This is a genomic window from Candidatus Andeanibacterium sp. (genome assembly GCF_057143545.1).
Window position 1 is genome coordinate 1 of sequence record NZ_DBNHSF010000056.1, and the last position, 43020, is coordinate 43020.

Annotated in this window: 46 protein-coding genes and 1 tRNA gene; 20 read left to right on the forward strand and 27 right to left on the reverse strand. The window is 64.0% G+C overall.

The window, feature by feature from the left end; translation table 11 throughout:
• Positions 1 to 553, reverse strand: a 553-nt coding sequence (locus tag AC16XC_RS03425) for an FAD-binding oxidoreductase (RefSeq protein WP_484033236.1), incomplete at its 3' end; no start/stop codon positions are given.
• A 131-nt stretch (positions 554 to 684) separates the two neighbouring features.
• On the opposite strand from AC16XC_RS03425, the gene AC16XC_RS03430 reads away from it, so the two are divergent.
• On the forward strand, positions 685 to 1548 hold the full coding sequence (locus AC16XC_RS03430; RefSeq protein WP_484033237.1) for a DUF8021 domain-containing protein: 864 nt from the start codon (positions 685 to 687) through the stop codon (positions 1546 to 1548).
• Between the two features lie 14 nt (positions 1549 to 1562).
• Positions 1563 to 2804 carry an MFS transporter gene (locus AC16XC_RS03435; RefSeq protein ID WP_484033238.1) on the forward strand — a complete coding sequence of 414 codons (1242 nt, stop codon included), beginning with the start codon at positions 1563 to 1565 and terminating at the stop codon, positions 2802 to 2804.
• Here the strand turns inward: AC16XC_RS03435 and AC16XC_RS03440 are convergent.
• Both AC16XC_RS03440 and AC16XC_RS03445 read right to left on the reverse strand, forming a co-directional pair.
• Entirely contained in the window at positions 2801 to 3229 is a 429-nt protein-coding gene (locus tag AC16XC_RS03440; protein WP_484033239.1) for a nuclear transport factor 2 family protein, read from the reverse strand. The two genes, AC16XC_RS03435 and AC16XC_RS03440, sit on opposite strands and share 4 nt — an antisense overlap.
• Positions 3230 to 3232: 3 nt before the next feature.
• Positions 3233 to 3748 (reverse strand): MarR family winged helix-turn-helix transcriptional regulator, encoded by a 516-nt coding sequence (locus AC16XC_RS03445; RefSeq protein ID WP_484033240.1) that lies wholly within the window; start codon positions 3746 to 3748, stop codon positions 3233 to 3235.
• A 116-nt stretch (positions 3749 to 3864) separates the two neighbouring features.
• Here AC16XC_RS03445 and nov2 point away from each other — a divergent pair, with 116 nt between their 5' ends.
• The 3 genes from nov2 (at position 3865) to AC16XC_RS03460 (ending at position 6881) form a co-directional block, all read left to right on the forward strand.
• Positions 3865 to 5367: a lignostilbene-alpha,beta-dioxygenase NOV2 gene (gene nov2 / locus AC16XC_RS03450; RefSeq protein ID WP_484033241.1), complete on the forward strand. Its 1503-nt coding sequence runs from the start codon at positions 3865 to 3867 to the stop codon at positions 5365 to 5367.
• A gap of 67 nt (positions 5368 to 5434) precedes the next feature.
• Complete coding sequence (locus AC16XC_RS03455; RefSeq protein ID WP_484033242.1) at positions 5435 to 6445, forward strand: hypothetical protein; 1011 nt, start codon at positions 5435 to 5437, stop codon at positions 6443 to 6445.
• A gap of 13 nt (positions 6446 to 6458) precedes the next feature.
• Positions 6459 to 6881: a hypothetical protein gene (locus AC16XC_RS03460; protein ID WP_484033243.1), complete on the forward strand. Its 423-nt coding sequence runs from the start codon at positions 6459 to 6461 to the stop codon at positions 6879 to 6881.
• A gap of 69 nt (positions 6882 to 6950) precedes the next feature.
• On the opposite strand, the gene AC16XC_RS03465 is transcribed toward AC16XC_RS03460, so the two are convergent.
• Positions 6951 to 7502: a DUF1097 domain-containing protein gene (locus tag AC16XC_RS03465; RefSeq protein ID WP_484033244.1), complete on the reverse strand. Its 552-nt coding sequence runs from the start codon at positions 7500 to 7502 to the stop codon at positions 6951 to 6953.
• A 191-nt stretch (positions 7503 to 7693) separates the two neighbouring features.
• Here AC16XC_RS03465 and AC16XC_RS03470 point away from each other — a divergent pair, with 191 nt between their 5' ends.
• Together AC16XC_RS03470 and AC16XC_RS03475 are read left to right on the forward strand one after the other, a co-directional pair.
• Positions 7694 to 8272 (forward strand): nuclear transport factor 2 family protein, encoded by a 579-nt coding sequence (locus AC16XC_RS03470; protein ID WP_484033245.1) that lies wholly within the window; start codon positions 7694 to 7696, stop codon positions 8270 to 8272.
• A 37-nt stretch (positions 8273 to 8309) separates the two neighbouring features.
• A complete protein-coding gene (locus tag AC16XC_RS03475) occupies positions 8310 to 9734 on the forward strand; it encodes a glutamate-cysteine ligase family protein (RefSeq protein ID WP_484033246.1) in 1425 nt (474 codons plus the stop codon).
• A 6-nt stretch (positions 9735 to 9740) separates the two neighbouring features.
• On the opposite strand, the gene AC16XC_RS03480 is transcribed toward AC16XC_RS03475, so the two are convergent.
• The 4 genes from AC16XC_RS03480 to AC16XC_RS03495 form a co-directional block, all read right to left on the reverse strand.
• Entirely contained in the window at positions 9741 to 10268 is a 528-nt protein-coding gene (locus AC16XC_RS03480; protein WP_484033247.1) for a DUF3237 domain-containing protein, read from the reverse strand.
• The gene (locus AC16XC_RS03485; RefSeq protein WP_484033248.1) at positions 10268 to 11020 is read right to left on the reverse strand and encodes an SDR family oxidoreductase; all 753 of its coding nucleotides are present in this window, start codon (positions 11018 to 11020) and stop codon (positions 10268 to 10270) included. The genes AC16XC_RS03480 and AC16XC_RS03485 overlap by 1 nt, the downstream gene beginning before the upstream one ends.
• 82 nt (positions 11021 to 11102) lie before the next feature.
• Entirely contained in the window at positions 11103 to 11492 is a 390-nt protein-coding gene (locus tag AC16XC_RS03490) for a nuclear transport factor 2 family protein (RefSeq protein ID WP_484033249.1), read from the reverse strand.
• Positions 11489 to 13126: a GMC family oxidoreductase gene (locus AC16XC_RS03495; RefSeq protein ID WP_484033250.1), complete on the reverse strand. Its 1638-nt coding sequence runs from the start codon at positions 13124 to 13126 to the stop codon at positions 11489 to 11491. The genes AC16XC_RS03490 and AC16XC_RS03495 overlap by 4 nt, the downstream gene beginning before the upstream one ends.
• 218 nt (positions 13127 to 13344) lie before the next feature.
• On the opposite strand from AC16XC_RS03495, the gene AC16XC_RS03500 reads away from it, so the two are divergent.
• Positions 13345 to 14100, forward strand: coding sequence for an IclR family transcriptional regulator (locus AC16XC_RS03500; protein WP_484033251.1), 756 nt, complete (start codon positions 13345 to 13347; stop codon positions 14098 to 14100).
• 2 nt (positions 14101 to 14102) lie between these two features.
• Here AC16XC_RS03500 and AC16XC_RS03505 read toward each other — a convergent pair whose 3' ends face one another.
• Positions 14103 to 15311, reverse strand: coding sequence for a winged helix-turn-helix domain-containing protein (locus AC16XC_RS03505; protein ID WP_484033252.1), 1209 nt, complete (start codon positions 15309 to 15311; stop codon positions 14103 to 14105).
• 125 nt (positions 15312 to 15436) lie between these two features.
• Between AC16XC_RS03505 and AC16XC_RS03510 the strand changes: the two genes are divergently transcribed.
• Positions 15437 to 17497, forward strand: a complete 2061-nt coding sequence (locus AC16XC_RS03510) for a TonB-dependent receptor (protein ID WP_484033253.1) — start codon at positions 15437 to 15439, stop codon at positions 17495 to 17497.
• Between the two features lie 118 nt (positions 17498 to 17615).
• On the opposite strand, the gene chrA is transcribed toward AC16XC_RS03510, so the two are convergent.
• Genes chrA through AC16XC_RS03535 form a run of 5 tightly spaced genes read right to left on the reverse strand, consistent with a single transcriptional unit; the run spans position 17616 to position 21473 of the window.
• Positions 17616 to 18926, reverse strand: a complete 1311-nt coding sequence (chrA, locus tag AC16XC_RS03515; RefSeq protein ID WP_484033254.1) for a chromate efflux transporter — start codon at positions 18924 to 18926, stop codon at positions 17616 to 17618.
• A 35-nt stretch (positions 18927 to 18961) separates the two neighbouring features.
• Positions 18962 to 19753 (reverse strand): hypothetical protein, encoded by a 792-nt coding sequence (locus AC16XC_RS03520; RefSeq protein ID WP_484033255.1) that lies wholly within the window; start codon positions 19751 to 19753, stop codon positions 18962 to 18964.
• Positions 19753 to 20130, reverse strand: coding sequence for a DUF6152 family protein (locus tag AC16XC_RS03525; RefSeq protein ID WP_484033256.1), 378 nt, complete (start codon positions 20128 to 20130; stop codon positions 19753 to 19755). Before AC16XC_RS03525 ends, AC16XC_RS03520 begins: the two co-directional genes overlap by 1 nt.
• Before the next feature lie 10 nt (positions 20131 to 20140).
• Positions 20141 to 20551: a DUF6152 family protein gene (locus AC16XC_RS03530; protein WP_484033257.1), complete on the reverse strand. Its 411-nt coding sequence runs from the start codon at positions 20549 to 20551 to the stop codon at positions 20141 to 20143.
• A complete protein-coding gene (locus tag AC16XC_RS03535) occupies positions 20544 to 21473 on the reverse strand; it encodes a hypothetical protein (RefSeq protein WP_484033258.1) in 930 nt (309 codons plus the stop codon). Before AC16XC_RS03535 ends, AC16XC_RS03530 begins: the two co-directional genes overlap by 8 nt.
• A gap of 147 nt (positions 21474 to 21620) precedes the next feature.
• Between AC16XC_RS03535 and AC16XC_RS03540 the strand changes: the two genes are divergently transcribed.
• On the forward strand, positions 21621 to 22367 hold the full coding sequence (locus AC16XC_RS03540; protein ID WP_484033259.1) for a hypothetical protein: 747 nt from the start codon (positions 21621 to 21623) through the stop codon (positions 22365 to 22367).
• Between the two features lie 56 nt (positions 22368 to 22423).
• Here AC16XC_RS03540 and desA read toward each other — a convergent pair whose 3' ends face one another.
• Both desA and AC16XC_RS03550 read right to left on the reverse strand, forming a co-directional pair.
• On the reverse strand, positions 22424 to 23830 hold the full coding sequence (desA, locus tag AC16XC_RS03545; RefSeq protein WP_484033260.1) for a syringate O-demethylase: 1407 nt from the start codon (positions 23828 to 23830) through the stop codon (positions 22424 to 22426).
• A gap of 46 nt (positions 23831 to 23876) precedes the next feature.
• Positions 23877 to 24569, reverse strand: a complete 693-nt coding sequence (locus AC16XC_RS03550) for an alpha/beta fold hydrolase (protein ID WP_484033261.1) — start codon at positions 24567 to 24569, stop codon at positions 23877 to 23879.
• Positions 24570 to 24733: 164 nt separating this feature from the next.
• On the opposite strand from AC16XC_RS03550, the gene AC16XC_RS03555 reads away from it, so the two are divergent.
• From AC16XC_RS03555 to AC16XC_RS03575, 5 genes are all read left to right on the forward strand, one after another.
• Entirely contained in the window at positions 24734 to 25603 is an 870-nt protein-coding gene (locus AC16XC_RS03555) for a methylenetetrahydrofolate reductase (RefSeq protein ID WP_484033262.1), read from the forward strand.
• A gap of 35 nt (positions 25604 to 25638) precedes the next feature.
• Positions 25639 to 26568, forward strand: coding sequence for a bifunctional methylenetetrahydrofolate dehydrogenase/methenyltetrahydrofolate cyclohydrolase FolD (folD, locus tag AC16XC_RS03560; protein WP_484033263.1), 930 nt, complete (start codon positions 25639 to 25641; stop codon positions 26566 to 26568).
• A gap of 69 nt (positions 26569 to 26637) precedes the next feature.
• The gene (locus AC16XC_RS03565) at positions 26638 to 28140 is read left to right on the forward strand and encodes a flavin-containing monooxygenase (RefSeq protein WP_484033264.1); all 1503 of its coding nucleotides are present in this window, start codon (positions 26638 to 26640) and stop codon (positions 28138 to 28140) included.
• Positions 28141 to 28307: 167 nt separating this feature from the next.
• Positions 28308 to 29069, forward strand: a complete 762-nt coding sequence (locus tag AC16XC_RS03570) for a competence/damage-inducible protein A (RefSeq protein ID WP_484033265.1) — start codon at positions 28308 to 28310, stop codon at positions 29067 to 29069.
• A 9-nt stretch (positions 29070 to 29078) separates the two neighbouring features.
• Entirely contained in the window at positions 29079 to 30014 is a 936-nt protein-coding gene (locus AC16XC_RS03575; RefSeq protein ID WP_484033266.1) for a DUF8021 domain-containing protein, read from the forward strand.
• An 88-nt stretch (positions 30015 to 30102) separates the two neighbouring features.
• On the opposite strand, the gene rplA is transcribed toward AC16XC_RS03575, so the two are convergent.
• The 4 genes from rplA to secE all read right to left on the reverse strand — a co-directional run bounded on the left by rplA (position 30103) and on the right by secE (position 32214).
• A complete protein-coding gene (gene rplA / locus AC16XC_RS03580) occupies positions 30103 to 30801 on the reverse strand; it encodes a 50S ribosomal protein L1 (RefSeq protein ID WP_484033267.1) in 699 nt (232 codons plus the stop codon).
• Positions 30802 to 30805: 4 nt separating this feature from the next.
• Positions 30806 to 31237, reverse strand: a complete 432-nt coding sequence (gene rplK / locus AC16XC_RS03585; RefSeq protein ID WP_484033268.1) for a 50S ribosomal protein L11 — start codon at positions 31235 to 31237, stop codon at positions 30806 to 30808.
• A 219-nt stretch (positions 31238 to 31456) separates the two neighbouring features.
• Complete coding sequence (gene nusG / locus AC16XC_RS03590; RefSeq protein ID WP_484033269.1) at positions 31457 to 31993, reverse strand: transcription termination/antitermination protein NusG; 537 nt, start codon at positions 31991 to 31993, stop codon at positions 31457 to 31459.
• Between the two features lie 26 nt (positions 31994 to 32019).
• Positions 32020 to 32214: a preprotein translocase subunit SecE gene (gene secE, locus AC16XC_RS03595; RefSeq protein WP_484033270.1), complete on the reverse strand. Its 195-nt coding sequence runs from the start codon at positions 32212 to 32214 to the stop codon at positions 32020 to 32022.
• 248 nt (positions 32215 to 32462) lie between these two features.
• Between secE and AC16XC_RS03600 the strand changes: the two genes are divergently transcribed.
• The gene (locus AC16XC_RS03600; protein ID WP_484033271.1) at positions 32463 to 33977 is read left to right on the forward strand and encodes an alanine/glycine:cation symporter family protein; all 1515 of its coding nucleotides are present in this window, start codon (positions 32463 to 32465) and stop codon (positions 33975 to 33977) included.
• A gap of 19 nt (positions 33978 to 33996) precedes the next feature.
• Here AC16XC_RS03600 and AC16XC_RS03605 read toward each other — a convergent pair whose 3' ends face one another.
• Together AC16XC_RS03605 and AC16XC_RS03610 are read right to left on the reverse strand one after the other, a co-directional pair.
• Positions 33997 to 34149: a hypothetical protein gene (locus tag AC16XC_RS03605; protein ID WP_484033272.1), complete on the reverse strand. Its 153-nt coding sequence runs from the start codon at positions 34147 to 34149 to the stop codon at positions 33997 to 33999.
• 187 nt (positions 34150 to 34336) lie between these two features.
• Positions 34337 to 34412: transfer RNA gene (locus AC16XC_RS03610), tRNA-Trp, on the reverse strand.
• Between the two features lie 157 nt (positions 34413 to 34569).
• Here AC16XC_RS03610 and aat point away from each other — a divergent pair.
• On the forward strand, positions 34570 to 35277 hold the full coding sequence (gene aat, locus AC16XC_RS03615; protein WP_484033281.1) for a leucyl/phenylalanyl-tRNA--protein transferase: 708 nt from the start codon (positions 34570 to 34572) through the stop codon (positions 35275 to 35277).
• On the opposite strand, the gene AC16XC_RS03620 is transcribed toward aat, so the two are convergent.
• From AC16XC_RS03620 to AC16XC_RS03635, 4 genes are read right to left on the reverse strand one after another with little or no spacing between them, the layout of a single operon-like run.
• The gene (locus tag AC16XC_RS03620; protein ID WP_484033273.1) at positions 35178 to 35726 is read right to left on the reverse strand and encodes a DUF2155 domain-containing protein; all 549 of its coding nucleotides are present in this window, start codon (positions 35724 to 35726) and stop codon (positions 35178 to 35180) included. The genes aat and AC16XC_RS03620 overlap by 100 nt on opposite strands.
• Positions 35727 to 35728: 2 nt before the next feature.
• A complete protein-coding gene (locus tag AC16XC_RS03625; RefSeq protein WP_484033274.1) occupies positions 35729 to 36127 on the reverse strand; it encodes an NADH:ubiquinone oxidoreductase subunit NDUFA12 in 399 nt (132 codons plus the stop codon).
• Positions 36128 to 36175: 48 nt separating this feature from the next.
• Positions 36176 to 36670: a DUF192 domain-containing protein gene (locus tag AC16XC_RS03630; protein WP_484033275.1), complete on the reverse strand. Its 495-nt coding sequence runs from the start codon at positions 36668 to 36670 to the stop codon at positions 36176 to 36178.
• 3 nt (positions 36671 to 36673) lie between these two features.
• Complete coding sequence (locus AC16XC_RS03635; protein ID WP_484033276.1) at positions 36674 to 37243, reverse strand: regulatory protein RecX; 570 nt, start codon at positions 37241 to 37243, stop codon at positions 36674 to 36676.
• A 143-nt stretch (positions 37244 to 37386) separates the two neighbouring features.
• Between AC16XC_RS03635 and AC16XC_RS03640 the strand changes: the two genes are divergently transcribed.
• The gene (locus AC16XC_RS03640) at positions 37387 to 39150 is read left to right on the forward strand and encodes a fatty acyl-AMP ligase (protein ID WP_484033277.1); all 1764 of its coding nucleotides are present in this window, start codon (positions 37387 to 37389) and stop codon (positions 39148 to 39150) included.
• On the opposite strand, the gene AC16XC_RS03645 is transcribed toward AC16XC_RS03640, so the two are convergent.
• Positions 39151 to 40677 carry a DUF389 domain-containing protein gene (locus AC16XC_RS03645; RefSeq protein WP_484033278.1) on the reverse strand — a complete coding sequence of 509 codons (1527 nt, stop codon included), beginning with the start codon at positions 40675 to 40677 and terminating at the stop codon, positions 39151 to 39153.
• 206 nt (positions 40678 to 40883) lie between these two features.
• Between AC16XC_RS03645 and AC16XC_RS03650 the strand changes: the two genes are divergently transcribed.
• A complete protein-coding gene (locus AC16XC_RS03650; protein WP_484033279.1) occupies positions 40884 to 42092 on the forward strand; it encodes a toxic anion resistance protein in 1209 nt (402 codons plus the stop codon).
• On the forward strand, positions 42092 to 42844 hold the full coding sequence (locus tag AC16XC_RS03655) for a hypothetical protein (RefSeq protein WP_484033280.1): 753 nt from the start codon (positions 42092 to 42094) through the stop codon (positions 42842 to 42844). The genes AC16XC_RS03650 and AC16XC_RS03655 overlap by 1 nt, the downstream gene beginning before the upstream one ends.
• Positions 42845 to 43020 lie beyond the last annotated feature (176 nt).

The window sequence follows — 43020 nt, forward strand, 5'->3', positions numbered from 1 at the left end:
TGGGCAGCACGACTTCGAGCCCGACGATGTTCTTGGCATGCTCGCCGAACGGGGTGTAGCCCATCCCGCGATCGAGCGCGTTGCCCATCACCGAACCCCAGGAATTGCCCGGGGTCGACATCCAGTAAGGCAGCTTGTTGGCCTTGATGAAATCGTAGAGATCGTAGAATCCGACGCCGGGTTCGACCACAACGGTGCCCATCTGCTCGTCGAAGGTGATTGTCTTCATCCGGCTCATGTCGAGCACCACCGACCCTGCGAGTAGCGGCGCGCTGCCGCCATAGCCGAGGTTCTTGCCGCGGCTGATCGGCCAGAGCGGAAGGAGATACTGGTTGGCGATGCGAACCACCGTCTGGACTTCCTCGACCGATTCCGGCGCGACCGCCCCCACCGGGTGGTGGGCAGCCGGATCGACATAGAACTTGTCCTGGTAGGTCTGCCGGTCGAGCTCGTCGAAGAAGACCTTGCCGGCCCCCAGCGCGCTTTCGAAGGCGCGCTGGGCCTGCGCCATTTTCTGCGCCGTGAATCCGGGCGGGAGCGGTGCGTCTGCCATGTCCGTGCCTTCGAGGTCCTCTCGCGTTATCACTGCTCGCTCACCGGTTATGGTCCGAGGCGACTTTAACGGGCGTTACATTTGTTCTAGCGTCGCAGCGAGTCAAGCGGCTCGCAGGAGGGGAAGGCGCAATGGCATCGCGGGAAGATCTGTATGCAGCGCTCGACAGCTTCATCGCGGCCTTGCGCGCCCGCGATGCGACGCGGGTGAACTGGGGTGCCGATCTCTTCTACAGCGAGAACAATGTCCGCCTCTCCCCGCCCGACGGGCTGTGGAACACGATCACTTCGCTCGGTCCGTATGATCTGCGCTTCGCCGACGAGCAGGCCGGGCAGGTCGCGCTGTTCACCTGTGTCGAAGAAACCAATGCCACCTCGCCCGCCTGTTTCCGGCTGGAAGTCAGGGACGGCGCGATTGCCGGGGCCGAGACGGTCATCGCCCGCAACGCCGATGAAGGATTCCCTTTCGATCCCCAGAGTTTCGAACCCAAGCCCCTGATGGAAGAGCCGATCCGGGAAGGCGAAGGTTCGCCTCGCGAGGAGATGATCGCCCTGGCCAACGGCTATTTCGAGACACTCGAGCAGAATGACGGGACGATCCATACGCGCTTCCATGCCACCTGCGACCGCTACGAAAACGGCGTGCGCACGACCAACAATCCCGACTTCCCCGTTCCGGTCGCGCGGCTCGGCTGCGAGGAGCAGTTCCGGCTCGGCAATTACCGCTATGACGACCGCTTGCGCGGCCGCCGCTTCCCGCTGGTCGACGTCGAGCGCGGGATCGTCCTCGCCCATGGCTTCATCGATCATTGCGGCAGGCTCGGCGCCTATGAACTGACCAACGGCACCAAAGTGACCAGCCCGATCCGCCGCCCGCATTCCTATTACCTCGCCGAGGCCTTCAAGATCCGCGACGGCGCGATCGAGCAGGTCGAAGCGGTGTTCCACACCGTGCCCTACCATATGCCCAGCCCGTGGGATAAGCGGAGCAGCTGAGGGGAGAGATTCTCATGTTCAGTGCGCGCCAGATGATCGCGCTGGTCCTGTTGGGCGGCGTGTTCGTGATGGAAGGCTTCGACATTGCCGCGATGTCGCTGGCGGTGCCGCGGCTCGAAGGGGCCTTGGGACTCGATCCCGCGAGCTTTGGCTGGGTCTTCACTGCATTGCTGATCGGCCTTGGTGCCGGCGGAGCGCTGATCGCTCCCTTGGGCGACCGTTTCGGACGCCGCACCCTGATCGTGCTGGGCTGCCTCGCGACCGGGATTGCCACGCTCGGGACTGCGACCGCGACGAGCGTGACCGGCTTCCTCGTCTGGCGGCTGCTGACCGGCCTGGCGCTCGGCGCCTGCCTGCCGAATGTCAGTGCCTTGTCGGCCGAACTTGCGCCGCCGCGACTGCGTGCCACCGTCATGGCGGTGGTTTCGGCCGGAATTCCCGTCGGCCTCTCGCTTGCCGGCATTCTCGCTCCGGAAATCATTGCCGGCTTCAGCTGGATAGGCCTGTTCCTCGTACCCGGGGCCTTCGCCGTGGTGCTTGCGGGCGTGTTGTGGTTCGCGCTCGAGGGCGGCCTGCCGGCCAGTGCGGAAGCGGCCACCTTACCAGCAACGGAAAAGCAGGCGCGCCTGCCGCAGCTGGTGCTGTTCGCGCGTCCGTGGCTGTTCCCCTTCGCGGTCTTCGCTGCGATGCTCGCGCTCAACGCGCTCAACCTCTATCTGCTCAACAGCTGGCTCCCGACCATCCTGCCCGGTGCCGGCCTCTCGCTCGATGCCGCTGCCCGCGTGGCAGGCGTCGCCAATCTCGCGGGCCTCGGCATCGGGATTGGCGCCAGCCTGCTGCTCGATCGCTGGCACAAGGGCTGGTCGCTGATGCTGCTGTTCGGATCGATGGCGGCGAGTTTCGCGGCGATCGGACTGAGCGCGCCCGATCCTGGCCTGTGGACGATCCTGCTCATGATCGGCGTCGGCGGCGCCAATGCCGGCGGCATGGTCTTGCCGGGACTGGCGGCCTATCTCTTCCCCGCGAACCTGCTGTCTTCCGCGGTCGGCATGGGCGTGCTGGTCGCAAGGCTCGGCGCGTTTGCCGGCCCGCCGCTGGGCGCCGCGATGATCGCCGCGGACGTCCCGGCGCAGACTTTCCTGTCGGTGGCAGCACTGCCGGCCACCGCCTGCGTCGTGGTGGCGCTGCTGGTAACACGGGCGCTCAAGACAAGAGCGCGGGAACAGGAAGCGGCGGAGGTCGGGGCCTTGGCCTAAGGTCTGAAATCGAGTCCCCCGACCCGCTCGGCAAAGCGCCAGCCGTCTTCGGTCAGCACGATCACATCGCGATACCACCCCACCAGCGGCGAATTGGCGCTCTGCACCGGGAGTTCGCCCTCCGGCGCGGGATCGCCCTGGTAGAGGATGATCGCGCTGAAGGCCCGCGCGCGGTCCGGCGCTTCGACGTCGACCACCGTGTTGGCGATCACATGGCGCTGGGCGCGCGGCGGGCGCGCCTTGAACGCGGCAAGGATCGCGTCCCGGCCCGTCAGCGGATAGCCCCCTGATGGCCGCCGCATCACCGCATCGTCGATATAGAGCGCGGCAACCGCTGCCCAATCCTGCGCGTCGTTCAAATTGGCATAAAGATTGATCAGCCGGATACACGCCTGCTCGATCGACTGGCGCTGGTGCAGCTCCACCGCTCAGCCGTCCGCAGGGCGGGTCTCTTCGAGGAAGCGGGAATTGCCCTCGGCATCGCGCGCTTCGAGCGTCGCGATCAGCGTGGCGAGGATCCGCTCGAGCGTCGCAAGGTCCCGCTCGTCGAGTTCGCTGAACAGGAACTGCGCGACCTTTTCGGCCTGCGGATGCATGATCGCGTAGAGCCGCTTGCCTTCCCCGGTCAGCGCCAGCGATTTGCGTCGCCTATTGTCGGGATCGGTTTCGACGCTGATCCGGCCGTCGCGCTCGAGCGCCGAGACCGCGCGGCTCACGCTCATCACATTGACTCCGGTCATCTCCGCGACTTCGTGGCTGGCGGTGGTGCCGAGCTTGCCGATCGTCATCAGCAGGCGAAATTCGTTGAGGCTGATCCTGTAGCGATCGGCCAGGTAGGTCGAGAACGGGGCCATCAGCCGGTTGGACAGCTTGAGCAGGTCGTGCAGCATCACCGCGGGCTCCGCGGTCCGTTCTGCGACATCGTTGGCCGGCCTGGTAGCCATGCATTTTCCCCTCAAAAGATCGCGAGCGTTGCGCGCGACCAGCCTTGGCAGCAATCGTAACACCCGTTAGGGTCGATGCAAATCGTCCAGACAGATTCCGGGGGAGAACGAGCTTTATGGGTGCCTTTCCGCAGACCATCCACTTCATCGGAACGAACACGCCGCGGCGGATGGAAATCTCCATTCGCGACCTCGAAGTGGAAGGCGAAATCCCCGCCGATGTGAACGGCGCCTTCTTCCGTGCGGTGCCCGATAACGCCCATGCGCCGATGTTCGAGGACGACATTGCGCTCAACCATGACGGGATGGTCGCGCGCTTCAACATCCAGGACGGCCCAAATGGCAAATCTGTCGATTTCGACATCCGCTATGTCGGGACCGACCGCTACAAGGCCGAGAAGCAGGCACGCCGTGCACTGTTCGGCAAATACCGCAATCCCTTCACCGACGATCCCAGCGTCGCTGGCATGGACCGCACCGTCGCCAACACCACCCCGGTGTGGCACGCGGGCCGGCTGTTCATGACCAAGGAAGACGGGCTCGGCCACGAGATCAATCCGCATACGCTCGAAACGATCGGCAAGTGGACCTATGGCGGGGCGCTCAAATCCGAGACCTTCACCGCCCATCCGCGAATCGATCCCGAAACCGGCGAGCTGTTCTTCTTCGGCTACGAGGCCGGCGGGCTGTGCGATCCCCATGTCGCCTATTGCATCGCGGACAAGGACGGGAATCTGGTCAAGGAGCAGTGGTTCGAGCAGCCCTATCTCGCGACGATCCACGATTTCGTGATCACCGGGAAGTACGCGATCTGGCCGATCTTCCCGACCACCGCCGATCTCGAGCGGATCAAGGCGGGCGGGCCGCATTGGGCGCACCAGCAGGACCTCGAGAGCTGGCTCGCGGTGATGCCGCGCTATGGCGACGTGTCGGAAATGAAATGGATCAAGGGGCCCAAGGGCGTCTCGGTGTTCCACGAGGTCAACGCCTATGATGACGGCGACCTCGTCCATATCGACATGTGCCTGACCGAAACCAACGCCTTCTCCTTCATGCGCGAGGCCGGCGGGATCCACAAGCCGCAGCAGGAAATCCAGGGCGGGCTGGTGCGCTGGACGATCGACCTGTCGCAGGACGAGCCCGAAATCCAGGAGCGCCCGCTCGGCCCTCCGGGCGATTTGCCGCGGCTCGCCGATGCCGACCAGGGACGGCCTTACAACCACGCCTGGTACCTGAGCATGAACCCGCAGGGCGGCCCGCCGATGCCGGGTGGCCCGGTCGGGGTCAATTTCAACGCGCTGCTCAGGATCGAGGTCGGCAATGGCCGGATCGACCTGATGGGCGTGCCCCCGGGGGCGGCGATCAGCGAGCCCGCCCATATCGTGTCTCGCGAAGCAGGCCATGACGGCTGGCTGGTGATGGTGGTCGACATCCCGAACAATCCCGATCCCGCTAACCAGGTGCCGGGCGATTACTCCTCCGAGCTATGGGTGGTGAACGCGGGCGATGTTGCCGCGGGGCCCGTGGCCAAGGTCAGGACCGGCATTGCCCTGCGCAGCCAGGTCCATGGAACCTGGGTGAGCCGGGAAAGAATGGATGCGAGCGTGCTCAAGGGCTGAGCGCGAATTCGGTTGCTTGCAACCGGGCCAAAGTGAGTCATACTCTCATGGGAGAGGGAGAGAACACATGAGTCTGCGTCATCTAGCCTTGCCGCTGCTGCTGGTGGCCGCAATACCTGCCGCCGCGCAGGACACTTCGGCACCGTCCGAAGACAGCGATTGGCAGGTTCCGCGCACCCCCTGGGGCGATCCCGATTTGCGCGGCGCCTACCCGCTCGATTACCTTAACGGCACGCCGCGCACGCGCCCGCCGCAATTCGGGACCCGCGCCGAATATACCGACGCGGAATACGCACAGATCCTCAAGAACGCCGAAGACCTGCTGCAGCGCTACGACCAGGAAATCGAAGTCGGCAAGATGTCGATGGGCCATTGGACCGAGCGCGGCAGGCCGCTGCGCCAGACCTCGCTGCTGGTCCTGCCCGAAAACGGCCAGATGCCCGCGCCGACCGAAGAGGGCCGCCGCCGCGCCGCGCTCGAAAAGACCAGTTGGAATCATAACGAGTTCAACGAATTGACCGATTTCGGTCCGTTCGACCGCTGCATCAGCCGCGGCCTTCCCGGATCGATGCTGCCCGGTGCCTACAATATGGGGATCGAAGTGTGGCAGGCGCCGGGGATTGTCGGGATCAAGCTCGAAATGGTCCATGAGACCCGCATCGTCTATCTCGACGGACGGGCCCCGCCGCCGCCCGACGTGCGCAACTGGCTCGGCTATTCGATCGGTCACTGGGAAGGCGACACACTGGTGATCGAGACCACCAATTTCGAGCCTGGCTCTTCGCTGGGCAATGTCCCCAACAGCGAGGAACTGAAGATCGTCGAACGGCTGACACCCATGGGACCCAACGAGATCCGCTATGAGGCGCTGGTGACCGACCCGGTCGTGCTGACCGCGCCGTTCAAATACGACTTCCCGTGGCGGCGCAACGACGATTACGTGCAGTACGAATATGCCTGTCACGAAGGCAATGTGCAGATCCGCGGCTATATCCTCGGCACGGGCACCAACCCCAAGGTCGTCGCCATGCGCGAGGCCGCGGTCGCCCAGCGCGAAGCGGTGGAGCAGGACCAATAGGGAGAGCCAGGGGGTGAAACTCCTCTATCACGCCAGCCGCATCATCTTCGGCGGCTGGTGGCTCTATTCGGGCGCGATGCATTTCATCGATCCCGCCTGGCAGCCGCTTGGGAGCTACGAAGCGGCGATCAATTTTACCGTCGCCTTGATCGACAGCGGGCTGTTCGAATGGGTCAAGATCATCGAGATCGTGCTCGGCCTCACGATCCTCGCCGATCGCTTCATGCCGATCACGATCGTCGCGCTGGTCCCGATCAACGTCGTGATCGTGTACTGGAACTTCGTGCTCAACCCCGATGCGATCGAATATGTTTTCGGGGCGCTGAGCATCTTCTTCAATATCGTGATCGCCTGGCCGTGGCGGAGCTATTTCTGGCCGCTGTTCAGCTGGAACGGCGTGCCGGACTTTTCGCTCAGGCTGGACTTGCCGCGCTGACTTCGGCCCGATCCAGGAAAAAGGGGGCGGATCGCTCCGCCCCCTCACCCACTTCATGAACTGACTTGATCAGCCGGCGTGATCGGGATCGGCTGCCGCTTCCGCATTGCCGCCGCCCTTCTTGGTCAGCGCATTGGCCAGCGCTTCGGAGACATAGCCAAACGCCGCGCCAATAACGATCGAAATCGCGACAGGCACGATGGCCTGCTCGGGATTGCCGAACAGTGCGCCGTCTTCTCCCTTGAGCAGCAATACGCCGAAGATCGACGCGAAGCCGTATACGCTGGCCGGAATCGTCGCGAGCAGCGAAACCTTGCTCGACAGGCAGATCAGAGCGGCGCCAAGACCGACGGCGACCGGAGCAGCGAAGGCGCCCAGACCCGCCAACGGGCCCATGAGCAATACGGTTGCACCGTAGCCGACGAGCGCGCCCCAGATCATGCAGGCAATGGCGCTGGTCGTTCCCTTGGAACCTCCTCCAGAATGATAATGGGCGCCCCAGGCAATAAAGGCGATCCAGACTTGCAGATTGTTCTGCGAAGCAACATCCAGGCCGAACACCCAGGTGGCCAAGACAGCCAGCAAGCCGACGGATACGGCGAGCGCAAGATATGCAGACATCAACTTCCCCCTTCACGAATGTTTTTTGTTTGCTGCGCCGGATTTTCCCGGTCGCGCGCGGCGAAAGCTAAGCCATGACGTCACTCTGGTCGAATCATTTTCCGGAAACGCCCCAAGGCAGGACTGCCTTGCCATGGCCGCGATTCCTGCGAAGATCGCCGGGCAACCAAGAATCGCGTGAGGAGAGGGACATGCAGAAGAGATTCCTGTTCGGTCCGGTCGTGCTGGGCCTGGCGCTCGCCGCCTGCAACCAGGCACCGTCGCCCGAAATGCAGGAGCTGGCCGACAAGGCCGCGATCGAGGAATTGCTGGTGAGCTATTACTCGCATTTCGGTGGGACCGAGAACGAGGACTTCGGCGCCTATTACACCGAGGACGCGGTGTTCGACGTCAACGGGATCGTCTCGACCGGGCGCGAGGAGATCGTCGCGCTCTATAACGGGATGGACGATCCGGGCGCCGAGCCTTCGGAGGGTGATGAACCCGCTGAGGCACCCGGGGTATTCCACATGCTGATCACCAATATCGAAGTCGATATCGAAGGCGATACCGCCACGGCCAAGATGTTCTGGACCGGCATCCTCAATCCCGATCCCTTCGCACCGCCGGTGCTGCAGGAACATGGCCGCGAATATGACCGGCTCGAACGGCAGGAAGACGGCAGCTGGCTGATCAGCAAGCGGGTTGTGCTGGCGGATTCGGCGATCCCGGAGATGTTCCGCGAAACCTATAAGCAGCAGCTCGACTACGACATTACCAAGGGCGAATAGCGAGCGGCTTCCCGCTCTCACTTGACGGAGATCCAGCTTGGGCCAGGAAATCAGCTCGACCGGATTTGCCGAGGCTGATTTCCGCGATTTCCGTGCGCGAGTCGCGCAGGAGACCGGCCTGCTGCGCGCAGCCTACGAAACAGGCAAGCTCTCGCGCCGGGCTTCGGTGATCGGGCTCGAACTCGAAGCCTGGCTGGTCGACCACAATGGCTATCCGGCCCCGCACAACCAGAGCTTCCTCGAACGGGTCGGCGATCCGCAAGTGGTCGCCGAACTGTCGCGCTTCAATATCGAGCTCAACGCCCCGCCCCGGCTGCTGGCCGGCGAGGGTCTGCTGGAACTCGAACAAGGCCTGCGTTCGGCCTGGGACCGGTGCGACAACAGCGCGCACGACCTGGTCGACACGATCATCGCGATCGGCACCCTGCCGACGCTGCGCGAGGCGGACCTGACGCTCGCGAACATGACCCCGCTCAATCGCTACGAGGCGCTCAATCGCGAAGTCTTGAAGGCGCGCAAGGGCGAGCCGATCCGGTTCGACATCGACAGCGTCCATGCGGGCGGCAAGCCTCTCAAGACGGTCCATCACGACGTGATGATCGAAGCGGCGACCACCAGCTTCCAGCTCCATTGGCAGCTCCCGCCGGAGCGGATGGGCCCGGTAATGAATGCCTCCTCGATCCTCAGTGCGCCGCTGGTCGCGCTGGCCGCCAATTCGCCATTCCTGTTCGGGCGCAAGCTGTGGCACGAGACCCGCATCGCGATCTTCGAACAGGCGGTGAGCCAGCCGGGAGACGGGCCGCAGCGGGTCACCTTCGGACGATCCTATGTCGCGCACGATCCGATCGCGATCTTCGAGGACAACCTCGCCCTGTATCCGCCGCTGCTGCCGTTCATGGACGATGAAGAGCCCGGGAAACTGGCTTGCCTCAGGCTGCACAACGGCACGATCTGGCGCTGGAACCGGCCGCTGGTCGGGTTCGACGAGGACGGCACGCCGCATCTGCGGATCGAACAGCGGGTGATGCCATCGGGCCCGACCGCGATCGACATGCTCGCCAATGGCGCGCTCTATTATGGCGCTGCGCACATGTTGGCCGAGCGGATGGAAGATCCCGAAAGGCTGCTGCCGTTCGACCAGGCGCGCGCCAATTTCTACGCCTGCGCCCGGCACGGGCTCGACGCGGAGATCGCCTGGCTCGATGGTCGGTCCAGGCCGGTCCGGCAGGTCATCGAGAAACTGGTTCCGCTCGCGCGCGAGGGACTGGCCGCCCAGGGCGTGAGCGACGCCCTCGCCGAGCGCTATCTCGACGTCGTGCTGATGCGCTGCGAAACTCGCCAGAACGGCGCGGCGTGGCAGCTCAGGCATCATGCGAAGCACGGCGATCTCGCCCGCCTCGTCGCCGATTATCTCGCCCACCAGCGCTCCGGCAACCCGGTGCATGAGTGGGAGTTGGACTGAGGTGAGTCAGACCAGCGCGTAATAGCGCAACAGGTTCCCGTCGGCCTTGCGTTCTCCGACCCCGACAAAAACGTGCTTGGTCAGCCAGTCGTGCTTGCCGAGCGGGCATTCGAAGGTCGGGTTGCCGCGCAGGTAATATTCGTCATGCGGCACCGGGGCGCCGTTGTTGAAGGCCCAGTCGCGCAGGCGGGCCATCGTGTCGGGCTTGCGCCCCCACAAATAGCCCTTGTTGTGCAGCAGGATGATCGTGCCATCGTCTTCCTCGAGCAGGTAGCGGGCATCGAACACCGCGACGTCGTCGGGCCGGAAATAGGCATAATCGCCACCCGATCCGGGAACCGCACGGCCCTTGAGCAGCGGGCCTTCGAAAGTCCCGCCCTTGACCAGCACCGCGCTGCGCATCCCGCCGAATGGATGCGGCGCCATGGTGTAGACCTCGGGGAACTGGAGGCGGACTTCCATCACGAATTCCATGCGCGGGTTGTCGATTGTCGAGAACGGCGGCTCGAACGGGGTGGTGTCGGTAAAGTCCATCAGCGCAACTCTATCAGCCCGCCGTCGACGAACAAGTTCGCCCCGGTGATGAAGGCGGCATCTTCCGAAGCGAGGAACAGCACCGCCTTGGCCACTTCCTCGCTTTCGCCCATGCGGTGCATCGGGATGTTCCGGATCATCATTTCCTTGAGACCCGCAACCTGTTCGTCGCTCATTCCCGGATTGCGATAGAGCAGCGGGGTGTCGATCGGCCCGGGAGAGACGACGTTGATCCTGATCCCTTCGCCCACCAGCTCCTTGGCGAACACTTTCATTGCCATATGGAGCCCGGCCTTGGCCGCGGCATAGGTGCCGTTCCCCTCGAGCGCGCCATGCGCACCGATCGAGCCGGTGACGACCACCGATCCGCCGCGCCCCATGATCCGGATCGCCTTCTGCAGGGCGAAGACGCAGCCCTTGAGGTTGATCGAATGGACGTGGTCCCAGTCGCTCTCGGTGATCCCGCGCAGGGGCGCGAAGCCGCCAACCCCGGCATTGATATAAAGCACGTCGATGCGCCCGTCTGCCGCCTCGATCTTCGCCACGACTTCCTCGGTTGTAGCGCTATCGGCGATATCGGAACGGTAGCCGGTCGACCCCGGGATGGCCGCCACCGCCGCATCGATCGTTGCCTGGTCGCGCCCCGTCAGGTGCACCGTGCCGCCCTCGGCAGCGAAGGCCCTGGCGGCGGCGAGGCCAATTCCGCTGTTGCCGCCGAGCACCAGGACCACCTTGTCCTTGAACCGCATCATTCTTCCTTCTTGCGCCCCCACAAAGGCGGGGGCCTCATTCAAACTGCAACAGGTTCCCGCCTGCGCGGGAACTCAAACAAACTCAAAATGGGCCGATCGGATTGGGCCCGCCCTCGACCACGTCCTGCATCACGTCCCAATGCTCGACGATCTTGCCGTCGGCCACGCGGAAAATGTCGATCACCGCCCAGCCGAGGTCGTCGGGCCAGCGCCGGACATGGTAATGGACCGTGACGTGGTCGCCGTCGACGAAGGCGCGCTTGACGTCGTGGACCGCCTCCGGGGTTTGTTCCCGGATCAGGTCGAGGAAAGCCTTCAACGGCTCGCGCCCGGGCGCCACCGACTGGTTGTGCTGGATATAGTCCTCGGCGATGAAGCGATCGACCGCGGATGAATCCATCGGGTTCAGGACCTCGGCAAACAGGTCGAGCACCAGCTTCAGGTTCGCTTCTTCTCCTGCCGTCCGGTTCACGTTGCCTGTCCCGGTTCGGCCCCCGGCAGCGAGCGGCCCCTGATCAGGTCGGCCGCCTTTTCGCCGAGCATGAAGGCGGACATGTTGGTATTGCCGCCCGGCACGGTCGGCATCACCGAACAATCGGCTACGCGCAGCCCTTCGACCCCGATCACCTTGAGTTCGCTGTCGACCACCGAGCGCTCGCCCATGCCCATGGCGCAGGTGCTGGTCGGATGCTGTGCGACATAAACGCTGGCCTTGATGAAGGCGTCGATTTCCTCGTCGCTCTCGACCTCGACACCCGGCGTGCGCTCGCTGGCGATGTAGTCGGCCATCGGGGCGGTGTTGTAGATCCTGCGGGTGGTGCGGAAGGCGCGGCGCAGCTGCGCCCGGTCGGCTTCCTCGTCCAGCAGGTTGAGCGTGATCGCCGCGGGATCGCGCGGATCGCTGCTTTTCAGCTCGACCCAGCCGCGGCTTTCGGGATGGAGCTGGACGATCCCCGCCCAGAACACGTGATCCTGCCGCGGCTTGAGGACAGGGAACCACGGCTCGGCGTCGAAGCGGATCGGATTGACCATGATCTGGAGGTCGGGCCGGTCGAGATGGTCGGCAGTGCGGATCACGACATTGCAACTGTTGACCATAGTCGCCATGGTTCCTTTGCCGGTCAGCAGCCAGCGGGCTCCGTTGAGGGCGATCCTGTCCCAGCGCAGCTGGTTGAGGAAGGTCACCGGCTTCGAAGCGTTGAATTCGAGCATCGCGCAGGGATGTTCCTGCAGGTTCCGCCCGACCCCGGGGCTGTCATGGAGCACTTCGATCCCGTGCGCCTTCAGGTGCTCCGCAGGACCGATCCCCGAAAGCAGCAGCAGCTGCGGCGAATTATAGGTCCCGCCCGAAAGGATCACTTCGCGATTGGCGCGGAATATCCTGGGGCCGTCCGGGCCTTCCACTTCGACCCCGTTGCAGCGCCGCCCGTCGAACACCAGCCGCCGCACCAGCGCGCGTTGGCGCAATTCGAGATTTGGCCGCTTGAGCGCAGGCTTGAGATAGGCGGTCCAGCCGCTCGCCCGCCGCCCGCGCCGGTCGACCGACTGCTCTCCGCGGGCGAAGCCCTCGGGGTGGTCGCCGGCGAGGTCGTCGCTGATCGGGAAGCCGGCATTGGCAGCGGTCCGCATCATCTCCTCGTGCAGGAGGTGGGGGGACGTGATCGGCCGGACAGCGATCGGCCCATCGCTGCCGTGATAGGCGCTTTCGCCGCGCCAGCTGCTCTCCGACTTCTTGAAATAGGGCAGGACATCGGCATAGGACCAGCCATGGGCGCCCATCTGCGCCCATTGGTCGTAATCCGCCGGGTGGCCGCGCATCGCGAACATGCCGTTGATCGAACCGGACCCGCCCAGCACCTTGCCGCGCGGCAAGGGCATCGGCCGGCCGAGATTGGGATCGACCTCCGACATGTAGTTCCAGTTGAAGCGCGGATCCATCATGCCCTTGAGGAAACCGAGCGGCATGGTGAGGTAGAGATGGTCGGCATTGCCGCCCGCTTCGAGCACCAGCACGCTTGTGCCGTGATCTTCGCTCAGCCGCGACGCGACGACGCAACCCGAGCTGCCGGCGCCCACCACGATATAGTCGAATGCCGCTTCGGCCATCCATAACTCCCGTTCGCCCTGAGCTTGTCGAAGGGTCCCTTGCACGGTTCCTAACGATCGTTAGAAAGCGAGTAAAGCGAGGCTATCGTCGTATGTCCGGTGCGGCAGCTCCGGAATGCTGCGGTAACCATATTTCACGATTGCGTTCATTTCGCATATATGAAATATAGGCACTCCGATGGCGAACACTCAGGTTTCGCGACGGAAAGGGCCTATCGATGGCGGGCAATAACGGATCGATTTCGGGCAGCGTCAAGTCGGCCACCCGCACGCTCGACATCATCGAATATGTCGTTGCCGCCGGGCGCCCGCTGGTGGCGCAGGAAATCTCGACCGCGCTCGGCATCCCGGTTTCGAGCCTGTCCTACCTGCTCGCGACCCTGGTCGAGCGGCAGTATCTCCAGCGCGAGGGACGGCGCTATACCGCCGGATCGGGCCTCGAGCGGCTGCAGGCGCGCAACCATGTGTTTTCGCTGGCCGACCGGGTGGCGCCGCTGGTGCGGACTGTACGCGTCCAGCTCAACGAGACTTGCAGCTTCTTCGTCCGCGAGGGCTGGGAGATCGAAGCGATCGTCACCGAGACCAGCGAGCAGGCGCTGCGTTATTCGATCGAGACCGGCCAGCGTTCGCCAATGCATGCGCTGGCCTCGGGCAAGGCGCTGCTGGCGGCGATGCCCGACGAGGAGCTCGAGCGCTATTTCGCCGAAGTGAAGCTCGAGCGCTTCACGCCCTCGACGATCACCAGCGAAGCGAAACTGCGCAAGCAGATCGAGAAAATCCGCAAGACCGGGATCGCCACGACTGTCGAGGAATTGAGCCTCGGCATCAACGGGATCGGCCGCGCGGTCTCGTTCGGTGGACAAGTCGTGGGGGCGCTGTCGGTCGCGATACCCAAGGTCCGCTGCGACGACGTGCTGCTCAAGCGCGCGGCAGACCTGCTCGAAAAGACCGCCGGCCTGCTCGAAAGCGAATAGCTTCAGGGCCGCTTGCGGGCGGCGACCAGCCGTTCGCTGAGATCGGCGCCCTGCTGGCCGGTGATCTCGTACAAGGCTTCGAAGCCCTCGCCGCTCTCGGCGAGCCGTTCGACTTCCTGCGCAAGCTCGGGCTCGGAGACCAGCGGCGCGAGGCCCCGCAGCCCGGTGTCACGCGCACCCGCGACCACCGCGACCAACGCCCCGCCCGGCTCGCGGAAGCTCGCGAAATACCCGTAGTCCTTGTAATAGCGGGCCGAGGCGAGGCTCAGCGCCTCCTCGCTCATATAGCGGCGCCTGGACTCGCCATCGATCAGCTCGTCGTAATTCGCGCCGATGGCATAATTCGAGCCGGTGAAATTGACGTCTTCCAAGAGCCCCATCCCGCTCATCAGCCCGACATAGACCACGTTATGGGTACGGAAGGTGTCGCTGGTGAAGGCGGACGCCGGCATGATGCTGACCTCGTGCCCGCCCCGTTCGAGGATCGGCATCAGCTGGCCCAGGCCATAGGCCGACGAGAACGGCAGGTAGTTGAGCCCGAGATCCTCGCTGCGCTCGTAATTGAGCGGATCGGCTTCCTGCGCCCGGGCGAGGTCGGTCGGCGAATTGATTGCGAAATCGCGCACCAGCCGGTCGATCTCGGGGAAGTCGGGCGCATATTCGCCAAAGATGTAATAATCCCCCGCGACGACCATGATCGGGCGCTCGGATTCGAGGAAGGGCTGCCAGATCGCATTGACCGCCGTCTGGGGAGCGGCATTGCGGCTGAACCAGCCCAGCGCGAAGGCGGCAACGAGCAATATGGCAGCCAGGCCCGCGAGCCAGGCCCGTCCGGTCGGGCGGCGGGGCATCGCGGCGACGGGTTCGACCAACTTCTCCAACGCGGCCAGGCGCAAGGCATAGCTGCCGGGGGGAATGGCCAGCCGGATACCCGACCCGGCATTGGCCGGATCCTCGTAATACTCGTCGAGCCGCTTGCGCAGGCGGTGGATATAGACCCGGACCGTCGCATCGTCGCCTTCGGCATCCTGCTGGCCGAACACGGCATGGGCGATTTCCGCCTGCGAAGCCGGTTCACGGTCCGGCCCGCGCGCGGCAAGGTAATCGAACAGCTCGACCAGGCGGCCACTTTCGCCGAGTGCTCCGCTCGCCCTGACGCGTGCTGCCTCGTCGGCCAGCTTGCTCGCTTGGGGATTGCCTTCGTCGGTCATGAAAGCCCTGATATCTCTCGGTGTAACGCGATGTAACGCGGGATTACCGTAAATAACTTGGATTGGCGAGCGGCGATCCGCATTGGCCATGCGAATGATTTGCAATTGGCTTCCGGGGTCTGATCTTGAAACGTTACTTTCCCGCTCTGCTGGCTTCGGCGGCGCTTCTGGCGATGGCAGTTCCCGCCGCTGCGCAAGACGATAGCGATAACCAAGACCATGCCGGAGGCGAGCTTGACGGCGGGCAGGACGCGCATGGCCACATCATTGTCTATGGCCGCGCCGAACAGCGGATCGGACTCGCCGGCGCCGCGAGCGAAGGCGGCGTAGCGGGCGCGGATATCGAAGTGCGCCCGCTGCTGCGCCCGGCCGAACTGCTCGAAGCGACGCCCGGCCTGATCGCGACCCAGCATTCGGGCGGCGGCAAGGCGAACCAGTATTTCCTGCGCGGCTTCAATCTTGACCATGGGACCGACTTCTCAGTCGAGGTCGACGGGATGCCGATGAATTTCCGGACCCATGGCCACGGCCAGGGCTATCTCGACGTCAACGGGCTGATCCCCGAAACGGTCGAGCGGGTCGACTACCGCAAGGGCCCCTATCGCGCGGCAGCAGGCGATTTCAGCTTTGTCGGCTCCTCGATGATCACCACCCACGACCGGATGGCGCCGTTCGTGACCGGCGAGATCGGCGGCTTCGGATACCGGCGCTTCGTGGCCGGGGGTTCGGTCCCGGTCGGCAGCGGCGACCTGCTGGTGGTCGGACAGGCCAAATTCTACGATGGCCCCTGGGAATTGCCCGAAGATTTCGACGGCTATTCGGGCCTCGCCAAATTCACCGCGCCGCTCGGCAGCGGTACATTCGACATTTCGCTCAACATCTTCGACGCCAGCTGGGCGCCGACCGAGCAGCTGCCCGAACGGCTGATCGGAACCGAGCTGTGCGAAGACGTCTATTGCGCGCTCGACACCACCCTGCGCGGCACGACCAAGCGCCAGATCCTGACACTCAATTACGAAGACGACGATTGGCACTTCACCCTGTGGGGCCAGCATTACGACTGGAGCCTGCTCTCGAATTTCACCTATTTCCTCGACGATCCGGTGAATGGCGACCAGTTGCGCCAGTTCGAGGAATTGTGGGGCTGGGGCGGGCGACTGGAACGGCGCTTCGAGCTCGGCATGAACCTCGAACTGTCGCTCGGCACCGAATTTCGCGAGGATTCGATCGGCCCGGTCGGTCTCGACCACACGATCGACGGCGAATTCGATTTCCTGCGCACCGGTTTCGACGTGAAGGAAACCAGCGCCGGACTCTACGCCGAAGCGATCTGGCGCCCGGTCGAGCGGCTGATGGTGATCGGCGGGCTGCGCAACGACTGGTACCGCTTCCGCACCGAGGACCTTGGCGGCGAGATCGGCTGGAGCGGGCTGGTGCAAGACGACACGTTCGGCCCCAAGATCGGCGTCAATTACGAGATCGCCGACGGCTTCGCGCTCTATGCCAATTACGGCGAAGGCTTCCATTCGAACGATGCCCGCGGGGTGACCAATCCCGACGATCCCGCCCCGGGCTTGGCCGAAGGCGACATGGAAGAGCTCGGCTTCCGCTTCGAACGGGGGGGATTGATCTTCACCGGGGTCTATTGGTGGAGTTCGATCGAAAGCGAGCTGATCTATGTCGGCGACAGCGGCGCGGTTGAACCGAGCGACCCCGGGGTGCGCCACGGCTATGAACTGACCGCCTTCTTCAAACCGAACGGCTGGCTGGCGGTGGACGCGGTGTGGTCGGCCTCGACCTCGCGCTATGTCGGCCTGCCCGAAGGCGAGAACTACGTTCCCGGCGCGCTCGAAAGCGCGGGCGAACTGGGCCTTTCGGTAATATTCTCGGAAATGAACGGTGCGATCCGCTTCCGCTATCTTGGCCCGCACGCGCTGATCGAGGACAATTCGAAGCGCGGCGAGGAGACCCTGCTGGTCAATGCCAGGCTGGCCTGGACGCCAGGCTTCCTCGAAGGGTTCGAATTCTACGGCGAACTGCTCAACGCCTTCGATTCAAGCGCGCACGATATCGACTATTATTACGCGACCCGCTTCCCCGGCGAACCGCCGGAAGGCGTCGAGGATTTTATCAGCCGCGTGGTCGAACCGCGGCAGCTGCGTTTCGGAGTGAGGAAAACCTTCTGACCCGCTGGCCCGCGCACACTCCTGGCGCGGGCAGAAACCGGAAAGGTTCCTCGCTCCGGTCGCCGCCTGGCGAATGCATGGCCAAACCGCATTGCCGGCCTGCATTCGCCGGGCGGCCTTAACCGGCGAACGCCAGGACCAGTCCGCCAAGCGCGGCGATCACCAGGACCCTGATCACCGGCCATCTGGCGGCGAACACCAACAGGCAGGCAAGCGTCCCGAGCAATGCCGCGCGCCAGTCGAAACTCGCCCAGTCCGGCTGGTACAACCGCACCGGGCCGAAATCCGCCTCGCCGACATTGGCAAATAGCACATGCAAGGCGAACCAGGCCGAGAGATTGGCGATCACCCCCACGACCGCCGCGGTCAGGGCTGCCAGCCCGCCCTTGATGCGCGTCGCGTGCTGGAGCCGGTCGATCCACGGGGCAAAGGCAAAGATCCACAGGAAGCACGGCGCGAAGGTCACCCAGGTCGTCAGCCCTGCACCAAGCAACCCGGCAACGAGCGGCGAAAACGGTTCGGGCGCGCGGACGGCGGCTAGATAGCCGACAAACTGGGTGACCATGATCAGCGGGCCGGGCGTCGTTTCGGCCAGCCCGAGGCCATCGGCCATCTCGCCCGCGCTAAGCCAGCCGAAGCCCTGCACCGCTTCCTGCGCCATATAGGCAAGCACAGCGTAAGCCCCGCCGAAGGTCACCACGGCGAGCTGCGAGAAGAACACCCCGATGTCCCACAACACATGGTCGGGCCCCAGCACGGCGAGCACCAGTGCCGGCGGCGCGGCCCAGATCGCGCCCCACACCAGCGCCGCGCGTACGGTCGCGCCCCACGGGCGCGGGCCGGAAGGCGGCGCTTCGGAGTGCGGCTTGAGCGCCAGCCAGTCCGGGCGCAAGGTGGCGGCTGCGATCCCCAACACGCCTGCGCCGAGCACGATTAGCGGAAAGGGCAGGTCGAGCAGAAACAGGGCGGTGAACGCCGCACCCGCCAGCACTTTCTTGAATATGGAGTCGAGCGAGCGCCCGCCAATCCGGACCAGCGCCTGGATCACGATTGCCAGAACGGCTGCCTTCACGCCAAGAAACAGCGCCGCAAACCAGCCCAGTTGCGCCGCGGCGGCGTAGAGGATCGACAAGGCAAGGATCACGAATGCGCCGGGGATCACGAACAGCGATCCAGCCGCCAGCCCGCCGCGCCAGCCATACAGCCGCCAGCCGATCCAGGTAGCGAGCTGCTGGGCTTCGGGCCCGGGCAGGAGGTGGCAGAAATTGAGCGCGTGGAGAAAGTCCTCCTCGCTCACCCATCGCCGCTCTTCGACCAGTTCGCGATGCATCAGCGCGATCTGGCCCGCCGGTCCGCCGAAACTCAGCAGGCCGATGCGCAGGAATGCGCGCAACAATTCGGCGAAGCTAGGGGCAGGTTCCGTCGCCACGCTGTCGCTATGCGCCTGCGCGGCTTACGCGGCAATCACTCGTAGAGCGTGTAGCCGTCCTCATCGATCGGGTTGCGATCGTTCTCGCTGCACTGGAACTCGATCAGCGTGCCGTTGCGGTCGCGGCCATAACGGGCGGTGACCGCGAAAGGCTCTTCGAGCGCCTCCTCGTCATACAGCACCATGTCGTTCACGAGCACGTCGGGATCCGCGGGATCGAGATAGATCCGCTCGGTCATCCAGAACTTGTCCGAATGGCCCATGCCGCGCTGAAGGTCGAGCGAGGGTTCGATCGCGATCGTTTCGACCACCAGCGTATCGCCCTCCCAATGGCCGATCGAATGGCCCATGAAGGTCGGGTCGGGATCTTCGGGATGCTCCCTCCCGTCAGTCCAGATCGTGCGGGTCTGCATCCAGGCTTCCTGGTTCACGGTCACCCGGCCGGGAGTGAACAGGAACTCGAACGGATACTGGAAGGTCTGCATGATCACCGGCATGCCCGGCGGCGAACAGTTCGAGCGCTCGCGCGGCACGACCCCGTCATTATCGATCACCGCCTGGCGGTAAGCCTCGTAATCGGCGAGGTATTGCCCCTTGAGCCTGGGTTGGGCGGGAGCACCGGCACCGGGGCGGAACTGGCCGAACCAGATTCCGCCCCAATCGGGCAGCGCCTCGAGCTCGGCATAGCGCCCCTTGGGATAGCCCGCGCCTTGCCCCTCTTCGAGCCCCGGCGGCGGTGGAGACTTGGTCACCGCCCCGAGTTGGGCCGCGGCCGGGGCTGTCGCCACTGCCAGAACGGCAACAGCAATCGGCAATAGCTTGCGCATCAACTATCCCACGAGCCGAGCGTGGTGCCGTTGGCCAATCTTACGCCCTGGAAGCTACCGCCCTTGGCCCCGCTGCGCAGCGGATTGATCTGCAGCGTCACCTTGTCGCCGGGCTTGAGCGAAGTGCGCTTGAAACCCTGCTGGATGAGGTTGTTGGGGCTGGTCATCTCGATCGCCCAGCGCTCCATCTTGCCCTCCACCGGCACGTCGATCTCGATCCAGGCATGCGGGTTCTGCCACTTGAACTTCACCACGCTGCCTTCGAGAGAGACCAGCTTCGACTGGTCGAACATGGCATAGGAATGATGCGCCAGCACCGGCGCGGACAGCGGAGCCGCCAGCACCGCCACGATCGTCAATATCTTCGGGAGCTTCATCGCTTCCTCCTTAAACCTGCGGCACGTTCACGGGCGCGCCATCCTTGGGCATGCCCGAATCGAGCACCGTCCCGTCGCTTTTTTCGAGATCGAGAAACAGCCCCCCGGCCTGGCCGTTGCGCAACGGATTGGTGCGCAGCGTGATCTTGTCGCCCGCCTTGAGCGAGGTCCGCTTCCAGCCTTGCCGCTTGAGGTTGTTGGGGCTGTTCAACTCGATCGACCAGCGGGCAAGCCGGCCATTCGTCACCACGTCGAGCTCGATAAAGGCGTGCGGATTGGTCCACTGGAATTCGTGCACCGTGCCTTCGAGCGTGACGATCTTCTTCTGGTCGAACATGGCGAAGCTGTGATGCGCCGCCGCCGGTACGGTCAGCGCTGCCAGCGCGATGGCCAGTCCTGCCTTTCGAACCACGCTATTCACCCGTAACCTCCTCGATTTCGCTTTCGCCGCGCGCTTCGGCAGTCGCGCTGCCAAGGTCGGTGCCCGGCAGGTGCTGGTTGTATTGCAGGATGCAGACCGCCTCGTTGATGTCGGTATAGTCCTGCCTTGTATATTGCTTGGTCGAGCGCCATTCGCCTTCCCACATATTGGCATCGGTCATGATGTATTCGACGTCCATGCGTGTGCCGTCGTCGAGCAGGCGGATCCGCTCGATAATCCGGAAGTCGTCGGAAATCGGGATACCCTGGTCGATATAGTGGTTATCGGTCTCGAAATAGCGGGTGTCGACCACCAGCGTGTCACCCTCCCAACGGCCGATCGATTCCCCATTGTAGGACGGGACAACCAGGTCCGGGTCGGAGTGCTCGCGCCCGTCGAGGAAAATCGTCCGGACCGAATTGTTGAAGCCCGAGATGACGTAGATCGCGGTCGGCAGCTGGATGAAGGCATGCGGCCAGACCCGCGTGATCAGCATCGGCATGCCCGGCGGGTAGCACTGGCCGATCGCGTCGCGATAGGTCTCGCCCCGAGCCGCCGCCTCCTGCGCACCGACCAGCGCCTCGCGCCCTTCGGCGTAGAATTTGGGATAGGGCGGGCCGAACATGAACTTGGCGAAGCCTTCGGACAGGTCGACGAACCAGGTCCCGGTCAGGTCGAAGGGCGGCGCTGGACGCTCCTTGGCGATATTCTCCGGGGCCAGCGCACCGAGATAGCCCGGATGCTTGGGCACCATCTGGTCGAGCCGTTCCTGCGGGATCGGCACCAGCGGACGCACCACCTCGATCTGGGGCGGCAGATCGCCTTCGGCCGGGTATGCCTCCTGCGCAAGAGCAGGCGATGCAAAGGCCATGGCAGCGGTGCCGAGGAGTGCCGGAATCGTCCGGCGCGGTAAGTAAGGCATCCTGAATCCCGTCCTTGTTTTATCTATCGTGCCAGAGCAGGCCGGACAAAATCAACTGCAAAGTAACGGGCGTTACTGACGCAAGGCAAAGCCTTGACGCACGGCACGCGATTGCGGAAATCGGGCGGACAAGCAGGAGAGCCCCCTATGCCCCGACCCATCCGCCTTTTGCCGCTTGCCTTGCTCGCAATCGCCTTTCCCGCGCTGGCCGAACCGACGCAGGTCACGGTGCGGGTGATCTCGCAGGATGCCAAATTTGTCGGCAGCTCGATGGGCGGGGCCAAGGTGATCCTGCGCGACAAGGTTACCGGCGAAGTCATGGCCGAAGGGCTGACCGCAGGCGGCACCGGAGACACCGCGCTGATCATGAACTCACAAGGCCGCAGCCCGCTGCGGGCGAGTGACGATGCCGCGGCCTTTACCACCACGCTCGACCTCAAAGGACCGCGCTTCGTCACGCTCGAAGTGACCGGGCCGATGGATTATCCTGCTTCGGCAGTGACCGTGACCCAGCAACGCTGGATCGTGCCGGGCGAGGATGTCACCGCGGGCGACGGCTGGTTGGTCGAACTGATCGGGCTGGTGATCTTGCCGGAGACAGCCATCGAAAGCGGCCGGCTGGCGATCAAGGCCAAGGTGTCGCCGATGTGCGGCTGCCCGATCACGCCCGGCGGCTTGTGGCCCGCAGAGGAATATTCCGTCGAAGCGACCTTGTGGGCAGAAGGGCGCAAGCTCGCGAGCGCGCCACTGGCCTTCGAGACCGCACCGGGAGGCTTTGCCGGTTCGATTGCCTTGCCCGAAGGCAGCGATGGCGCCTTGCGCTACACGCTCTATGCCCGCAACTTGCGGACCGGGAACAGCGGAATGGTTTCGGGAGCTGTCGCAAGCGAATGAGAAAAGGGCGGCCACCGCGGTGACCGCCCTCTTCCTTTCAGCGATCTGTTGCCAGATCAGGCGTTGGCGCCGACGCCCTTCTGCCGCCAGCTGTCGGCATAGGCGTTGCGCGCGACCGACGAATATGGCACCGGCGAGACGATCGCCTTGATCTCGGTCTGCACATGCGGCTCGACCGTCGGCTTCGAGGTGCCGCCATTGGGTTCGCCCCACACCAGCGTCACTTCCTTGCCCATCTCGACATAGTCGGGATCGATCATCGCCAGGGTCAGCATCGCGCCTTCGTTCGAGGAATAGCCGACCCAGGTCGAAACCCCGATCAGCTTGCCGTCGCAGCGCACTTCGTCGAACGGATGCATGGCATAGACCGCGCTCGGGAATTCGAAATACTTGGCGCGGTCGCCCTTGGCGAAGAGCGAGCTCATCACGCGCAGCACGTCTTCGGGATCGAGCGCGAGGGTGACCTTCTGCTTGTGCTTTTCGCCGGCCATTCTTTCGAGCGCCTCGCGGCCCACGAAATCATGGTCGAACTTGACGATGTGGCCATAGCCGATGTCCCACGGGGTGAGGTAATAGCCCTCGACGCTGGCGGGAACGTGGCTGCCGCCGACCGAGCACATCCCGGCATAGGAATTGGCGCCCGCCCAAGCGCGGAAGTCCTTCATCATCTGCGATGTGCCGGTGTAGAACGCCGGCAGCGGCGACGGCAGCCAGCCCGATTCCAGCGTGTTCGACGAATAGGCGCGGCCGCCGACCAGGGTGAGACCGTCATTCTTGCCCGCTTCGACCAGCGCCGAATGCACCGCCTGGTAGTCTTCCCACGGGCCGAACAGCTCGTAGCCCGGCTGGCCGGCCATGCCGTGGCGGAGCGCGATCACGTCCTTACCGTTGATGTCGATATGGGCCATGTTGAAGAACTTCAGGTCCGGCGGGGTCTCGCCCATGGCGATGCCGAGGATCTTCATCGCGTTCGGGCCCTGGAGCTGGAAGCGATAGTTCTTGCGCACGCCGTCGCTGCGCATCGCGGTGCGTTCGTCGCGTTCGAGCTGGACGTCCCAATCGCCATATTGCGCGTGGAATTCGACCCATTCGATCGCCGGGACACGGCCGACGAGCGAAAATTCTTCCTCGGCGAGGTAGAACAGGATCACGTCGCCGATGACATAGCCGTCAGGCGTCACCGGCACGAACTGCTTGGCCTTGTTGACCTCGAAGTTCTTGAACGAGTTGATCGCGAGATATTCGAGGAGCTTGAAGGCATCGGGCCCGCGAACATAGAGCTCGACCATGTGGTAGCTCTGGTTGAACAGCACCGCGGTTTCGGCCCAGGCACGCTGCTCGTTGCGCCAGTTGGAATATTCCGCCGGAACGCCGGGATAGGGGTTCGGGCCGACCTGCTGGTTGCGCAACAGGGTGACGATGTCGCCCGCTGCATCCAGCTTCTGCTGCAAATTCTGACTCATGCTTGCCTCTCCATTCTCAAAGTGGCTGTTGGTTAGACTTACGGTCTCAGTTTGTCACCGGCCGGGCGAGCCAGCGGGCGATGGCTGCGTTCACTGCCTCGGGCGCCTCGGGCATGATCATGTGCCCCGCCCCTTCGACGATGACGAGTTCGGAATTTGGGATCGCGTCGGCGATAGCCCGGTGCTGGGCCGGCGGTGCCCAGCTGTCGGCGCTGCCGGTCATGACAAGCGTCGGGCAGGCGATTTGCGGCATCAGGCTCTCGACCTCGGGACGGGAAAGCAGTGCCTTGATCTGCGCGTCGAACTGTTGCTGCGAATGCCGCAGGCACATCTCGCGCAGCGGACCATAAATTGCGGGATTGGCGCGATTGGCCTCGGCCACCATCGGCGGGAGCCAGGCGTCGACCAGCGCTTCGAAGCCGTTGTCATGCCCGATCGCCTGGAGCGAGGCGCGGCTCGACGCCTCGTTCTCGCCGAGCGAATGCGCGCCGGTGCTGACCAGCGCGAGATGCGTCACCCGTTCGGGAGCCTTGCGGTAAACCTCCATCGCGACCCGGCCGCCCATCGAATGGCCAAACAGCGCGAATCGCTCCGGCGCCTGTTCAAGGACGATCTCGGCCATGCCCGGAAGGCTGTCGCACAGCCCGTAGCCGTCGACCGCCAGCGAATCGCCGAAGGCAGCGGATTGCGCCGCATAGATGCTTGCGTCGCAGATCAGGCCGGGGAGCATGACTAACATCGGGTAACGAACAACTTTCTTCGTAAGCGTGAAGTTTTCACCTATACGAATAAACTCGGTTTTGCTAGGGACTTTTCGCGCGGCTTGGCGGGCGCTATTCCGCCAGCCTGTTGTGACTGCATCACGGGGCGCAGGTGGCGCCCCCGACAGCTGGGAGTTGATCGATGTCCTACGCCGCAATCCATCCCGATTGGGAGAAGCCGCGCGCCAATATGGTCGATGGCTATTCGCTCGAAATGACGGCGAAGGAAACCGAGGGCCTCAGGGAAGCTGCCCCGCTGATCAAGCCGGGCACCCAGATCGCCGTGACCTTCCTCCCCGGCGAGGAATTGTCCCAGCGGGTCGATGCCGCGGTGCTGGTGCGCGAACTGGGCTTCGAGCCGATCGTCCACCTTTCCGCCCGCCGCTTCACGTCCGAGGCGGAACTCGACCAGTATCTGTCCGATATCACGACCAGGGCGGGGGTGAAGCGCGTCTTCATCATCGCCGGCGATCCGCCCGAGCCCGAAGGCCCGTTCGCGGATTCGCTGCAGATCATCGAGACCGGCCTGCTCGAAAAGCACGGGATCGAAATCGTCGGGATCGGCGGCCATCCCGAAGGCCACCCCAACAACACCAGGGACGAGCTGTGGGACTGGATGGAGCGCAAACTCGCCGCCTTGCGCGCCCGCAACATTACCCCGCTGGTCGTCACCCAGTTCGCCTTCGACGACGAGGCAATCGTCGCCTGGCTCAAGGAGATGCGCGCCCGCGGGATCGACGTGCCCGTACGCCTGGGCGTTCCCGGCCCGGCCGGGATCAAGCGGCTGCTCGGCTTCGCCAAGCGCTGCGGCGTCGGCGCCTCCGCTTCGGTGATGAAGAAATACGGCATTTCGCTCACCAACCTTATCGGCAGCGCCGGGCCCGACCGGCTGGTCGCCGCACTCGACAAGGGGCTGACCGAAGAACTCGGCCGCGTGCGACTGCATCTTTATCCATTCGGCGCGCTCAGGGCTTCCGCCGAGTGGATCAACGATTACAACGCCAAGCACTGATCGGGCGCGACCGGACGAACCAGCGAGTCAGGACCATGGCAGAGATCATCGACGGAAAGGCAATCGCCAAGAGGCTGGACGAGGAAACCGCCGCCAAGGTCAAGGCGCTGGTCGATTCCGGCGGCCCGCGGCCCGGCCTGGCGGTGATCCTGGTCGGCAACGACCCGGCGAGCGAAGTCTATGTCGGGCGTAAGCTCAAGAAGAGCGCCGAAGTCGGGATCAGGAGCTTCGAACACCGCTTGCCCGCGGAAACCTCGCAGGAAGAACTGCTGGCGCTGATCGCGCGGCTCAACGCCGATCCCGAGGTTCACGGGATCCTGTGCCAGGTGCCGCTCCCCGCGCATATCGACACCGGCGTGGTGCTGCGCGCCATCGCCCCGTCGAAGGATGTCGATGGCTTCCATCCGGTTAATGTCGGGCGGCTTTCGACCGGCACCGGCGGGATCATTCCGTGCACCCCGTTCGGGGTGATGAAGCTGCTCGACACGGTGTTCGACGATTTGACCGGACTCGACGTGGTGGTGATCGGCAAGTCGAATATCGTCGGCAAGCCGATCGCGATGCTGATGCTCGAGCGCGAGGCGACCGTCACGGTCACCCACATCCATACCGAGAACCTCGCCGATCTGTGCCGCAAGGCCGATATCATCATCGCCGCGGCAGGCGCGCCCGAACTGGTCAAGGGCTACTGGGTCAAGCCCGGCGCGGTTATCATCGATGTCGGGATCACCCGCCAGAAGACCGCCGACGGCAAGACCAGGCTGGTCGGCGATGTCGCCTTCGACGAAGTCCAGCATGCCCGCGCGGTGACCCCGGTTCCGGGCGGCGTCGGGCCGATGACGATTTCTTGCCTGCTCGCCAATACGGTGCAGGCCGCCAGCGAAGCCTATGCAGGCACGAGCAGCGACGGCTTTGCGATCGACTGGGACGAGTTGCCCGACCGCTCGATGTTTACCGGCGGCTAGACCCGCCAATCAAGACTGGCTCTCGTCCCGATTCCGACTTACATTAATGTAAGCAACCGGAGAGTGAGAATGAGCGATGTCGATGTGTTGATCGTCGGGGCCGGGATTTCCGGCATTTCGATGGCGGCGCATATGAAGATGCTGTGCCCCGATCGCAGTTTCGCCGTGATCGAGCGGCGCGACAATCTCGGCGGAACATGGGACCTGTTCAAATATCCCGGCATCCGCTCGGACAGCGACATGCACAGCTTCGGCTTCCGCTTCGAGCCGTGGATTCACGAGCAATCGATCGCCGACGGGCCGAACATTCTCGAATACCTCACCCGGGTGGTCGATGGTCGCGGGATCAGGCCGCATATCCGTTTCGGGCAGAAGGTCGTCTCGGCCGAATTCGATTCCGCGGCGGCGCAGTGGCAGGTCGCCCTCGAAGCGCAAGACGGCACGAGCAGCAGGATCACTGCCAACTTCCTCTATCTCGGCTCCGGCTATTACGATTATGACGATCCCTACAATCCCGTATTCGAAGGCCGGGAAGACTTCGAGGGCCAAATAATTCACCCGCAATTCTGGCCCGAAGACCTCGATTACGAAGGCAAGCGGGTCGTCATCATCGGCTCGGGCGCGACCGCGGTCACGATCCTGCCGGCGATGGCCGGCAAGGCCGCGCACATCACCATGCTCCAGCGCACCCCGACCTGGATGGGCGCGCGGCCGCAAAAGGACGCGATCGCCAATTTTCTAAGAAAGATCCTTCCGGAGCATCTCGCCTACCGGATCACCCGGTTCAAGAACATCCGGCTGCACAATTTCCTGTTCAAGCGCGCGCGCAGCAAGCCGGAAAAGGTCGCGAGGTTCCTTACCAGGATGACCAGGAAGGCGCTGGGCGACAAATATACCGAGAGGGATTTCCTGCCGCCCTATAATCCATGGGAACAAAGGCTGTGCCTGGTGCCCGATGGCGACCTGTTCGAAGCGGTGAAGAGCGGCAAGGCTTCGGTCGTCACCGACCGGATCGCGCGCTTCGATGCCACCGGCATCCAGCTGGAGTCCGGCAAGCATCTCGATGCCGATATCATCGTCACGGCGACCGGCCTCGCGCTGACGCTGGGCGGCAAGATCGATGTCCGGCTCGACGGCAAGCCGGTCGATTGGTCGCAGCACTGGTTCTATCGCGGCTGCATGTTCGACAATGTCCCGAATTTCGCGGTCGTGTTCGGCTATCTCAATGCGGCCTGGACCTTGCGCGCCGACAATACCGCCCATTACATCTGCGAAGTACTCAACCGGATGGAAGCGCTCGATGCCGATATCGTCTATCCCGCACTGGCAGAGGATCACGGGATGGAGGAAGACAATCCCTATGCCTTCTCTTCAGGCTATATTGAACGCGCGCGGCACCTGATGCCGAAGAGCGCGGCGACGCTGCCGTGGCGGCACAATATGGATTATCTCGCCGATGCCCGCGATTTCAGGGAGCGCCCGGTCGACGACGGGGTGCTGGCGTTCGAGAAGAAGGATAGTGCTCTCTCCCCTGCAGGGGAGAGATACGAAGCCTTGGCGCAGAACGCCTAGGCGAAGTTGAGAGGGGGGCTCCCCCTGCGGGAATCCCCTCTCCCAACCGGCGTCGGGGTCAATAGCGCCCCGCGCTATTGAGGACAGTCCTGGGGACTGTCCGGCCCCTAGCCCCCCTGAAGGGGAGAGGGCTTTGCCGACCCCAGCCTTTGCTCTAATTCATACAGATGGCATCCCAAGATCGAATCTGGACCGCAGGCCTCGTCGTGATCGGCGACGAGATCCTTTCCGGCCGCACCCATGACAAGAACATCGCCCAAATCGCCAGCTGGCTGCAGGTCCAGGGCATCCGCCTGGCGGAAGTGCGGGTTGTGCCCGATGTGCAAGGCGCGATCGTCGAAGCGGTGAACGCGCTGCGCGAGCGCAACGATTATTTGTTCACCACCGGCGGGATCGGCCCGACCCATGACGACATCACCGTCGATGCGGTGGCCGAAGCGCTTGGCGTCCCGGTGGTGGTCCATCCCGAGGCCCGCCGGATTCTCGAAGACTATTACGCGACCCGCGGCGGCCTCAACGAAGGGCGGCTGCGGATGGCCCGCGTGCCCGAAGGAGCCGAGCTCATTCCCAACCGCATGTCCGGCGCGCCGGGGATCAGGATCGGCAATGTCTTTCTGATGGCGGGCATCCCGCATATCACCGCGCAAATGCTCGATTCGCTCACCGGGACGCTCGAGGGCGGGGCGCCGCTGATCAGCGAGACGATCGGCGGCTGGATCATGGAAAGCGAGGTGGCCGGGATCCTGCGCGAGATCGAACAGGCCCACGAAGGTTGCCAGATCGGCTCCTATCCCTTCTTCCGCGAAGGCAAGGTCGGGACCAACCTCGTGATCCGCTCGACCGACAGCGAATTGCTCGGCAATTGCGTCGACGCGCTGGTCCAGGCGCTCGAAGAAGCGGGCAACGACGTCACGCCCGGAGGAATCTAGAGGTAAATCATGAAAAAGGGCGCGCTCGCCGAATTCACCCGCAAGGGCCTGGCGCAATTCATGGAAGCGCTATTGAAGGCGATGGCGACGCGCGATCCGGGTGCGGCCCCGCTGGCGCTCGACGCGCGCTACACCGAGAACGGGCAGGAGCTTGCCATCGGCGACGGGCTGTGGGGCACGCTCGACCGGGCAGGCAAATATCGCCACCTGTTCGCCGACACCTCGAGCGGCACGGCCGTGATGTTCACCACCGTCTCCGAGGGAGACAAGCGCGCCATCCTCTCGGTCCGGATCAGGGTGAAAGACGGCGCGATCCACGATGTCGAGGCGATCGTCGTACGGCCCGGCCTGATGGGTTCGGTGACCGCCTATGCCGACGGGCCGGAAAAGCTCGAACAGGCGGGCGGCCCCGAACCGGCGTGGTTCGAGCCGATCCCGCCAGAAGAAAGGCTGGGCCGCGCCGAACTCCAGCGCATCGCCAATCTCTATTTCGAAGCAATCGAGCGCAATGACGGCAAGGGCGAATATCCGTTCGCCGACGATTGCGTGCGGATGGAGCACGGCTATCGCACCTCGGGCGAGCCCGATGCGAAGGAGGCCGGGGTCGAGCGCGATCCCGACACGCCCTATGCGCCCGATTTCAAGGCGATGGGAGTGAAGGAGCAATTCGAGACCGGCTTCTTTGCCTTCGTCACCACTATTCGCGACCGCCGTTTCGTCGTCATCGATCCCGAACTCGGCGTGGTTTGCGCGATGGCCTGCTTCGACCACAACGGCACGGTGCGCGACTACCGGCTGGCCGACGGCACCCCGGCCAAGGCGGGCCTGTCGCAGCCCTTCACCTGGCAGATCGCCGAGGCGTTCAAGGTCGAGAACGGGCTGATCACGCTGATCGAGGCGGTGCTCAGTCCGGTGCCTTACGGGATGAAGCCGGGCTGGGATTGAGCTGAGTCCCCGCGCAGGCGGGGACCTCTGTCCGCCAGCTCATGCCAATTGGAATGAGGCTCCCGCTTTCGCGGGAGCTCAGGTTGCATCAAGCGCCGGCGATCTCGGTCGTGTCGATCTTGAGTCCCGGACCCATGGTCGAGGTGACGGCGATCTTCTGGACATATTTGCCCTTGGCGCCCGACGGCTTGGCCTTGACGATCGCATCGACGAAAGCGTCGAAATTGGCCTTGAGCTGCTCGTCCGAGAAGGAGAGCTTGCCGATGCCGGAATGGACGATCCCGGCCTTTTCGACCCGGAATTCGACCTGGCCGCCCTTCGCGTCTTTCACCGCCTGAGCAACGTCCATCGTGACCGTGCCGAGCTTCGGGTTCGGCATCAGCCCCTTGGGGCCGAGCACTTTGCCGAGACGGCCGACCACACCCATCATGTCGGGCGTTGCGATCACGCGGTCATAATCGAGATTGCCGGCCTGCATGTCCTCCATCAGGTCTTCGGCCCCGACCTTGTCCGCGCCTGCCTTCCTGGCTTCTTCGGCCTTGGCGTCCTTGGCGAAGACCGCGACCTTCATTTCCTTGCCGGTGCCCGAGGGCAGCGAGACCATGCCGCGCACCATCTGGTCGGCATGGCGCGGATCGACACCAAGGTTCATCGCGATCTCGACAGTCTCGTCGAACTTTTTCGAGCCGACTTCGCGCAGGGCCTTGAAGGCCTCGTCGACCGCGTAGAACCTCTCGGAATCGAACTTTTCGGCGAAGAGCTTCTGCTTCTTGTTCTGCTTTGCCATGTCCTTAGCCCTCCACCACGTCGAGGCCCATCGAACGCGCGCTGCCTTCGATGATCTTCATCGCCTGGTCGATATCGTTCGCGTTGAGATCGGCCATCTTGGTTTCGGCGATTTCCCTGATCGCGCTCTTCCTGATCGTCCCGGCCGAGATCTTGCCCGGCTCTTTCGAGCCCGACTTCAGCTTGGCCGCCTTCTTCAGCAGGAAGCTGGCCGGCGGGGTCTTGGTGATGAAGGTGAAGCTGCGATCCGCATAGACGGTGATCTTGGTCGGGATCGGCATGCCCTTTTCAAGGTCCTGCGTGGCGGCGTTGAAGGCCTTGCAGAATTCCATGATGTTGACACCGCGCTGGCCCAGCGCGGGACCGATCGGCGGGCTGGGATTGGCAACGCCAGCCGGTACCTGAAGGTTGATATAACCTTCGATCTTCTTGGCCATGACGGCCTCCTTTCGCACTTTCGCCCCCGCCGAGACAGGGGCTCATGTTAAGCGGTGCTGACGGCGGTTTTGACGCGCCTCCCGCATGGATTGCCCGGCCCGGAGGACGGGAAGCGGCGCCGATAGTCTGGGAGCCGCAATAAATCAACAAAAAGGTGAGCCCCGCGAAGGCGGGAGCCTCAGGCAATAGGTCCCCGCCTGCGCGGGGACTCACAACCCTCACTTCGCCAGTTCGACCTGCTCGAAATCGAGCTCGACCGGAGTCGCGCGACCGAAGATCGAGACCGAGACCTTGACCTTGTTCTTGTCGAAATCGAGCTCCTCGACAACGCCGTTGAAGCTGGCGAAGGGGCCATCGAGCACCTTCACCTGGTCGCCGATTTCGTATTCGATGTGGATTTCGCGCTTGGGCTGCGAGGCCGCTTCCTCGCGGGCGCCGAAATAGCGCGCCGCCTCGCGTTCGGAGATCGGCTGCGGCTTGCCGTTCGGACCGAGGAAGCCGGTGACCTTCGGGGTGTTCTTGACGAGGTGATAGACGTCGTCGTTGAGGTTGAGCTTGGCGAGCACATAGCCGGGCATGGTCTTGCGCTCGGTTTGCACCTTCTTGCCGCGCTTGACCTCGGTAATGGTCTCGGCCGGGACCTCGACCTGTTCGACACCTTCGGACAGGCCCAGGCGCGCGGCCTCGGCGATGATCGAGTCGCGGACCTTGTTCTCGAAGCCCGAATAGGCGTGGATGATATACCAGCGGGACATGTGTCTTTCCGTCTAAAGCTTCGGTGTCAGGCGAGCGAAAGCAGCCACTGCACGATCGCGCCGAAGGCCGAATCGATGCCGAGGAAGAACAGCGAAAGCACCACCATCAGGATACCGACAAACACCGCCGTGCGCGCGGTTTCCGGCCAGGTCGGCCAGAAAATCTTCGACGCTTCGGATTTCACCTGGTTGAAAAACTGGGCAGGATTGGTTTTCGCCATGGTTCCTTCGCCTCGCAAACCGAACAATAATTCCATTTCCGCCATTGGCTCATCGCCGCCCCGGCCCCCGTTTGGTTCTGGGATTGGCCGGGAAGGGCTGCAGATGTCCGATGTCGGAATGCGAAGGGCATGTAGCGACCGCGCAGGCCAAGCGCAAGAGTTTGGGATGATCGCGCCAAGGGGGCTGGCGCACTGTGCACTCGCCCGATAGCTTGCGGTTTTTCCGGGCGGCATGAGGGAGAATCCGGGTGACAGCGCAAGACCACGCTCCAGGCATCGTCGATCACGTAACCAATGTATCGGATTTCATCTGGGGCGGGACCTGGAACGGGGCGGAACTGATACCCTTCCCGCCGATGGTGATCCTGCTGCTGGGCACCGGGCTCTATTTCATGGTCGGCCTGCGCTTTTACCCGATCCTCAGGCTGGGTACTGCATTTCGCGGGCTGTTCAGGAGCCGCAAGGCGCAGGGCAAGGGCGAGATTTCGCCCTTCGCCGCGCTGTCGACCGCGCTTTCGGGCCAGGTCGGGACCGGCAACCTTGCCGGGGTCGCGACCGCGATCGCGCTGGGCGGTCCGGGCGCGGTGTTCTGGATGTGGGTGACCGCGCTGATCGGCATGGCACTGGCCTTTGCCGAAGGGTCGCTCGCGATCCGCTATCGCGAAACGACCTCCGACGGCGTCCATCGCGGCGGCCCGATGAGTTACATCATGATCGGGCTCGGACCCAAATGGACCTGGCTCGCGGTGCTGTTCTGCTTTGGCACGCTGTTCTCCGCCATGGTCACCGGCAATGCCGTGCAATCGCACGAGGTCGCCAATGGCCTCAGGGAATTGTTCGGCTTCGAATCCTGGCTTTCGGGCGTGATCGTGGCGCTGCTGGTGTTCGTGGTGATCGTCGGCGGGATCAGGTCGATCGGCAATGTCGCTGAAAAGATCGTCCCGTTCATGGCGCTGGCCTATATCCTGCTCGCGCTCACTGCGATCCTCCTCGATATCCAGGATATCCCGCAATCCTTCGCCCGCATCTTTCACGGCGCCTTCAACCCGCAGGCGGCGGGCGGCGGCTTCCTGGGAGCGGCGATGATCATGGCGATCCGCGCCGGCGTGGCGCGCGGGCTGTTCTCGAACGAAGCCGGGCAGGGCTCGACCCCGATCGCCCATGCCGTGGCGCAGACCGACGACCCGGAACAGCAGGGCCGCATGGCGATGATGGGCACCTTCATCGACACGATCGTGATCTGCACTATGACCGCATTGGTGATCCTGACGGTCGAAGGCGAGTTTACCGGCGGCGGACAGGCCGTCGAACACGTCTGGCAGTCCGACCTCACCGGCTTCGGAATGACGTCGGGCGCGTTCGCCGCGGCCTTCCCGTCGCTGATCGGGAGTATCCCGCTCGGAACGCTGGTGGCCAGCACCGCGCTGATCCTGTTCGTGTTCACGACGCTGATCACCTGGTCTTATTACGGCGAACGGGCGATCACTTTCCTGTTCGACCGCATCCCCGGAACGCGCAGGGGCGGCGAAAAGATGCTCCATATAGTCTGGCGGGTGCTGTGGTGCGTGATCATCTTTGTCGCCGCGTCACAGGAGTCGGCGCTGGTCTGGCGCCTCGGCGACATTTCCAACGCGGCGATGGCCCTACCCAACCTCGTCGCGCTGGCGCTGCTGTCGGGCGTGGTGTTCCAGCTCGCCAAGGGCAATCGCACCGCCGGGCCGGATCACATCCGCCAGACCGACGAGGAGCCCGAGGAATACTGACCGTTTGCCGAACGGCGGCTCAGTGCCAGTCGAACAGGCGCCTGAACCAGCCCTTGGGCTCTTCCATCGGCAGGATCGGGCCGTGAATGATCCGGCGGCGAACCGGATCCTGCTGCGGGCGCGGGACGTTCCAGCTATCGGGTCGGCTGCCGCGAAAACAATGCCGGGACATGGGATGTGCTTCCTCGCTCGAGCCTGGGACCGCACGCATTACGCTGCGATCCAAGGCAGAATACCGCTGACGGGGCACGATTTGTCCCTGCCATGCGGTGAACCGCCCTGTCGGCGAGATGTCAGGTTTGTCGCAGGATTCCGCCGCTCATGGCGCACGATTCATCGTCAATTTGCGACGAATCGCCTGGCAGGGGTGACAGGATTCGAACCCGTGGCCCTCGGTTTTGGAGACCGATGCTCTACCAGCTGAGCTACACCCCTACAGCCAGGCGGACTGCGCCACTACAGCCAAGCCCCAGTGATGGCAAGCGTGATGGCAAGCGTGATGGCAAGCGCGATGGCAAGCGTGATGGCAGGCGCGAAGCCGGCGCGAATTCGGGCAATTCCCGCTTCGCGCGGTTGCTGGTATTATCCCACCATGCACGCCCCGGTTCCCCAGCTGATCCCGCCCGATATCCTGCTGCTCGGCTATCGCAGCGGGGTGTTCCCGATGGCGGACAGCAGGGACGACCCGGACGTCTTCTGGGTCGAGCCCAAGCGGCGCGCGATCATCCCGCTCGACGAATTTCATTGCTCGCATTCGCTGGCCAAGATCTTGCGGCGCGACCGCTACACCGTCACCTGCAACCGGGCCTTCGACGAGGTCATCGCGGCCTGCGCCGCCCCGCGGCCGGACCATCCCGAAAGCTGGATCAGCGAACGGATCGCGGCGAGTTACCGCGCGCTCCATCTCGCCGGCTATGCCCATTCGATCGAATGCTGGCGTGGCAACTACCTGATGGGCGGGCTATACGGCGTCGGCTTCGACCGGGTGTTCTGCGGCGAGAGCATGTTCAGCCGGGCTCCCAATGCGTCGAAGGTCGCGCTGTGTTTCCTGGTGGCGGCGATGCGCCAGGCGGGCTGCACGCTGCTCGATTGCCAGTTCATGACCGACCACCTCGCTTCGCTCGGCGCGATCGAGATCAGCCAGGAGCGCTATCTGCAATTGCTGGCCCAAGCGCAGGCGAATGCCGGCGAGTCCGACTTCTATGCCGTGCCGTCGGGATTCTCTTCGCTGTTGGCAGGCGCCGGAGCAGGCTCTTCGCCTGGAAAGCTCATCGCACAATCCTTGACCCAGACATCGTAGATCGGGTGTTCGACCACGTTGAGGCTGGGCGATTCCTTGAACAGCCAGCCGGAAAAGACCCTGATCCAGTCGGGATTTTCGTCCGCCGGATCGTCACGCCTTGCCACCAGCACCTGGACGAATGCGCCCGTCATCGCCGGCCTTTCCCATGGCGCGGTCCGTTCGCAACTGGCCAGGCGGACGATGACATCGCCCCAGCGCCTGGATTCGCCGGGCTTGATCTCGATGTCCTGCGACAGGTTGTTGCGCTTGTTCAGGACGCCCAGGGTCGCAACCCGCTCTTCCAGCGGAGTGCCGAGGCCCGGATCGACGACTTGGTCCGGCTGGTTGAAAGTCGCCAGTTCGTCGGGGATTTTGGTTTCGACCGTGGCCGTGTCTTCCGCTTCGCCCGAACAGGCTCCGAGCGCCGCAACCAGCCCGAGCGCCGGAAGTGCTGCGAGCAAACGCATGCTCAGCTGTCCGGGGTCCAGGATTCGTAATCGCCGGTCGCCGCGGCCCGCTTGCCGCCCTTTTCGAGCGCGCCCTGCGGGCGATAGGCCGCGGCCGTCCCGGTTGCATTGGGCGAATAGTCGGTTTCCCAGATCCGGGGCGGAGGCAGGCGGCTTTCGGGGACATCGTCGAACGATCCGTGGAGCCAGCCATGCCATTCGGCCGGAACCCGGCTGGCATCGTTTGCGCCTTCGTATATCACCCAGCGCCGCTCGCGCCCGTCGGCGTCCTTGCGCTTCGAGCGGAAATAGCGGTTGCCCTGCGCATCGACGCCGATCTGCTCGCCGTTCAGCGCGCTGAACAGCGAAGTTCCGATCGTCGCGCCGTCCCACCAGGTGAATATCTTGCCGAGGATTCCCATAGGCGCGGCGTTAGCCACAAGCGGCGGCGAAGCGCAAGCTGCTTGCGCTCAATCCTGCCATTCGACCTTCGCGCCGGGCGAGAAGCCCAGTTCTTCCAGCCGCCCGCCATTGATTTCCAGCACCGCATTGGTCGGCCCGATCGAGGGAAGCGATTCGAGCGAAAACGGCTCGGTCATCGGATAGTAATTGAGGATCCGGTTGTCCGTCCCGATGAAGACGATGTCGAGCGGAATCACCGTATTGCGCATCCAGAAGCTCGCCGGCTGGCCCTCCCGGCCGACAAAGATCATGCCTTCGTCGGCTCCCATCTCCTCGCGGAACATCAGCCCGCGCGACCATTCCGCCGCCGAACGGGCGACTTCCACCTTGAACTCGTGCGTCTTGCCGTCCTGGGAAAGCGTGAGCGGGATGATCTCAAGGCCTGAAACCGGGTGGACCTTCGCCGATTCAGCTTCTGCCGACGGCTGGGCCGCAACCACGGTCTCGCCGGCCTGCGACGAACAGGCAGCCAGAAATATCGCGATGCCGATTGCCGATCGCATTACTCAACTCTCTCCATCGTCGCCTGCCTCCGCGACCCATTGCTCTGCCGCCGCCGCATCATCGGCATCGACCAATGCACGGGCGCTGGCGAAGGAATGCCCCGCCCTGAGCATGGCCGCAATCTGCTTTTCGCGCCGTTCGCGGTCCGGTGGCTCGGCTGCGAACGGACCGAAGCCGCGCTTGCGCGCCATGATCAACGCCGCCTTGCGGTGTTCGAGACTGCCCGATTCGACCCTGCCGCGGATCTCCTCGTCGATGCCCGCGGCCCGGAGCGCCTGGCCCACCCGGCGCGGCCCGTATCCGCGGCGCAACAATCCGCCCGCCCTGGCCCTGGCAAATCCTTCGTCGTCGACATAGCCGAGCTCGACATAGCGCGCGACAAGGGCGCCAGGGTCGGCTTCACCTTCGTCCTTCCATCCCCGCTCGCGCAACTTGCGCTTGAGATAAGTCTCGAGTTTGGCTGCGCTGGTGGCGAAACGGGCAACATAGGCCAGCGCAAGCTCTTCCAGCCGACCTGTATCAAGCGGCGACGGTTGGCGTTTTTTCCTGCGATTGGGGCCGTCGATCGTCATAGATGGCCATATTCGTGCCACACTCGAATCGGATTGGGAAAGTCCGAGTTAAGAATCCGGGCCGGTTTGGCTCCGAAATGATGAGTTTGGTGCCGCATTTACGACACGCCATTTGAATTAACTTACGGGTTTCGCTGAACAATATGACCGATAACGCCGTTCTCGAGCCGACGCCGAATCTTTGCAGGCTGCCGCGCCGCTTTGCCGACTTTGCGACTTTCGGCGAAGCGCTGGACTATGCCGCGAGGGGCGTTCGCGGGCTCAATTTCCACGATCCGCGTGGCAACCTTACCCTGGTCTATCCCTATTCCGAGCTCCGCGAAGATGCCTTAACGGCGGCTCGCCGGCTGGTCGCGCATGGTGTCACGCCCGGCCAACGGATCGCACTGGTGGCCGAGACCGGTCCCGATTTTGCCGCCCTGTTCTGCGGCGCGATCTATGCCGGAGCGTGGCCGGTCCCGCTGCCCTTGCCGACCAGCTTCGGCGGCAGGGACAATTATATCGAGCAGCTCGCCATCCAGCTCCAAAGCTCGGATCCGGCGATGTTGCTCTATCCCGCGGAGATCGCCGAGATGGGGCTCGCCGCCGCGCAGCGGCAGGGCTGCGAAGGGATTGCCTTCGAACAATTTGCCGGGCTCGTCAGTCCCGAAATCGCCTTGCCCGAGCAGAAGCCCGAAGATATCTGCTACCTTCAATATTCCAGCGGTTCGACCCGCTTCCCGCATGGGGTCGCCGTCACCCATTCCGCATTGCTCAACAATCTCGCGGGGCATGCCCATGCGATGCGTTTCCAGCCAAACGACCGCTGCATCAGCTGGCTGCCCTGGTATCACGATATGGGCCTCGTTGGCTGCTTTCTCTCGCCGATCGCCAGCCAGTTTTCGGTCGACTACCTCAAGACCGAGGATTTTGCCCGTCGCCCGCTCGCCTGGCTCGACCTGATCAGCCGCAACCAGGGCACTTCGCTCTCCTATTCGCCGACCTTCGGCTATGACATCTGCGCCCGCCGGATTTCGAGCCAGAGCCATGTTGCCGAACGGTTCGACCTGTCGCGCTGGCGGCTGGCCGGAAACGGCGCGGACATGATCCGCCCCGATGTGATGCAGGGCTTCGTCAATGCCTTTGCCGATGCCGGGTTCAAGGCTTCCGCCTTCACTCCGAGCTACGGCCTGGCCGAAGCTACCCTGGCCGTGACCGTGATGCCGCCGGGCGAGGGGATTCGCGTCGAGCTCGTAGAGGAGGAGCGGCTTTCGGGCACTCCCCGCGATCTCAGCCGGCCCGCGCGCTACCGGGCGATCGTCAATTGCGGCAAGCCGGTGCGCGACATGGAACTCGAGATCCGCGGCGAAAACGGCGAGCTCCGCGGCGCTCACCAGATCGGCAAGGTCTGGTGCCGCGGGCCGAGCATCATGCATTCCTATTTCCGCGATCCGGAAGCGACTGCTGCATGCCTGGTCCCAAGTGAAGATGGCCAAGGGGCCTGGCTCGATACCGGCGACATGGGCTATCTGGATGAAGAAGGGTACCTGTTCATCGTCGGCCGGGCGAAGGACATGATCATCATCAACGGCAAGAACCACTGGCCGCAGGATATCGAGTGGGCGGTCGAACAATTGCCGGGCTTCAACCATGGCGACATCGCCGCCTTCGCGGTCGAGACCGAGAATGGCGAGGAAGCCCCGGCGGTGCTGGTCCATTGCCGCGTGACGGATCCCGACAAGCGCAAGGAATTGCACGAGCTGATCCGCGACAAGGTTCGTTCGGTCACCGGCATGAATTGCGTGGTCGAACTGGTCCCTCCGCGCACCCTGCCGCGCACCAGCAGCGGCAAGCTCAGCCGGGCAAAGGCGAAGAAGCTCTACCTCTCGGGCGAAATCGAACCTTACAGGGTGCTTGAAGCGGCCTGATCACTCGCCCGGCGCACCCCAGCTCACCTGCACACGATTTCCGGTTGGCACGGTGACCATGCTGCGCGAGGCGATCTCCCGCTCGGCAAGCAGGGCCGCAAGCCGCGTCGTGTTTTCGCTGTCGCCTGTCAGGACAAGCGGCACGTCGACCCGCTCCGCCGCCCAGACGATCAGACCAAGCGCTTCCTGCCCCTGGGCAGTCGGCCGGCCGTTCTCGAACAGCACATCGGGCAATGGCCTGGCCGGCGGTTCCAGACGGATCTGCCATTCGGGTTCGGTCGCCGCTATCCGCCGCTCGAGTTCGCGATAGGCCCTTAGCGACGCGCCCTCGAGCGGCTGGGCCTTGACCAGGGCGCGCCGCCTCTCGCGGTCGATCATGACGTCGCTTGGCTGCACACCTGCGACCAGCGACAACCGCACAGCCAGCGCTTCGCTGCGCTGGCGGTCGGCGGCCTCCTGCGAAGCTCGCGCCGCCGCCAATTGCGCGGCCTCGGCCGCGTTCTTGTCCTGCCCCACCAGCGACTGGATCAGCGCGACTTCGACCGGGCGCTGGATTTCGCGGACGATCGCCCGCGCCGCCGCCGTCTCGGCATCCGGGTTGCGCTCCGGGGTAAAGACCGTCGCGGAAATCCGGATCGGATCGGCATCGTAATTGATGTCGAGATTGTCGATGACCGAACGTGTGACGAAGACATCGAGTATCTCGTTGCGAATCTTCTGGGTCGAGCGGGTTTCCCACACGATCTGGTTGAGCGAAAAGAACAGCGGAACCGCGAGTCCGACGAACACCGCGATGATCGCGATCGACTGGAACAGCGTCTGGCGCTCGGAAAAGCGCGAACGAAAGCCATAAAGCTTGGCCATGAGCCACGCCGTGAGCGCGATCGTCAGGAGATTGGTGACGTAGAGAAACAACGCCCCCCAGAAGACCGCGCCATTCCAGGTTGCCAGGCCGAAGCCGACCACCGCCAGCGGCGGCATCAGGGCGGTAGCGATGGCCACGCCGACCACTGTTCCCTCGCTGCCGCGGATCATGGCATAGGCACCGGCGAGCGCGGAGAAAAAGGCGACGCCGAGGTCGAACAGGTTGGGCCTGGTGCGCGCCGCGATTTCGGGCGTAACCGTCTGGTAGGGCGAGAGGACCACGAGCAATGCAGTCAACAACACGGCGATGGCAGTGCCATAGGCCAGCGAAATCGCGGCCTGCCGCATCCACGGATAGTCGCCCGTCGCCAGCGCGAAGCCCAGCCCGATGATCGGGCCCATCAGCGGCGACAGCAGCATCGCGCCGATCACCACGGCCGGCGACGACAGCAGCAGGCCCAGCATCGCGATACAGGCCGACATCGCCAGCATGAAGATGTAGCGCGCGGACATATGGCATTCGTCGCGCCGCTTCTCGATTACTTCGACCTGCTTGACCGTGCCGACGACAGAAGCCTGCCACCAGGACTGCAAGCTGCCGATCACATGGGCAAAGCCTTGTTCGCGGGGCGATTGAGGCGGGACGGCGTCGGTCTCGGCCATCCATTGATCTCCCGTGCGCGGCCCGACGGGGCCAGAGTTGCAACCGGGATTGTCTAGACTGGCCGTCGCGATCTGGAAAGGGAATCACGCCAGATCAATCGCCTGGTGCTTGAAATGCGTGTCTTATATTCCTAATACAGTAGGGGCGATGATATGCACCTGCCGGCATGACGCGCGGGCTCCAGATTCGAGAGGTGGGAAGACAGATGGCAAGCAATGAAACCAAGACGGAGGCCAAGACCGGTCTCGAGCTGACGCCGCCCGATCCGGTGCCCGCGGTAACCGCCGAAAAGGCGGCCGGACTCGTTCCAGTCGACGAGGAGAAAAAGTCGAAGCTCGACCAGAAGGTCGAGGCTTTCGTGATGGACCTGATCGCCGAGGACGCGAATTCGCCCGAGTTCGGCAAGAAGGTCGACCAGTTGACCAATATGGGGCGCAAGGAAATCATGGCCGCGGCCGGAATGTCCAACCGCTTCCTCGATCGCCCGGTCAGGGCAATGGACCAGGACGAGGGAGTGGGCGCGAATCTGTCCGAATTGCGCCGCGTGGTCGAAGATCTCGACCCAGGCCGCCGGGGCAAGATCACCGGCACTCGCAAGATTCTCGGCATCATTCCCTTCGGCAACCGGCTGCGCGATTATTTCCGCAGCTACCAGAGCGCCCAGACCCACATCCAGTCGATCCTCTCCAAGCTCGCATCGGGCAAGGACGAGCTCTTGATGGATAATGCCGCGATCGACGTCGAACGCCAGAAGCTGTGGGAAGCGATGGGCAATCTCGAGCAGATGATCCACATCTCGAACACGCTCGACGCGCGGCTCGAGGAAAAGGCGGACGAACTCGATGCAACCGATCCGGCCAAGGCCAAGGCGATCCGCGAAACCGCCTTGTTCTATGTCCGCCAGCGCACGCAGGACTTGCTGACGCAGATGGCGGTGAGCGTGCAGGGCTATCTCGCGCTCGACCTCGTGAAGAAGAACAATGTCGAGCTGGTCAAGGGCGTCGACCGGGCCAGCACCACCACGGTCGGCGCGCTGCGCACGGCGGTGACCGTCGCCGAAGCGATGACCAACCAGCGCCTTGTGCTGGGCCAGATCACCGCGCTCAACGAAACCACCGCCAATATCATCGATTCGACCAGTACGATGCTGGCCGACCAGACCGGCAAGATCCACGAGCAGGCGGCCAGTTCGACGATCCCGCTCGAAACCCTGCAGCGGGCGTTCCAGAACATCTACGACACGATGGACAATATCGACGAATTCAAGGTGCGGGCGCTGTCTTCGATGAAGGAGACGGTCACCACGCTCTCGCAGGAAGTCGAGAAGTCCAAGGGCTACATCGCCCGCGCGGAAGGCCAGGCCCAAGCCAAACGCGAAGTCGCCGGTCCGAGCCTGCTGTCGCTGGATAGCTGATGGGCGACCTCACCCGCCAGGCCGAGCAGATCCACGCCGAAGCGCGCCAGTCGCTGGCGGTGCAGCGGGCGGGCGGGTTTCATCGCCGCAAAGGGACGATGTCGATTGGACGCGGATCGGCCGATCTCAAGCAACGCCACCTGGTCGGCAAACTCAAGCGGATCGTCGTTGCGACCGGCCTGATCCTGGCCGGGTCGTTCGTCGCCGGCCTGGTGCTCAACGGGATCGGCATCTCCGGCGTGCTGATTACCGGCCTCGCCATTGCCGCCGCGGTGTTCACGCTTGGCGCCTTTCCCCGGATGAAGGTTCCGCGGCGGGCCGACCTCAATCGCGGCGATGTTCGCCAGCTGGTCGGGCGGACCGAATTGTGGCTCGAACACCAGCGCCCCGCGCTGCCGCCGCCGGCGGTGCAGGTGGTCGACCAGATCGGCATCCAGCTCGATGCACTGGGGATGCAACTCGAAACGGTCGACCAGGCGCACCCCGCCGTCAACGAGGTGCGCAAGCTGGTCGGCGAACATCTGCCCGAAATGGTCGATTCCTATCGCAGGATTCCCGCGCACCTGCGCAGGGAACAGCGCGCCGGAAGCACGCCCGACCAGCAGCTCACCGAAAGCCTCGGCAAGATCAGCAAGGAAATCGACAGCGTTACCCGCCAGCTGGCCGAAGGCTCGCTCGACGATCTTGCAATCAAGACCCGCTATCTCGAATATCGCTACAATGATGGCGACGTCGAAGGCGAAAAAGGCTGATGCGGGTCGCGATTCCGCACAATCTCGGCAAGGACGAGGCCCGCCACAGGCTCAAATCGCGCGGTCACGAGGCAGCCGACCTGTTCCCCGGCGGCCTCGCCGACATCGCCACCGGCTGGCCTAGCGATGACCGGATGAGCATCACCGTGAAGGCGATGGGCCAGGAAATCACCGGC

What these genes read in the sequence shown, in the direction of transcription:
- AC16XC_RS03480 (WP_484033247.1), bottom strand. Translation starts at nt 10,268, where the DNA reads ATGGACTTTACCGACACCACCCCGTTCGAGCCGCCGTTCTCGACAATC.
- AC16XC_RS03520 (WP_484033255.1), bottom strand. Translation starts at nt 19,753, where the DNA reads ATGCGCAAGCTATTGCCGATTGCTGTTGCCGTTCTGGCAGTGGCGACA.
- AC16XC_RS03625 (WP_484033274.1), bottom strand. Translation starts at nt 36,127, where the DNA reads ATGGGAATCCTCGGCAAGATATTCACCTGGTGGGACGGCGCGACGATC.
- AC16XC_RS03635 (WP_484033276.1), bottom strand. Translation starts at nt 37,243, where the DNA reads ATGACGATCGACGGCCCCAATCGCAGGAAAAAACGCCAACCGTCGCCG.
- AC16XC_RS03630 (WP_484033275.1), bottom strand. Translation starts at nt 36,670, where the DNA reads ATGCGATCGGCAATCGGCATCGCGATATTTCTGGCTGCCTGTTCGTCG.
- AC16XC_RS03575 (WP_484033266.1), top strand. Translation starts at nt 29,079, where the DNA reads ATGAAAAAGGGCGCGCTCGCCGAATTCACCCGCAAGGGCCTGGCGCAA.
- secE (WP_484033270.1), bottom strand. Translation starts at nt 32,214, where the DNA reads ATGGCGAAAACCAATCCTGCCCAGTTTTTCAACCAGGTGAAATCCGAA.
- AC16XC_RS03465 (WP_484033244.1), bottom strand. Translation starts at nt 7,502, where the DNA reads ATGTCTGCATATCTTGCGCTCGCCGTATCCGTCGGCTTGCTGGCTGTC.
- AC16XC_RS03640 (WP_484033277.1), top strand. Translation starts at nt 37,387, where the DNA reads ATGACCGATAACGCCGTTCTCGAGCCGACGCCGAATCTTTGCAGGCTG.
- AC16XC_RS03565 (WP_484033264.1), top strand. Translation starts at nt 26,638, where the DNA reads ATGAGCGATGTCGATGTGTTGATCGTCGGGGCCGGGATTTCCGGCATT.
- AC16XC_RS03645 (WP_484033278.1), bottom strand. Translation starts at nt 40,677, where the DNA reads ATGGCCGAGACCGACGCCGTCCCGCCTCAATCGCCCCGCGAACAAGGC.
- rplK (WP_484033268.1), bottom strand. Translation starts at nt 31,237, where the DNA reads ATGGCCAAGAAGATCGAAGGTTATATCAACCTTCAGGTACCGGCTGGC.
- folD (WP_484033263.1), top strand. Translation starts at nt 25,639, where the DNA reads ATGGCAGAGATCATCGACGGAAAGGCAATCGCCAAGAGGCTGGACGAG.
- desA (WP_484033260.1), bottom strand. Translation starts at nt 23,830, where the DNA reads ATGAGTCAGAATTTGCAGCAGAAGCTGGATGCAGCGGGCGACATCGTC.
- AC16XC_RS03555 (WP_484033262.1), top strand. Translation starts at nt 24,734, where the DNA reads ATGTCCTACGCCGCAATCCATCCCGATTGGGAGAAGCCGCGCGCCAAT.
- AC16XC_RS03620 (WP_484033273.1), bottom strand. Translation starts at nt 35,726, where the DNA reads ATGCGTTTGCTCGCAGCACTTCCGGCGCTCGGGCTGGTTGCGGCGCTC.
- AC16XC_RS03655 (WP_484033280.1), top strand. Translation starts at nt 42,092, where the DNA reads ATGGGCGACCTCACCCGCCAGGCCGAGCAGATCCACGCCGAAGCGCGC.
- AC16XC_RS03445 (WP_484033240.1), bottom strand. Translation starts at nt 3,748, where the DNA reads ATGGCTACCAGGCCGGCCAACGATGTCGCAGAACGGACCGCGGAGCCC.
- AC16XC_RS03650 (WP_484033279.1), top strand. Translation starts at nt 40,884, where the DNA reads ATGGCAAGCAATGAAACCAAGACGGAGGCCAAGACCGGTCTCGAGCTG.
- AC16XC_RS03500 (WP_484033251.1), top strand. Translation starts at nt 13,345, where the DNA reads ATGGCGGGCAATAACGGATCGATTTCGGGCAGCGTCAAGTCGGCCACC.
- AC16XC_RS03470 (WP_484033245.1), top strand. Translation starts at nt 7,694, where the DNA reads ATGCAGAAGAGATTCCTGTTCGGTCCGGTCGTGCTGGGCCTGGCGCTC.
- AC16XC_RS03570 (WP_484033265.1), top strand. Translation starts at nt 28,308, where the DNA reads ATGGCATCCCAAGATCGAATCTGGACCGCAGGCCTCGTCGTGATCGGC.
- AC16XC_RS03505 (WP_484033252.1), bottom strand. Translation starts at nt 15,311, where the DNA reads ATGACCGACGAAGGCAATCCCCAAGCGAGCAAGCTGGCCGACGAGGCA.
- aat (WP_484033281.1), top strand. Translation starts at nt 34,570, where the DNA reads ATGCACGCCCCGGTTCCCCAGCTGATCCCGCCCGATATCCTGCTGCTC.
- AC16XC_RS03435 (WP_484033238.1), top strand. Translation starts at nt 1,563, where the DNA reads ATGTTCAGTGCGCGCCAGATGATCGCGCTGGTCCTGTTGGGCGGCGTG.
- AC16XC_RS03540 (WP_484033259.1), top strand. Translation starts at nt 21,621, where the DNA reads ATGCCCCGACCCATCCGCCTTTTGCCGCTTGCCTTGCTCGCAATCGCC.
- AC16XC_RS03550 (WP_484033261.1), bottom strand. Translation starts at nt 24,569, where the DNA reads ATGTTAGTCATGCTCCCCGGCCTGATCTGCGACGCAAGCATCTATGCG.
- AC16XC_RS03525 (WP_484033256.1), bottom strand. Translation starts at nt 20,130, where the DNA reads ATGAAGCTCCCGAAGATATTGACGATCGTGGCGGTGCTGGCGGCTCCG.
- AC16XC_RS03430 (WP_484033237.1), top strand. Translation starts at nt 685, where the DNA reads ATGGCATCGCGGGAAGATCTGTATGCAGCGCTCGACAGCTTCATCGCG.
- AC16XC_RS03535 (WP_484033258.1), bottom strand. Translation starts at nt 21,473, where the DNA reads ATGCCTTACTTACCGCGCCGGACGATTCCGGCACTCCTCGGCACCGCT.
- nusG (WP_484033269.1), bottom strand. Translation starts at nt 31,993, where the DNA reads ATGTCCCGCTGGTATATCATCCACGCCTATTCGGGCTTCGAGAACAAG.
- AC16XC_RS03485 (WP_484033248.1), bottom strand. Translation starts at nt 11,020, where the DNA reads ATGATGCGGTTCAAGGACAAGGTGGTCCTGGTGCTCGGCGGCAACAGC.
- nov2 (WP_484033241.1), top strand. Translation starts at nt 3,865, where the DNA reads ATGGGTGCCTTTCCGCAGACCATCCACTTCATCGGAACGAACACGCCG.
- AC16XC_RS03455 (WP_484033242.1), top strand. Translation starts at nt 5,435, where the DNA reads ATGAGTCTGCGTCATCTAGCCTTGCCGCTGCTGCTGGTGGCCGCAATA.
- AC16XC_RS03495 (WP_484033250.1), bottom strand. Translation starts at nt 13,126, where the DNA reads ATGGCCGAAGCGGCATTCGACTATATCGTGGTGGGCGCCGGCAGCTCG.
- rplA (WP_484033267.1), bottom strand. Translation starts at nt 30,801, where the DNA reads ATGGCAAAGCAGAACAAGAAGCAGAAGCTCTTCGCCGAAAAGTTCGAT.
- AC16XC_RS03605 (WP_484033272.1), bottom strand. Translation starts at nt 34,149, where the DNA reads ATGTCCCGGCATTGTTTTCGCGGCAGCCGACCCGATAGCTGGAACGTC.